The sequence below is a fragment of the Arthrobacter ruber genome, from assembly GCF_002954225.1.
Classification (GTDB): Bacteria; Actinomycetota; Actinomycetes; order Actinomycetales; family Micrococcaceae; genus Arthrobacter_D; species Arthrobacter_D ruber.
Map to the genome: position 1 here is coordinate 220,153 of NZ_PPTH01000016.1, position 56,799 is coordinate 276,951.

53 protein-coding genes and 1 riboswitch (1 of these 54 only partly in view) are annotated in these 56,799 nt (G+C 69.8%); of the genes, 25 read left to right on the top strand and 28 right to left on the bottom strand.

Annotated elements, in window-relative coordinates; genetic code table 11:
* Positions 1–613: the 3' portion of an SDR family oxidoreductase gene (locus CI785_RS09635; protein ID WP_240615119.1), read on the top strand. 536 nt of this gene lie to the left of the window's left edge; 613 of the gene's 1,149 nt are visible here — the last part of the coding sequence; its start codon lies off the left edge, out of view; the stop codon is at positions 611–613.
* Positions 614–729: 116 nt separating this feature from the next.
* Positions 730–2,076, top strand: coding sequence for an alpha/beta hydrolase (locus CI785_RS09640; RefSeq protein ID WP_205753594.1), 1,347 nt, complete (start codon positions 730–732; stop codon positions 2,074–2,076).
* Between the two features lie 19 nt (positions 2,077–2,095).
* On the opposite strand, the gene CI785_RS09645 is transcribed toward CI785_RS09640, so the two are convergent.
* On the bottom strand, positions 2,096–3,040 hold the full coding sequence (locus tag CI785_RS09645) for a helix-turn-helix transcriptional regulator (protein WP_240615120.1): 945 nt from the start codon (positions 3,038–3,040) through the stop codon (positions 2,096–2,098).
* A 105-nt stretch (positions 3,041–3,145) separates the two neighbouring features.
* Here CI785_RS09645 and CI785_RS09650 point away from each other — a divergent pair, with 105 nt between their 5' ends.
* A complete protein-coding gene (locus CI785_RS09650; RefSeq protein WP_105031865.1) occupies positions 3,146–3,610 on the top strand; it encodes a VOC family protein in 465 nt (154 codons plus the stop codon).
* Between the two features lie 82 nt (positions 3,611–3,692).
* On the opposite strand, the gene CI785_RS09655 is transcribed toward CI785_RS09650, so the two are convergent.
* The 5 genes from CI785_RS09655 to CI785_RS09675 all read right to left on the bottom strand — a co-directional run bounded on the left by CI785_RS09655 (position 3,693) and on the right by CI785_RS09675 (position 9,513).
* Entirely contained in the window at positions 3,693–4,538 is an 846-nt protein-coding gene (locus CI785_RS09655) for a class I SAM-dependent methyltransferase (RefSeq protein ID WP_105031866.1), read from the bottom strand.
* Positions 4,539–4,654: 116 nt separating this feature from the next.
* A complete protein-coding gene (locus tag CI785_RS09660) occupies positions 4,655–5,341 on the bottom strand; it encodes an LmeA family phospholipid-binding protein (RefSeq protein WP_105031867.1) in 687 nt (228 codons plus the stop codon).
* A gap of 147 nt (positions 5,342–5,488) precedes the next feature.
* The gene (gene paaK, locus CI785_RS09665) at positions 5,489–6,820 is read right to left on the bottom strand and encodes a phenylacetate--CoA ligase PaaK (protein ID WP_105031868.1); all 1,332 of its coding nucleotides are present in this window, start codon (positions 6,818–6,820) and stop codon (positions 5,489–5,491) included.
* Positions 6,821–6,869: 49 nt separating this feature from the next.
* On the bottom strand, positions 6,870–7,583 hold the full coding sequence (locus CI785_RS09670) for an IclR family transcriptional regulator (protein ID WP_105031869.1): 714 nt from the start codon (positions 7,581–7,583) through the stop codon (positions 6,870–6,872).
* A 1-nt stretch (position 7,584) separates the two neighbouring features.
* Positions 7,585–9,513: an FAD-binding monooxygenase gene (locus tag CI785_RS09675; protein WP_105031870.1), complete on the bottom strand. Its 1,929-nt coding sequence runs from the start codon at positions 9,511–9,513 to the stop codon at positions 7,585–7,587.
* Between the two features lie 237 nt (positions 9,514–9,750).
* Positions 9,751–9,825, top strand: a riboswitch (cyclic di-GMP riboswitch).
* A gap of 18 nt (positions 9,826–9,843) precedes the next feature.
* On the opposite strand from CI785_RS09675, the gene CI785_RS09680 reads away from it, so the two are divergent.
* A complete protein-coding gene (locus tag CI785_RS09680; RefSeq protein WP_105031871.1) occupies positions 9,844–11,127 on the top strand; it encodes a glycoside hydrolase family 26 protein in 1,284 nt (427 codons plus the stop codon).
* 204 nt (positions 11,128–11,331) lie between these two features.
* On the opposite strand, the gene CI785_RS09685 is transcribed toward CI785_RS09680, so the two are convergent.
* Positions 11,332–11,607 (bottom strand): hypothetical protein, encoded by a 276-nt coding sequence (locus CI785_RS09685; RefSeq protein WP_205753595.1) that lies wholly within the window; start codon positions 11,605–11,607, stop codon positions 11,332–11,334.
* Between the two features lie 350 nt (positions 11,608–11,957).
* On the opposite strand from CI785_RS09685, the gene CI785_RS09690 reads away from it, so the two are divergent.
* From CI785_RS09690 to CI785_RS09715, 6 genes are read left to right on the top strand one after another with little or no spacing between them, the layout of a single operon-like run.
* Positions 11,958–13,424, top strand: coding sequence for a fumarylacetoacetate hydrolase family protein (locus tag CI785_RS09690; RefSeq protein ID WP_105031872.1), 1,467 nt, complete (start codon positions 11,958–11,960; stop codon positions 13,422–13,424).
* Positions 13,417–14,103 (top strand): GntR family transcriptional regulator, encoded by a 687-nt coding sequence (locus tag CI785_RS09695; protein ID WP_105031873.1) that lies wholly within the window; start codon positions 13,417–13,419, stop codon positions 14,101–14,103. Before CI785_RS09690 ends, CI785_RS09695 begins: the two co-directional genes overlap by 8 nt.
* Positions 14,104–14,152: 49 nt before the next feature.
* Positions 14,153–15,691, top strand: a complete 1,539-nt coding sequence (hpaE, locus tag CI785_RS09700) for a 5-carboxymethyl-2-hydroxymuconate semialdehyde dehydrogenase (RefSeq protein WP_105031874.1) — start codon at positions 14,153–14,155, stop codon at positions 15,689–15,691.
* 33 nt (positions 15,692–15,724) lie between these two features.
* The gene (hpaD, locus tag CI785_RS09705) at positions 15,725–16,807 is read left to right on the top strand and encodes a 3,4-dihydroxyphenylacetate 2,3-dioxygenase (RefSeq protein WP_105031875.1); all 1,083 of its coding nucleotides are present in this window, start codon (positions 15,725–15,727) and stop codon (positions 16,805–16,807) included.
* A 29-nt stretch (positions 16,808–16,836) separates the two neighbouring features.
* Positions 16,837–17,622, top strand: a complete 786-nt coding sequence (hpaH, locus tag CI785_RS09710; RefSeq protein ID WP_105031876.1) for a 2-oxo-hept-4-ene-1,7-dioate hydratase — start codon at positions 16,837–16,839, stop codon at positions 17,620–17,622.
* Positions 17,607–18,410, top strand: coding sequence for an HpcH/HpaI aldolase family protein (locus tag CI785_RS09715; protein ID WP_170068230.1), 804 nt, complete (start codon positions 17,607–17,609; stop codon positions 18,408–18,410). The genes hpaH and CI785_RS09715 overlap by 16 nt, the downstream gene beginning before the upstream one ends.
* On the opposite strand, the gene CI785_RS09720 is transcribed toward CI785_RS09715, so the two are convergent.
* On the bottom strand, positions 18,404–19,882 hold the full coding sequence (locus tag CI785_RS09720; RefSeq protein WP_157940223.1) for an aromatic amino acid ammonia-lyase: 1,479 nt from the start codon (positions 19,880–19,882) through the stop codon (positions 18,404–18,406). The two genes, CI785_RS09715 and CI785_RS09720, sit on opposite strands and share 7 nt — an antisense overlap.
* Before the next feature lie 179 nt (positions 19,883–20,061).
* Between CI785_RS09720 and CI785_RS09725 the strand changes: the two genes are divergently transcribed.
* Both CI785_RS09725 and CI785_RS09730 read left to right on the top strand, forming a co-directional pair.
* Entirely contained in the window at positions 20,062–20,676 is a 615-nt protein-coding gene (locus tag CI785_RS09725; protein ID WP_105031878.1) for a ClpP family protease, read from the top strand.
* Positions 20,673–21,284, top strand: coding sequence for a ClpP family protease (locus tag CI785_RS09730; RefSeq protein ID WP_105031879.1), 612 nt, complete (start codon positions 20,673–20,675; stop codon positions 21,282–21,284). Before CI785_RS09725 ends, CI785_RS09730 begins: the two co-directional genes overlap by 4 nt.
* Before the next feature lie 33 nt (positions 21,285–21,317).
* Here the strand turns inward: CI785_RS09730 and CI785_RS09735 are convergent, their stop codons facing one another.
* The 12 genes from CI785_RS09735 to CI785_RS09795 all read right to left on the bottom strand — a co-directional run bounded on the left by CI785_RS09735 (position 21,318) and on the right by CI785_RS09795 (position 32,607).
* On the bottom strand, positions 21,318–21,692 hold the full coding sequence (locus CI785_RS09735) for a helix-turn-helix domain-containing protein (RefSeq protein ID WP_105031880.1): 375 nt from the start codon (positions 21,690–21,692) through the stop codon (positions 21,318–21,320).
* A gap of 118 nt (positions 21,693–21,810) precedes the next feature.
* Entirely contained in the window at positions 21,811–22,572 is a 762-nt protein-coding gene (locus tag CI785_RS09740) for an ABC transporter permease (RefSeq protein ID WP_105031881.1), read from the bottom strand.
* Positions 22,572–23,366: an ABC transporter ATP-binding protein gene (locus tag CI785_RS09745; RefSeq protein WP_105031882.1), complete on the bottom strand. Its 795-nt coding sequence runs from the start codon at positions 23,364–23,366 to the stop codon at positions 22,572–22,574. Before CI785_RS09745 ends, CI785_RS09740 begins: the two co-directional genes overlap by 1 nt.
* A complete protein-coding gene (locus CI785_RS09750) occupies positions 23,363–23,728 on the bottom strand; it encodes a DUF1048 domain-containing protein (protein ID WP_105031883.1) in 366 nt (121 codons plus the stop codon). Before CI785_RS09750 ends, CI785_RS09745 begins: the two co-directional genes overlap by 4 nt.
* Positions 23,725–24,054: a PadR family transcriptional regulator gene (locus CI785_RS09755; RefSeq protein ID WP_105031884.1), complete on the bottom strand. Its 330-nt coding sequence runs from the start codon at positions 24,052–24,054 to the stop codon at positions 23,725–23,727. Before CI785_RS09755 ends, CI785_RS09750 begins: the two co-directional genes overlap by 4 nt.
* 612 nt (positions 24,055–24,666) lie before the next feature.
* Entirely contained in the window at positions 24,667–24,993 is a 327-nt protein-coding gene (locus tag CI785_RS09765) for an L-rhamnose mutarotase (protein ID WP_105031886.1), read from the bottom strand.
* 30 nt (positions 24,994–25,023) lie between these two features.
* Positions 25,024–26,493 (bottom strand): L-fucose/L-arabinose isomerase family protein, encoded by a 1,470-nt coding sequence (locus CI785_RS09770; protein WP_105031887.1) that lies wholly within the window; start codon positions 26,491–26,493, stop codon positions 25,024–25,026.
* An 81-nt stretch (positions 26,494–26,574) separates the two neighbouring features.
* The gene (gene rhaS / locus CI785_RS09775) at positions 26,575–27,642 is read right to left on the bottom strand and encodes a rhamnose ABC transporter substrate-binding protein (RefSeq protein WP_105031888.1); all 1,068 of its coding nucleotides are present in this window, start codon (positions 27,640–27,642) and stop codon (positions 26,575–26,577) included.
* Between the two features lie 60 nt (positions 27,643–27,702).
* Entirely contained in the window at positions 27,703–28,791 is a 1,089-nt protein-coding gene (locus tag CI785_RS09780; protein WP_105031889.1) for an ABC transporter permease, read from the bottom strand.
* A gap of 70 nt (positions 28,792–28,861) precedes the next feature.
* Positions 28,862–29,911: an ABC transporter permease gene (locus tag CI785_RS09785; protein ID WP_105031890.1), complete on the bottom strand. Its 1,050-nt coding sequence runs from the start codon at positions 29,909–29,911 to the stop codon at positions 28,862–28,864.
* The gene (locus CI785_RS09790; protein ID WP_105031891.1) at positions 29,908–31,458 is read right to left on the bottom strand and encodes a sugar ABC transporter ATP-binding protein; all 1,551 of its coding nucleotides are present in this window, start codon (positions 31,456–31,458) and stop codon (positions 29,908–29,910) included. The genes CI785_RS09785 and CI785_RS09790 overlap by 4 nt, the downstream gene beginning before the upstream one ends.
* A gap of 117 nt (positions 31,459–31,575) precedes the next feature.
* A complete protein-coding gene (locus tag CI785_RS09795) occupies positions 31,576–32,607 on the bottom strand; it encodes a LacI family DNA-binding transcriptional regulator (RefSeq protein WP_105031892.1) in 1,032 nt (343 codons plus the stop codon).
* Positions 32,608–32,850: 243 nt separating this feature from the next.
* On the opposite strand from CI785_RS09795, the gene rhaI reads away from it, so the two are divergent.
* From rhaI to CI785_RS09815, 4 genes are read left to right on the top strand one after another with little or no spacing between them, the layout of a single operon-like run.
* Positions 32,851–34,017: an L-rhamnose isomerase gene (rhaI, locus tag CI785_RS09800; protein WP_205753596.1), complete on the top strand. Its 1,167-nt coding sequence runs from the start codon at positions 32,851–32,853 to the stop codon at positions 34,015–34,017.
* The gene (locus tag CI785_RS09805) at positions 34,014–36,086 is read left to right on the top strand and encodes a bifunctional aldolase/short-chain dehydrogenase (protein WP_420808226.1); all 2,073 of its coding nucleotides are present in this window, start codon (positions 34,014–34,016) and stop codon (positions 36,084–36,086) included. The genes rhaI and CI785_RS09805 overlap by 4 nt, the downstream gene beginning before the upstream one ends.
* Before the next feature lies 1 nt (position 36,087).
* Positions 36,088–37,578, top strand: coding sequence for a rhamnulokinase (locus CI785_RS09810; RefSeq protein WP_105031893.1), 1,491 nt, complete (start codon positions 36,088–36,090; stop codon positions 37,576–37,578).
* Positions 37,575–38,837 carry an alpha-hydroxy acid oxidase gene (locus CI785_RS09815; protein ID WP_105031894.1) on the top strand — a complete coding sequence of 421 codons (1,263 nt, stop codon included), beginning with the start codon at positions 37,575–37,577 and terminating at the stop codon, positions 38,835–38,837. The genes CI785_RS09810 and CI785_RS09815 overlap by 4 nt, the downstream gene beginning before the upstream one ends.
* Position 38,838: 1 nt before the next feature.
* On the opposite strand, the gene CI785_RS09820 is transcribed toward CI785_RS09815, so the two are convergent.
* Positions 38,839–39,336, bottom strand: a complete 498-nt coding sequence (locus CI785_RS09820) for a MarR family winged helix-turn-helix transcriptional regulator (RefSeq protein ID WP_105031895.1) — start codon at positions 39,334–39,336, stop codon at positions 38,839–38,841.
* Positions 39,337–39,455: 119 nt separating this feature from the next.
* On the opposite strand from CI785_RS09820, the gene CI785_RS09825 reads away from it, so the two are divergent.
* Both CI785_RS09825 and CI785_RS09830 read left to right on the top strand, forming a co-directional pair.
* Positions 39,456–39,860 carry a RidA family protein gene (locus CI785_RS09825; RefSeq protein WP_105031896.1) on the top strand — a complete coding sequence of 135 codons (405 nt, stop codon included), beginning with the start codon at positions 39,456–39,458 and terminating at the stop codon, positions 39,858–39,860.
* Between the two features lie 57 nt (positions 39,861–39,917).
* The gene (locus tag CI785_RS09830; protein WP_105031897.1) at positions 39,918–40,559 is read left to right on the top strand and encodes an NAD(P)H-dependent oxidoreductase; all 642 of its coding nucleotides are present in this window, start codon (positions 39,918–39,920) and stop codon (positions 40,557–40,559) included.
* 104 nt (positions 40,560–40,663) lie between these two features.
* Here the strand turns inward: CI785_RS09830 and CI785_RS09835 are convergent, their stop codons facing one another.
* Positions 40,664–41,437, bottom strand: coding sequence for an SDR family NAD(P)-dependent oxidoreductase (locus tag CI785_RS09835; protein ID WP_105031898.1), 774 nt, complete (start codon positions 41,435–41,437; stop codon positions 40,664–40,666).
* Positions 41,438–41,600: 163 nt separating this feature from the next.
* Between CI785_RS09835 and CI785_RS09840 the strand changes: the two genes are divergently transcribed.
* The 4 genes from CI785_RS09840 (at position 41,601) to CI785_RS09855 (ending at position 45,672) form a co-directional block, all read left to right on the top strand.
* Positions 41,601–42,938 (top strand): MFS transporter, encoded by a 1,338-nt coding sequence (locus CI785_RS09840; RefSeq protein WP_105031899.1) that lies wholly within the window; start codon positions 41,601–41,603, stop codon positions 42,936–42,938.
* A gap of 27 nt (positions 42,939–42,965) precedes the next feature.
* Positions 42,966–43,859 (top strand): transketolase, encoded by an 894-nt coding sequence (locus CI785_RS09845; protein WP_105031900.1) that lies wholly within the window; start codon positions 42,966–42,968, stop codon positions 43,857–43,859.
* Positions 43,856–44,890: a transketolase family protein gene (locus tag CI785_RS09850; RefSeq protein ID WP_105031901.1), complete on the top strand. Its 1,035-nt coding sequence runs from the start codon at positions 43,856–43,858 to the stop codon at positions 44,888–44,890. The genes CI785_RS09845 and CI785_RS09850 overlap by 4 nt, the downstream gene beginning before the upstream one ends.
* Positions 44,891–45,000: 110 nt before the next feature.
* A complete protein-coding gene (locus tag CI785_RS09855; RefSeq protein ID WP_105031902.1) occupies positions 45,001–45,672 on the top strand; it encodes a GntR family transcriptional regulator in 672 nt (223 codons plus the stop codon).
* A gap of 338 nt (positions 45,673–46,010) precedes the next feature.
* Here the strand turns inward: CI785_RS09855 and atzF are convergent, their stop codons facing one another.
* Genes atzF through CI785_RS09880 form a run of 5 tightly spaced genes read right to left on the bottom strand, consistent with a single transcriptional unit; the run spans position 46,011 to position 54,645 of the window.
* Positions 46,011–47,858 (bottom strand): allophanate hydrolase, encoded by a 1,848-nt coding sequence (gene atzF / locus CI785_RS09860; RefSeq protein ID WP_105031903.1) that lies wholly within the window; start codon positions 47,856–47,858, stop codon positions 46,011–46,013.
* Positions 47,855–51,559, bottom strand: a complete 3,705-nt coding sequence (gene uca, locus CI785_RS09865; RefSeq protein ID WP_105031904.1) for an urea carboxylase — start codon at positions 51,557–51,559, stop codon at positions 47,855–47,857. The genes atzF and uca overlap by 4 nt, the downstream gene beginning before the upstream one ends.
* On the bottom strand, positions 51,556–52,221 hold the full coding sequence (locus CI785_RS09870; RefSeq protein ID WP_105031905.1) for an urea amidolyase associated protein UAAP2: 666 nt from the start codon (positions 52,219–52,221) through the stop codon (positions 51,556–51,558). The genes uca and CI785_RS09870 overlap by 4 nt, the downstream gene beginning before the upstream one ends.
* Positions 52,218–53,093, bottom strand: coding sequence for an urea amidolyase associated protein UAAP1 (locus CI785_RS09875; protein ID WP_105031906.1), 876 nt, complete (start codon positions 53,091–53,093; stop codon positions 52,218–52,220). Before CI785_RS09875 ends, CI785_RS09870 begins: the two co-directional genes overlap by 4 nt.
* Positions 53,094–53,148: 55 nt before the next feature.
* Complete coding sequence (locus tag CI785_RS09880) at positions 53,149–54,645, bottom strand: amino acid permease (RefSeq protein ID WP_105031907.1); 1,497 nt, start codon at positions 54,643–54,645, stop codon at positions 53,149–53,151.
* 212 nt (positions 54,646–54,857) lie between these two features.
* Between CI785_RS09880 and CI785_RS09885 the strand changes: the two genes are divergently transcribed.
* The 3 genes from CI785_RS09885 to CI785_RS09895 are packed head-to-tail and all read left to right on the top strand — an operon-like array spanning position 54,858 to position 56,357.
* Positions 54,858–55,613, top strand: a complete 756-nt coding sequence (locus CI785_RS09885) for a TetR/AcrR family transcriptional regulator (protein ID WP_105031908.1) — start codon at positions 54,858–54,860, stop codon at positions 55,611–55,613.
* Between the two features lie 43 nt (positions 55,614–55,656).
* Positions 55,657–55,869 carry a hypothetical protein gene (locus tag CI785_RS09890; protein ID WP_105031909.1) on the top strand — a complete coding sequence of 71 codons (213 nt, stop codon included), beginning with the start codon at positions 55,657–55,659 and terminating at the stop codon, positions 55,867–55,869.
* A gap of 8 nt (positions 55,870–55,877) precedes the next feature.
* Positions 55,878–56,357, top strand: coding sequence for a MarR family winged helix-turn-helix transcriptional regulator (locus CI785_RS09895; protein ID WP_240615121.1), 480 nt, complete (start codon positions 55,878–55,880; stop codon positions 56,355–56,357).
* Between the two features lie 22 nt (positions 56,358–56,379).
* On the opposite strand, the gene CI785_RS09900 is transcribed toward CI785_RS09895, so the two are convergent.
* Positions 56,380–56,712 carry an ArsR/SmtB family transcription factor gene (locus tag CI785_RS09900; protein ID WP_105031910.1) on the bottom strand — a complete coding sequence of 111 codons (333 nt, stop codon included), beginning with the start codon at positions 56,710–56,712 and terminating at the stop codon, positions 56,380–56,382.
* Positions 56,713–56,799: the final 87 nt, after the last annotated feature.

Genomic DNA, 56,799 nt, shown 5'->3' on the forward strand with positions numbered 1-56,799 from the left:
CCGTGCCGTCGCCGCGGAACGCGGCTTCCGGGCCACCATGCTGCGTCCCGAGGGTGTCGTCGGCTACGCCGTCGGCAATCCCATGAACATCCTGATGGTCATCGCGGTCTATGCGAGCATCTGCCGGGAACTCGGTCAGCCGCTGCGCTTCCCGGGCACGCACGCCGCCTATGACGCCCTGTACCAGGTGACCGATGCGTCACTGCTGGCACGCGCCACCGTCTGGGCCGGCTCTGAGCCGCGGGCCGCCGGGGAGGTCTACAACATCACCAACGGGGACCAGATCCGCTGGCGTCACCTGTGGCCGGTCTTCGCCCGCCACTTCGGGATGGACTACGCCGAGCCGCAGCCGGTCCCGCTGGCCGAGGCGATGCCGCACCACGAGGATCTCTGGCAGGGCATGGTGACGAAGTACGATCTCGTGCCCACCCCCTTCGAGGACCTGGCCGGCTGGGCCTTCGGTGATTTCCTCTTCCGCTCGGGCTTCGACAACGTCACGTCCACCATCAAGGCCCGGCAGCACGGCTTCAGCGACTGCCTCGACACCGAGGACCGCTTCCTCGAGCTGTTCGACCAGCTCGCGGCCGGGAGGATCATCCCGCCGCTGGACTGAACGGCGACCGTCGGCGCCCCTGCGGGCGGCGGGGAGGCCGGGTCACTGGTCAACCACCTTCCGGGAATGGTTCACTGCAGGGACTGCCACCGTCTTCTCGAGGAAGCGAGCCCTGGGTGACCACCCTTCCCGTAAGCCCGGTTCCCGACGACCTGGACGCCGCACGCGGTTCCGGTCCCGCGCGCGGTCCCCTCGGCCGGCTCGTGGCCGGGTCGCTGGTCGCCGGTCTCCTGGCCGCGCTCCTGCTGGCGGCGGCCCCTTTCATCCCGGCGACGGAGAGTGGCGTGACCGGGGGGCTCCTGCTGGGCTTCGCGCTGGGCTGGGCCCTCCTGGCGGTGCTGTCGGCGAGGTTCACGAGCCGGCCGCAGGGGTGGGCCGTGGCACCCGCCCTGTTCCTGGGCCTGAGCGGCCTGCTCCTGGTGGTGTTCGGAGCCCCGATACGGGAGGCGCTCGCCTGGGTGGGGCCTCCGGCCCTGCTGGTGCTGGGTGTGTGGATGGTCGGCAGGATCCGTCGGCGGCTTCCCGGCCGGGGCGCCCGCGCGCTGCTCTACCCCGTGATCGCGCTGTTCGTCGTCGCGTCACTGGCGGGCGGGTACGAGACGGTTCGGGGAGCGGTGCGGGCGGGGAGTCCCCCTGACCACGGCCGGTTGATCGACGTCGGCGGTCACCGCCTCCACCTGGACTGCACCGGCGCGGGCAGCCCTACCGTAGTGCTCGAACCCGGCGCGGGCCTGACGTCGTCGGACCTCGTCCTGATCGCGCCGGAGGTCGCGCAGGACACCCGGGTCTGCGTCTACGACCGTGCGGGGCGCGGCTGGAGCGAAGCGGCGACCGCGCCGCAGGACGCCGCGCAGCTCACCACCGACCTCCACACGCTGCTGCAACGCGGCGGCGAGCCAGGGCCCTACGTGCTGGCCGGTCATTCCTTCGGCGGCCTCTACGCCCTCACCTTCGCCGCCCGGTACCCGGAGGAGGTGGCCGGGCTGGTGCTGGTGGACTCGACCGCACCCGATCCCGCTCCAGCACCGGAGCCGAGGCCCGGTTCCGGTGCTGGATCCGCGCGCCCCGATGACACCACGAACCGCATCTCCGCGCTGGTCGCCGCCGCAGGTCGGCTCGGCGTCGGGCCGCTCCTGGGTGTGGAATCGGGGGACCATCTGCGGAGCACGGTGGACGAATACCTCGTCGCCGGGTCCTCGATGGATCAGGCCGCCGCGCTGAGGACCTTTGCCGACAAGCCCCTGGTCGTCCTGACAGCCGGTAGCGGGACCAGGCCGGGATGGAGCGGGTCCCAGGACGCACTGGCCGCCCTGTCGACCAACACGCTGCACCGCGTCGTCGACGGGGCGACCCACGGATCGCTGCTCGGCGACGAACAGGATGCCGCCCGGACCGCCCGGGGGATCCTCGATGCCGTGGCCGCGGTACGATCCGGAACCCGGCTGACCCCCGACGGCCAGTGAATCCCTCCGCCCGTCGGCCCTAGCTCCGGCTCGCCGCCCCGAGGCGGGTGCCGAGGTCCCTGGCGGCAGCACAGAGGGGCTCCGGACCCATGATGGTGAAGGGGGCACCGAACCTGACGGCGGATGCGAGCACACCGTCCCAGGACCAGGAACCGAGGCCCACCCGGCAGGAACCCTCCGTGAGCTCCTCGACGGTCCCGTCCCCGACGAACGGTGCGACCTCGTGCAGCGGGAGGTCGATGACGATCTCCCCGGTGCACGGCCACCGGTCCACGGCATCCGAACCCTTCAGGCGGGCGGACAGGTAGGTGCGGGCATCGGGGGCCGGGAGCGCGCGGGGCGGGAACACCGCACCGGTCGGGGTCCGGGGAGACATCCGGTCGAGGCGGTAGATGCGCCAGTCGTCACGGTCCAGGTCCCAGCCGATCAGGTACCAGCGACCGTTCCGGGCCACGATCGCGTGCGGCTGGGTCCGCCGCGGCAGCTCGTCCTCGTGGTAGTCGAAGCGCAGCGTGGTGCGGTTCCGGACGGCGGCGCTGACCGTTTCGAGGACGGTGGGCGCGACGCGGGCCGTCGCGGTGTCCGCCCCGATGAACCGGATGCCGTCGATGCGGTGCCGGAGCCGGGACGGCATGACCTGCCGGATGGTGGCCAGCGCCCGCTGCGCCGCATCGTCCAGGTCGACGCCGGAGGACGGCGCGTTCTGCAGGGCGACGGCGACCGCCACGGCCTGGTCCTCGTCGAACAGCAGGGGCGGCAGATCCGAGCCTGCTGCCATCCGGTAGCCGCCGTCCGGGCCCTTGACCGCGCGGATGCGGTAGCCGAGCTCCCGGAGCCGATCGATGTCCCGGCGGACCGTCCGCGGTGTCACACCCAGTCGCTCGGCCAGCATCTCTCCGGGCCATACCCGCTGGGCCTGCAGGATCGAGAGCAGCGCCAGCATCCGTGCGGGACTTCCGGTCATGGTCATCAGTATGGCTGCAGTAGAGGACTCCTTCTGACCTCTACTGACGCCACAGTAGTCTCATACGGCGCTCCTGCCGATCAGTCACAGAGGAAAGAGCACACCATGAGCATCAGGACCACCACGCACCTGAACTTCCGCGGCACGGCACGGCAGGCCCTCGGCTTCTACCAGGGCGTGTTCGGCGGTCGGGTCACCCTGGCCACCTACGGGGACCTCGGGATGCCGCAGGATGCACCCGGAGCCGACGGGATCGTCTTCGGGCAGCTCGAGAACGAGGACGGGTTCCGCCTCATGGCGTACGACGTCCCGGAGCACGACACCATCCCGGCTCCGGTCCCCGGCACCACCCTTCGCGAGAACGGGACCACCATCACCGACGGCACCTTCTTCCAGTCCGTGCGGACCGAGAACCTCGAGGAGCTCACCGGCTACTGGGACGGCCTCGCGAAGGGCGCCACCGTCGTCGAGCCCCTCGCCGCCTCCGCCTGGACCTCCGGGTTCGGCATGCTGACCGACCGCTTCGGCGTCACGTGGGTCCTCGATGTCGAGCAGGCCTACACGGGGTGACCGCGGGGCTCCTGACGGGCAGGGCCCCCCGACTGGTCCTCCGGCGGGGTCCCTGCGGATGCCGATGCGTGATCCCGGGTGGTCACGGCTTCCGGGCGATGATCGTGTAGGTGCACGGGACGAGATCCCGCTCGACATCGGGCCACGCGAATCCGTCCGGCACCTCGACCATGCGGGGCGAGAACCGCCACGGCAGGGTAGCTCCCTCGTCGACGCGGAGGATGTGCAGACCTGCCCCGATGAGCGCATTGATGATGTCGGACAGGGGATGCGCCCATTGGTATGTGCGGGAGTGGTTCACCGTGCCGTCCCCTGCATACGTCGATTCCTCGTCCCAGACCTGCGGCTCGCCGTGGCCGAAATAGGGGTGCCGGAGCCGCAGCCCGTCCGCATGCTCATCGAGGGCGTAGAGGACCGGGTGCCCGTCGCGGATGTGGAAGGTGCCTCCTGCCCGGAGGAGGCCCGCGATCTGCCCGGCCCAGCGGCCCAGGTCCGGCAGCCAGTTGATGGTGCCGATGCTCGTGTAGACGAGATCGAAGTCGCCGCTGACGGCGGCGCGGGCATCGAGGACATCGGTCTCCACCCACGTCGCCTCCAGGCCCAGACGCTTCGCCAGTCCTGCAGCGGACGCCAGGGCCGCCGGGGAGAAGCCCACGCCTGTCACCCGGGCTCCTGCCCTGACCAGCGAGAGGGTGTCGGTGCCGATGTGACATTGAAGGTGGCATACGTCCAGACCCGCCACCGTGCCGTTCGGGAGGAAGGGTGCCAAGGCTGCCAGATCGGCGCGGACGACCGAGCTCAGGTGCTCGGGGGCGTAGAAGTCGTCGATCCCGTAGGCGGCTTCATGGAGGGGCACCCGGTCCTCCCAGTTCTCACGGTTACTCCTGCGTGCAGCAGCCCACCCGATCGCATCCCGGTCATTACCCATGGAACGAGCTTACGAGCCGGACACAGGGACCCGGACGGAACTCCCGCAGACTGCCGAGACCGAGGCCCTGACCAGCCAGGGCGCGAAGACCCGGCAGTCCGCCTCGAAGGGCGCCATCAGGAACCCAGCCGGACGTCCTCGCCCCGCAGGTTGGCGCGGAAGCCGTTCCCCTGCACGGTCACGTCCTGGAGCACGAGGCCCTCCGGCAGCCCCTCGATGTCGTGCTCGATGGTGACGAGCCCGCGGACGACGGCGGCGGTGGCACCGGAGAGGAGACCCGGTCCACCGAGATCGATGGAGGTCGGCTCCATCACGAGCCTGCCGTCCTCGACGTCGACCGTGCCCGTGGCGGTGACGCGCACACCCCGCCCCAGGACGTCGACGGTGCGCACCACGGTGGCCTGACCGTCGTCGCCGGGGCGCACCTCGCTCCCGCCACCGAGTTCCCGGGCGACGGCGTCGAACGGCACGGTGGCATCGACGGTGAGTCGGGCCGCGACCAGGCCGTCCGGCCCGCTCACGACGTCCTGGCCGACGGCCCGGACGTCGCGGAGCGTGGAACCCGCGGTCACCACCGTTCCTGCATCGAAGTCCAGGTCATCCAGCCACACCTCGTCCTCACGCAGGTCCGCCGGCGGTTCCGCAGCCGGTGCGCCGTCCGCCGTCCACGACGGCGCAGGCCCTGCCTCGACCTCACCCGCCGGCTCACTCACCACCCACCAGAGGATCACCACCGCGACCACCAGGAGGACGAGCATCGCAACAGCACCGATCAGCCAGTCCCTCGCACGCGTCCGCTCCATCAGGTCAGTCTGATGGCTCGCCGCCCCGGGGCGGTGCTGCGACACCGGTTCGACCGCCGGGCGCCGCCCGCCACGGACGGCTGACAGCACACCGCCGGCGGCCCGCGCGGCACGCCTGGCGTCGTCGGGGAGCGGGGTGAGTACCTGTCAGCCGCGGGGCCGCAGGTCGTAGATCCGCTTGAGCTTGCCGCTGGAGCGCACGAGTGAACCCTGCTCGACGAGCGTGACGGCGCATGTGGAGCCGATGTGCGTCTTGATCTGGTGGCGGAGCTCCTCGGCGGCCGCGAGGGCGTCGACCGCGCTGACGCCCTCGCGCGGTTCCACCCGGACGGTCAGCTGGTCCATCCGCTGCCCCTCGGGACGCGTGAGTTCGAGCTGGAAATGCGGGCTCAGGGCCGGGATGCGCAGCGCCAGCTCCTCCACCTGCGTGGGGAAGAGGTTCACGCCGCGCACGATCACCATGTCGTCGCTGCGGCCGGTGATGCGCTCCATCCGGCGCATGCCGGGACGGGCGGTGCCGGGCAGCAGGCGCGTGAGGTCGTGCGTGCGGTACCTGATGATGGGCAGCGCCTCCTTCGTCAGGGACGTGAAGACGAGCTCGCCCGCGGTACCGTCGCCCTGCACCTTCTCCGTGAACGGATCGATGATCTCGGGCCGGAAGTGGTCCTCCCAGACATGGGAGCCGTCCTTGGACTCCACACACTCCCCCGCGACACCCGGGCCCATGACCTCGGACAGTCCGTAGATGTCGCACGCGTCGAAGCCCATGCGCCCCTCGAGTTCCTGCCGCATGCCCTCGGTCCACGGCTCGGCGCCCAGCACCCCGGCCTTTAGCGTGGTCGACGACGGGTCGATCCCCGCCGCGGCCATGGCGTCGAGGATGGTCAGCAGGTACGTGGGGGTGGCGAGGATGGCGTCGGGCTCAAAGTCGCGGATCAGCTGGACCTGCCGCTCGGTCTGGCCGCCGGAGATCGGGATGACGGTACACCCGAGGCGCTCGGCGCCGGCATGCGCCCCCAGGCCGCCCGTGAACAGCCCGTACCCGTAGGCGTTGTGGACCTTCCAGCCGGCCTTCACGCCCGAGGCGCGCAGCGAGCGCGCCACGAGCGACGCCCACCGGTCGAGGTCGCCGGCGGTGTACCCGACGACGGTCGGCTGGCCCGTGGTGCCCGACGACGCATGGACGCGCGCTACCTGCGCCTGCGGCACCGCGAACATCCCGAACGGGTAGGTGCTGCGCAGGTCCTCCTTGGTGGTGAAGGGGAACTTCGCCAGGTCCGTCAGCTCCCGGAGATCGTCCGGGTGCACGCCGGCGTCGTCGAACTTCCGCCGGTAGAGGGGCACGTTCGCGTAGGCGTGCGTCAGCGTGGCCCGGAGGCGCTCCAGCTGCACCGCCTCGAGGTGGTCGCGCGACCAGGTCTCCTCCACGTCGAGCGTGGCGGGATCCGCGGCCGAAGCCCGGAGGGGAAGGGTGGTCATGGCTGCTCCTTCGCAGGGTGGGGCGGGGGTTCGTGTCGGTGTGCGGGCATCAGAGGACGGACCCGACGGCGCGGGCCGCCTCGGCCAGGCGGGCGCCGATCTCCTCGACCGGCCGGTCGCTGCGGAGATAGACGACGGCGAGCGCGGCGGGGAGCTGGCCGCGGACCAGGATGGGGGCGGCGACGGAGCTGACGCCGGGGATCACCTCGTCGCGGCTCACCGCGTATCCGGTGGCCGCGGCGATCCTCGACTCCTCCCGGTAGGGCTCCCCCGGCGCGAGGTGCTCCCATCGCGCCTCGGTCAACGCGGACTGGATGGCGATGCCGGGCGCACCGGCGTCGAACCTGTGGCGTGAGCCGGGCCGCTGCACCAGTGCCCCCTCGCCGTGGGGCGGCTCCACGGCCACGAGCGTGACGCAGTGACGCCTGTCCCGGACGGCGATGAAGGCCGTCATCTGCAGCTCGGCCGCCACCGCCGTGAGTTCCGGCAGGGCTGCGGTCTGCAGCCTGGGCGCCACTCCCCGGGCGAGGATCGCCAGGCCGGGTCCGGCCTGGAACCTCCCGCCCGCGTCCCGCACCACGAGGGAATGCTCCTCGAGGGTGCGCAGGATGCGATAGGCGATGGACCGGTGGACACCCAGCTCGTCGGCGATCTCCGCCGTCGTCCGCCCGTCCGGCTCCTCGGCGAGGATCTCCAGGGTACGGAGTCCGCGCGACAGGGTCTGGGAGGCCGGGGCCGCCGTCGGACTGTCCGCCGTGCGCATGTCAGGCGAACGCCCGGCCCGCGTGCCCGTCCGACGCCGCACCGGCCCGCACGTCGAGGAGCGGGGCGAAGAAGGCGGCGAGGCCCGCGGTGTCGTCGACGGGCAGCACGTGCGCCACGTACTGGTCGGGGCGGACGACGACGACGGCGCCGGCGCGGTCGATGCCGCGCAGGTCGAAGATGTCCGCGGAGGGGTCCGCGGCGTACACCTTCTCGTAATCGGTGAGTCCGAAAGGCCCGGTGGCCGGCTTGAACTCCGGAGGGACCCGCCCGATGTCCACCCGTGTGTGGTCCTGCTGGTAGACCACCTTGACGTCGAACCAGGCGTCGCGGTCCGCGCCCTCCGGTGTCGCGGCGAGCGGCGAGTCCGGGGAACTCCCCACCCATGCGGCGAGATCAGCCACCTTCGCCGCCGCACCCGGCTCGGCGGGGTCGGCGAAGACGTAGATGCGCCAGCGTCCGTCCGCCGTCGCGTGGTGCCCGAGGTGCATCGGGACGCCGTCGCACACCCGCACCACCGGCGCCGACTTGAAGCGTTTTCCGATCGGGAATCCCGTGGCGAGGTCCTGGTGCGCGGGCTCCGCGACGAGGAGGGAGGGCGCGTACTGGGTCCGGAAGCCCGCCGGGAACTCGGCGGTGCTGACGTAGAAGTCCTCGAGCTCGGACGGGTCGGCGAAGTCCTCGGGCTTGCGCGCCATGAGCGCGGACCACTCCTTGTCGAACTCGATGAGGTCCTTCGCGACCACCTGACGCTCGGCGGAGTACGTGGCGAGCAGGGCCTCGGGGCTGCGCCCCTCGAGCACGTGCCCGAGTTTCCAGCCGAGGTTGAAGCCGTCCTGCATGGAGACGTTCATGCCCTGGCCAGCCTTCGCGCTGTGCGTGTGGCAGGCGTCGCCGGTGATGAAGACCCGCGGCGTGCGGGTGCCCGCCTCCTCCGGCAGGACGTCGTCGAACCTGTCGGTCAGGCGGTGGCCCACCTCGTACACGCTGTGCCAGGCGACGTTGCGCACGTCGAGGGTGTAGGGGCTGAGGATGGTGTTGGCCTTCGCGATGATCTGCTCGATCGTGGTGCTGCGGATGGCACCCTTGGTCGCCGGGTCCACCTCGCCGAGGTCCACGTACATGCGGAACAAGTGCCCGCCCTCGCGCGGGATGAGGAGGATGCTGCCGCCGGAGCCCGACTGGATGGCACACTTGCGGCGGATGTCGGGGAAGTCGGTCACGGCGACGGCGTCCATGACGCCCCACGCGTGGTTGGCCTGGTCCCCGGCGAGGCTGCAGCCGATGGCCTGGCGGACCCTGCTGCGGGCGCCGTCGGCCCCCACCACGTACCTGGCCCGGACCGTGCGCTCCTCGCCCTCGCGTTCCCCCGCGGTGTGCACCAGGGTGACCGTGACCGGGTACTCCGGGGCGTCGTCGACCTCCAGCCCGGCGAACTCGAAGCCGTAGTCGGGCTCCATGCGCGTGGGCGCGTTCCGCATGAATTCGGCGAAGTAGTCGAGGACGCGCGCCTGGTTGACGATCAGGTGGGGGAACTCGCTGATGCCGGTCTCGTCGTCCTCCGGGCGGGCCGTGCGGATGATGCGGGAGGGGTCCGCCGGATCCGGCTTCCAGAAGGCCATCTCGACGATCCGGTAGGCCTCGTCGGTGATGCGCTGGGCGAAGCCGAACGCCTGGAAGGTCTCGACGCTGCGGGCCTGGATGCCGTCGGCCTGGCCGATGGCGAGCCTGCCCGGGCGCCGTTCCACGATCCGCGTGGTGATGCCGGGGAACTGCGAGAGCTGTGCGGCGGTGATCATGCCGGCGGGGCCGGTGCCGATGATCAGGACGTCGACCTCGTCGGGCAGCTCCTGGGGGCGGTCGAGACCGACCCCGGCTGCAGGCCGGACCCGGGGGTCACCCGAGACGTAACCGTGGTGGTGGAATTGCACGGGCTTCCTCACTTCGTCGTGGTCGTGCCGCTACCGCTGTGTTCGATAATCGAACACAGCGTTCTACTATCGTGACGCTGATGCTAGCCGGGGAGGACCCGGGACTCAAGGGTGCGGGTCCTGCACAGAACCTGCCGTTATCCTTCGCGCCACTGCCCGGCCCCGTCGACGGCCGTGGGGGATGATGGGAGGACCCCGACTCCACTCCTGATGATCGGGGCGTTCCGGGCGACCGCCCGGAAGCAAAGGCAAACCCGGTGCGAACCGGGGACGCAAAGCCACGGGACCCTCCGGGTCAGCCGGGCTACCGAATCCGTGAAGGCGTCAATCATGGTCTCCCCCCTGCCCGTGTCCCTGTCCCTGTCCCTGTCCCGACCATCGTCAGCAGTCCCAGCCACGGCGGACCGGCACTCCGTCCTGCGCGTCCTCCTGCTGATCTGCGGTGTCATCCTCTTCTCGGCAGGCGGTCCTCCCGCCGCGCAGGCTGCCGCGTCCATCAGCCTCAGCAGTACGACGGGACCGACGGGAACATCCGTGACCATCAACGGAGCGGGATTCCCGAAGAACACCAAGGGCTCGATCACGGACGGAGCAACAACCACCGCGATCAGCACCAACGGAAAGGGCTCCTTCCTGTCCTCGGTCGTCATCTCACCCGGGCCCTCCGTCGTCACGATCACCGCGACCGCAGGTTCTGCATCGGCGTCGTCCGTGTTCACGGTCACCGCCCCCGCACCGACGCAGGATCCGGAGATGCGGGCGAAGGACATCAGGTTCGGTATCGGCACCAACGGTGGACCGGCAGCGGGAGCGGAGATCGATGAGGTGACGGCCCTCGCCGGAGAGGCACCCTCCCTGGTGCTGTCGTACAAGGATTTCAACCAGGCCCCGCCCCTCGCCGAACTGGATGCCGCCCGGGCCCGGGGCGCACAGACCCTGCTGACCTGGGAGCCATGGTCCTGGGGAGGTGGCACCGACCAGCCTGCCTACTCCCTCGACCGCATCGCGGCCGGTGACTTCGACGCCTACCTCCGCCAGTGGGGGTCCGCCCTGGGGCAGTGGGGCCAGCCGGTGTACCTGCGCTTCGGACACGAGATGAACGGGGACTGGTACCCGTGGGCCGAAGGAGTCAACGGCAACGGTGCCGGCGACTACATCGCCGCGTACCGTCACGTCCACGACGTCGTCGCCTCGACCGGCGCTTCCAACATCCGCTGGGTGTGGAACCCGAACGTCCCCTACTGGGGTTCCACACCCCTTCCGGAGCTGTACCCGGGCGGCGACTACGTCGACGTCGCGGCACTCGACGGCTACAACTGGGGTACCTCGCAGACGTGGAGTGCCTGGCAGGAACCGCAGGCCCTGTTCGGGGAAGGATTGTCGCAGGTGAGGTTCCTCGCACCCGGCAAGCCGGTCATGATCGCCGAGACCGCGTCCTCGGAGGTCGGGGGGTCGAAGGCGGCATGGAATACCCGCCTCTTCGACTACCTCTCGGCGCAACCCGACGTCATGGCCGTGATCTGGTTCCACATCGACAAGGAAGCCGACTGGCGTATCAACAGCAGCGACGCCTCGGCCGACGCTTTCAGGACGGCTCTGGCCAACCGGCGCTAGTCCCTTCCGCACCGGCCCGCGCCCGCCTCCGTGTGCTGGAGGCGGGCGCTGGTCTACGCCAGAGCCCCCCACAGGTCGGAGGCTCCCCGGCGAAGCGATACCAGTCGGGGAGCGCCGGGGTGAATTCGGACCGTGTGGCCGCATCCTCCACCGCCGCCCAGTCCTCGGAGTGGAAGACCTGGTCCCACCAGGCGCGTTTGATGTTCAGGGGTTGGTGCTGCCCCAGTGGTAGAGGGACATGCCCATCCAGTCGACGGCGTCGTCCCGCGGGTAATAGGGCGCGTAGGGATCGTCATCGGACGTCAGGACTCCGTCACCGGTGACGTCCAGGTCGGAGAACCGTGCCGCGCCGGGCAGCGCTTCGTGCGCACCGCCGGCGAAGGGGAAGTCCGCGAAGGTGACGGCCACTGCAGGGTGCCGGCCCAGCTCCTCTGCATACTGGGCGAGAGTCTCCCGACCCCACTCCAGGTTCACACCCATCAGCGTCCCGTCAGCCGGGGCAGGCCTGCTCCCGTCGGGAAGCTCACAGGGAGACGCGGCGGCGTTCAGATTGCAGGCCGACAGGGAGAGGAGGAGCGCAGGAAGCATCCGCCTGACACGTGGGACCACCCCCTCGATCTACTGGCGGCTTCCTGGTGCCACCCGCCGCCGGGCGGGTGTCGCCCGATCCCGGCAGTGTCGGTGTGGCCTGCGACAGGTCGACCGCCTGTCCGGTACTGACCGGACCCGAGCAGGGAACGACGCCGTGCGAAAAGCATCCGCCCCTTGACGCGCCCTCGACCGCCTGCCTACCCTTCGTATACGATTTGGTACTCGATGAGGAGTCGCGGGTGGAACTGGTTGACGATCGGCTTCTGGCCGCTGCCCGCAAGGTCATCGCGGTCCACATCAACTACCCCAGCCGGGCCGCCCAGCGCGGCCGCACCCCCGAGCAACCGTCCTACTTCCTGAAGCCGTCGTCGTCGCTCGCCCTGTCCGGGTCCGCCGTCGAGCGACCGGCCGGCTGCGAGCTGCTTGGGTTCGAGGGCGAGATCGCGCTCGTCATCGGCACGTCCGCCCGCCGGGTATCCCCCGCCGATGCCTGGCGCCATGTCGGATGGGTCACCGCGAGCAACGATCTCGGCGTCTACGACCTGCGCTACGCCGACAAAGGCTCGAACCTGCGCTCGAAGGGCGGCGACGGCTTCACACCCGTCGGTCCCGGCCTCCTGCCCGCCGATGCCGTCGACCCCGGGGACCTCAGGATCCGCACCTGGCTCAACGGCACCCTCGTGCAGGACGACACGACGGCCGACCTCCTCTTCCCGTTCTCCCGGCTCGTCGCGGACCTGTCGCAGCTGCTGACCCTCGAACCCGGCGACATCATCCTCACCGGCACACCCGCCGGGGCCTCCGTCGCGGTCCCGGGTGACGTCCTCGAGGTCGAGGTCGGCGCGGGCGCTCTCTCCACCGGGCGGCTCAGTACCCGCGTGAGCGAGGGCGCGACGCCGCTGGCCGACTTCGGGGCCCGGCCCCGGGCCGACGACGTCCAGCGCGAGGAGGCCTACGGGTCGCGCGAGGCCGCAGGGCTGCCCGCGGCCGGGCCGCAGGTGGTGCTGACACCCGAGCTGAAGGCGACGCTCGAGAGCGTCTCCACCGCCACGCTCTCCTCCCAGCTGCGCAAGCGCGGCCTGAACAACGTCAGCATCGACGGCCTGGCCTCCACCCGGCCCGGGCAGCGCGTCGTCGGCCTCGCCCGCACCCTGCGCTACGTCCCCAACCGCGAGGACCTCTTCAAGCAGCACGGCGCAGGCTACAACGCCCAGAAGAGGGCGATCGACACGGTGAACGAGGGCGAGATCCTCGTGATGGAGGCCCGCGGAGAGAAGGGCACCGGCACCGTCGGGGACATCCTCGCGCTGCGCGCCCAGGTGCGCGGAGCCGCGGCGATCATCACCGACGGCGGCGTCCGGGACTTCGCGACGGTGGCCGCGATGGACATGCCCACCTTCTACGCCAACCCGCACCCTGCCGTGCTCGGCCGCCGCCACATCCCGTGGGACACCGACGTGACCATCGCCTGCGGCGGAACCACCGTCCAGCCCGGCGACATCATCGTGGCCGACGCCGACGGCATCCTCGTGATCCCGCCCGCCCTCGCCGTCGAGCTCGCGGAGGATTCGGTCGCGCAGGAACGCGAGGAGACGTTCATCGCCCTCATGGTCGCCAAGGGGCACGGCGTGGACGGCCTGTATCCGCTGAACGCCGCCTGGCGGGCACGGTACGAGACATGGCACGCGGGCCGGTCCGGTGACTGAGGTGGCCGGGACCCCGCAGGACACCGCGGAAGGCAGCAAGTCACAGCGGGCCTACACCGCCGTGACGGCGCGGATCGTGGACGGCACCTACCCGCCCGGGCACCGCCTCGTCCTCGCGGCGATCGCGCAGGACCTCGGCGTGAGCGTCGTGCCCGTCCGGGAGGCCATCCGCCGCCTCGAGGCGGAGGGCCTGGTGACCTTCCAGCGCAATGTGGGAGCCACCGTCGCGGGCATCGATCCCACCGAGTACCTCTACACGATGCAGACCCTGAGCCTCGTCGAAGGTGCCGCGACGGCCCTGTCCGCCCCGCTCATCGGGCCGGAGGACATCGTCCGTGCCCGCGCCGTCAACGAGGAGATGCGCACCTGCCTGGAGCACTTCGACCCGGTGCGGTTCACGCGGCTGAACCAGGACTTCCACGCCATCCTCTTCGAGCACTGCCCGAACCCGCACATCCTCGACCTCGTGCACCGCGGCTGGAACCGGCTGGCGTCCCTGCGGTCCTCGACCTTCCGCTTCGTCCCGGGCCGTGCCCGCGCATCGGTCGAGGAGCACGACGCCCTGCTCGTGCTCATCGAGGCGGGCGCCGACGCCGACGCCATCGAGCGCTCGGCCCGCGCCCATCGCAGCGCCACCCTCGACGCCTACCTGGCGCACGCCCAGGACACCCGCCCTTGACCGCACGCACGCCCAGACCACCGTCCAGAACCACCGTGAGGACCCACCGATGACCACCACCGGCACCGCGACCGAGCAGTACATCCCCGAGGGGCTGCCCTCCTCCATCCAGCACTACATCGGCGGCCGTTTCGTGGACTCCGTGAACGGGGCCACGTTCGACGTCCTCGACCCCGTGTCCAACACCCCCTACGCCACGGCGGCCGCCGGGCAGCAGGAGGACATCGACCTCGCCGTCGCCGCCGCCCGCGAGGCGTTCACGAACGGCCCGTGGCCGCGGATGAAGCCCCGGGAGCGTGCCCGGGTGCTGAACCGGATCGCCGATGCCGTGGAGGCCCAGGAGTCACGGCTCGCCGAGCTGGAGACGTTCGACACGGGCCTGCCCATCACCCAGGCGAAGGGCCAGGCGTTGCGGGCGGCCGAGAACTTCCGGTTCTTCGCGGACCTGATCGTGGCGCAGTTCGACGACGCGATGAAGGTCCCCGGTTCGCAGATCAACTACGTGAACCGCAAGCCCATCGGCGTCGCCGGGCTCATCACCCCGTGGAACACGCCCTTCATGCTGGAGTCCTGGAAACTTGCCCCCGCCCTGGCCACGGGTAACACGGTGGTCCTCAAGCCCGCCGAGTTCACCCCCCTCTCCGCGTCGCTCTGGGCGCAGATCTTCAAGGACGCCGGGCTGCCCGACGGCGTGTTCAACCTCGTCAACGGGCTCGGGGAGGAAGCCGGGGACGCTCTCGTGAAGCACCCCGACGTGCCCCTGATCTCCTTCACGGGCGAGACCACCACGGGTCAGACGATCTTCCGGAATGCGGCGGCCAACCTCAAGGGACTCTCGATGGAGCTCGGAGGGAAGTCGCCCTGCGTCGTGTTCGCGGACGCCGACATCGACGCCGCGATCGATTCCGCCCTGTTCGGGGTGTTCTCCCTCAATGGGGAGCGCTGCACCGCGGGATCCCGCATCCTCGTGGAGCGTCCCGTGTACGAGGAGTTCTGCCAGAAGTACGCCGCGCGGGCGAGGACCATCGTGGTCGGCGACCCGCACGACCCCAAGACAGAGGTCGGTGCTCTGGTGCACCCCGAGCACTTCGAGAAGGTCGCCTCCTACGTGGAGATCGGCAAGACCGAGGGCCGCCTGCTCGCCGGCGGCGGACGCCCGGAGCACCTCCCGCACGGCAACTACATCGCCCCCACGGTGTTCGCGGATGTCTCCCCCGATGCGCGGATCTTCCAGGAGGAGATCTTCGGCCCCGTCGTCGCCATCACCCCCTTCGACACCGACGAAGAGGCCCTGGAGCTGGCCAACAACACCCGCTACGGACTCGCGGCCTACGTGTGGACGAAGGACCTGACCCGCGCCCACACCTTCGCCCAGAGCGTCGAGGCCGGGATGGTGTGGCTGAACAGCCACAACGTCCGCGACCTCCGCACGCCCTTCGGCGGTGTCAAGGCCTCCGGGCTCGGCCACGAGGGCGGCTACCGTTCCATCGACTTCTACACCGACCAGCAGGCCGTGCACATCACCCTCGGCACCGTCCACACGCCGAAGTTCGGCAGCATCGACGACTCCGCAGCCAACGAAGGCTGACCCACCCTTCCGCTCGACGAAGAGAGATTCCCCATGGCCAACCCCATCCCCACGCCCTCGGTCCCCGCCCCGGACATCGTGCGCTGCGCGTACATGGAGATCGTGGTCACCGACCTCGCGACGTCCCGTGAGTTCTACGTCGACGTCCTCGGCCTGCACGTCACCGAGGAAGACGAGAACACCATCTACCTCCGCTCGCTCGAGGAGTTCATCCACCACAACCTCGTGCTGCGAAAAGGACCGGTCGCCGCCGTCGCCGCCTTCGCGTACCGCGTGAAGTCACCCGCCGAGGTCGACGCCGCCGAGGCGTACTACCGCGAGCTCGGCTGCCGCACGGAGCGGCGCCGGGACGGCTTCACCAGGGGCGTGGGCGACTCGGTCCGCGTCGAGGACCCGCTGGGCTTCCCGTACGAGTTCTTCTACGACGTCGAGCACGTGGAGCGCCTCACCCAGCGCTACGACCTCTACTCGGCCGGCGAGCTGGTACGCCTGGACCACTTCAACCAGGTCACCCCCGATGTGCCGCGGGGACGTGCCTACCTGGAGGACCTCGGTTTCCGCGTCTCCGAGGACATCCAGGACTCCGACGGCGTCACCTATGCCGTGTGGATGCACCGCAAGCAGACCGTGCACGACACCGCCCTGACCGGCGGCAACGGTCCCCGCATGCACCACGTCGCGTTCGCCACCCACGAGAAGCACAACATCATCCAGATCTGCGACAAGATGGGCGCCCTGCGGATCAGCGACCGCATCGAGCGCGGACCCGGCCGGCACGGCGTCTCCAACGCGTTCTACCTGTACATCCTGGACCCCGACGGTCACCGCATCGAGATCTACTGCCAGGACTACTACACGGGCGACCCGGACAACCCCACCATCACCTGGGACGTCCATGACAACCAGCGCCGCGACTGGTGGGGCAACGCCGTCGTCCCGTCCTGGTACTCGGAGGCGTCCCTCGTGCTCGATCTCGACGGCAATCCGCAGCCCGTCGTCGAACGCGAGGACAGGAGCGAGATGGCGGTCACGGTCGGCGCGGACGGTTTCTCCTACACGCGCAGGGATGACGGCGGCACCCCTGCCGAGGGCTTCAAGCTCGGCTCCCAACTCTGACCAGTCCCCCACCGACGGAAAGGACGCCGATGCTCGATCCCCAGGCCATCAGTGCCATCGCCGACGAACTGCTCGACGCCGCCCGTACACGCACGCCGGTGCCGCTGCTGACCGCCCGCTACCCCGACATGACGGTGGAGGACTCCTACGCCGTGCAGCGGCTTTGGCGGCAGCGCAACGAGGACGCCGGCCGCACGCTCGTGGGCCGGAAGATCGGGCTGACCAGCAGGGCGATGCAGGCGGCCACGGGCATCACCGAGCCGGACTACGGGGCGATCTTCGACGACATGGTCCTCGAGACCGGCTGCTCCGTGGCGTGGGAGCGCTACACGAAGCCGCGGGTCGAGGTGGAGCTCGCGTTCGTGCTGAAGAACGACCTCGCCGGGCCCGGCTGCACGATCTTCGACGTCCTCAACGCCACCGACTACGTGGTGCCGGCCCTGGAGATCCTCGACTCGCGCATCGAGATGGAGGGCCGCACCATCGTGGACACCATCTCCGACAACGCCGCCATGGGCGCCATGGTGGTCGGCGGCAGGCCCGTACGGCCCGACGCCGTCGACCTCCGCTGGGTCTCCGCGATCCTCTACAAGAACCAGGTGGTGGAGGAAACCGGGGTGGCCGCGGGGGTCCTGGATCACCCGGCCGCCGGTGTGCACTGGTTGGCCAACAAGATCGCCGCCCACGGTGACGGGCTGACGGCGGGCGAGATCATCCTCGCCGGGTCCTTCACGCGCCCGCTCTGGGTGGAGAAGGGCGATACCGTGCACGCCGACTACGGACCCCTGGGAGCTGTGACATGCCGCTTCGCCTAGGCCCCACCTTCGCCGGCGCACTGGCCGCCGCCGACCGGCCGCTCGCCGGCATGTGGGTCTGCTCGGGCAGCCCGCTCGTCGCCGAGATCTGCGCCGGCGCCGGACTGGACTGGTTGCTCGTCGACGCGGAGCACAGCCCCAACGGCCTCGAGTCGATCCTCGCCCAACTGCAGGCCGTCCACGGCTACCCGGTGCACACGCTCGTCCGGCCGCCCGTCAATGACACCGTGCTCATCAAGCAGTACCTGGACCTGGGCGTCCAGAACCTCCTGATTCCGATGGTCAACTCCGTCGCGGACGCCGAGGCCGCCGTCGCTGCCACCCGCTACCCGCCCGGAGGTGTCCGCGGCGTCGGTTCCGCCCTGGCGCGCGCCGCCCGCTGGAACCGTGTCCCCGAGTACCTGATGGGTGCGTCCGCGACGATCAGTGTCACCGTGCAGATCGAGTCGACGGCAGCCGTCGAGGCGGTGGAGGGCATCCTCGCGGTCGACGGTGTCGACGCGATCTTCGTCGGCCCCTCCGACCTCGCCGCGTCCATGGGACTGCTCGGCCAGCAGGAACACCCGCAGATCCGCGCCGCCGTCGAGCACTGCCTCGCTGCAGCCGCCCGGTCCGGAAAGCCGTCCGGCGTCAACGCCTTCAACCCCACGACGGCGCGCCACTACCTCGACGGCGGGGCGTCCTTCATCCTGGTCGGCGCCGACGTCGCCCTCCTCGCCCGCGGCTCCGAGGCCCTGGCCGCCGCGTTCATCCCGGCCTCCGACGACGGCGCACCGGGGAGTTACTGATGCGCCGGGATGCTCTCCCTCAGCCTGCGGTGGACCTCCGCCGCTGATGCAGCTCCCACGGCCGAGCCGTGGGCCAGTTCCGCCGCCCGGGTGGCCCCGACGCCGAGGCGGGTGGGAATCGACAGGTCGAGCAGGTCGACCGCCAGCAGCACCTCGACCGCGAGGAGGTCCGCGAGGAGTCCGACGGCTTCCTCGGTCCTCCTGACCGTCAGGACCGCGCCCGTGGCGTGATCCTCGATGCCCCGGTCCAGGACGGTCGAGTCCAGCGTCGCGGGAGCGGCCGACTGCCTGAGGGCCGTGAAGGAGGCCGACGCCGCGTACCGGAGCTGGATGCCCGGCAGGGACGCCGGGCCCATCGGCAGCGGTGGAGCGCCGTGGTCCAGGACGTCCATGACCGCGTCCCACAGGTGGCTCATGCGCCGTTCGCTGAGCTGCCCTACATGGACGAGGGCCACGCGCAGGGCGTCGAAGGACACCGCCATGACCATCGGGTGGAAATTGCCGTTGCTGATCACGGTACCGGTGTCGACGTCGGCCAGGGGGTTGTCGCTCGCGGAGTTCAGCTCCACGTCCACGGCCCGCTGGGTGGTGCCGAGGAATTCCCGCAGAGCGCCGTGGACCTGCGGGACCACCCGGAACGAGAGCGGGTCCTGGACGGACCGTGGTCCCGTGGCGTCCATCAGCGCGCCGCCCTGCAGGAGGTCCAGGATGTGCGCCGCAGCAGCGATCTGCCCGCGGTAGGGTTTGGCACGGCCGACGGCCGGCAGCACGATGGACGGATTGCCGCCCGTCGCCTCGAGGGACAGGGCTGCGGCCTCGTCGGCGGCATCGGCGATCCGCGCGACCTGGGCGGTCACGAGGGCACCATGCCCGATGGAGACCCCGTTGGAGGAGATCAGCGCGAGGCCGTCCTTCCCGTTGAGCCGGAGCGGGGGGATCCCCGCACGGTGGAGCGCCTCCCCGCCCGGGAGGGTCTCGCCGTCGTACTCCGCCGTGCCGGTCCCCACGGCCACCTGCGCGATGCCTGCCATATGGCCGACGTCCGCAGCCCCGACGGACCCCGTCGAGGGCAGGACCGGATGGACTCCTGCGTTGAGCATGGACACCAGGGTCTCGGCTGCCGCGAGACCGGCCCCGGAGCCGCCCCGCGCCATGCCGTTGACGCGCACGATCATCGCCGCGCGGACGATGTCCGGTGCGAGCGGCGGACCGAACGCGCCTCCATGCGTGGCCACCAGCATGTGCTGCTGCCGTTCGCGTTCCTCGTGGCGGATCTGCTGGTCCTTGCCATGACCGACGTTCGTGGTGAGGCCGTAGATGGACGTCCCCGATGCCAGCGCCTCGTCGATCAGTGCGCGGCCGGCGGCGATCCGCGCCCGTGCGGCGTCGCCGATCCTCACCTCCGCGCCGGCCACGACGGACAGGACCTCGTCGATGGACAGGGGATGAGCGTCGACGATGACGTAGTCCACATCGCCTCCCGGGCTCTGGTCCGCTGGTGATTCCTCTGAACGTGGTGGCGACACTGTACTCCTGCCCGACCGCCGAGCGGGAGGCCCCCGGTTTCCCTCGGGTCGTCAGCAGCCGGCAGCAGATCCGCCCTCGGCAGCGCGCCATTGTCCGGGCAGGACACCGGGACGAGGGTGGGGTCATGACTGAAGAACGCAGACCCACATCCCTCGACGACACCCTGACCCAGCAACTCATGGGCCACCGGATCCTGCTGCTCGGCACCGAGCTGGACCAGGAGGGTGGCAACCGGCTGTGCACGCAGCTGATGCTGCTCTCCGCCGAGGACCCGCAGCGCGACATCAGCCTGTGGATCAACTCCCCCGGCGGTTCGGTGCCCGCGATGCTCGCCATCCGCGACGTCATGCGCCTCATCCCGAACGACGTCTCCACCGTGGTGCTGGGCCTCGCGCTGAGCGCCGGGCAGTTCCTCCTGAGCGCCGGCACGCACGGCAAGCGGTTCGCCCTGCCGCACGCGCGTGTCCTGCTCCATCAGGGATCCGGAGGGATCGGCGGGACCGCGATGGACATCGCCATCCAGGCCGAGGACCTCCGCCACACGCGGGACACCGTGCTCGGGCTCATCGCCGCGGACACCGGACAGCCGGAGGCCCGGATCACCGCCGACTCGCAGCGCGACCGGTGGTTCACGGCGGCGCAGGCCCGCGACTACGGGTTCGTGGACCGGATCATCGACCATCTCGACGACATCCGGCCCGGCCGCCGCCCGGCCGTCAGTCTGGGGGCCGTGCGATGAGCGCCTACACCATCCCCTACGTCACGGTGCGGCACGGCAACGGGTCGCAGCAGACCCTCGACATCTACAGCACCCTGCTGTCCGAGCGGATCATCTACCTCGGTACGCCACTGGACGACGGCGTGGCCAACGCGCTCATCGCGCAGCTGCTCCACCTGGAGTCCGTGAGCGCGTCGCTGCCGATCGACCTGTACATCAACTCACCGGGCGGGTCCATCAGCGCGATGCTGGCCGTGTACGACGCGATGCAGTACGTCACTCCGCCGGTCCGCACCACGTGCATCGGGCAGGCGACCTTCACCGCGGCGGTGCTGCTCGCCGGTGGTGAGCACGGTGCCCGCTCGATCCTGCCGCGGGGGCGTGTGGTGCTGCACCAGCCGACCATCGAGACGGGACGGGGCACCATCCCGGACCTGATCCTCGAGGCCGACGAGGTGGAGCGGATCAAGGCCCTGCTCGACGAGCTCCTGGCCCGCCACACGGGCAGGACCGTGGAGGACATCAGGCAGGACACGGACCGGAACCTCGTCCTCGACGCCGGACAGGCGGTGCTCTACGGGGTGGTCGACCACGTGGTCGAGTACCGGAAGACGGAGCTGCTGGCGTAGGGGCGGCTCAGGCGGCTCGCGGTGCGGGCGGGGTCAGGCGGCGAGGTTCACCCGGGGCGAGCCGCCCTGCGCCATCCGCGTCGTGGCATGCGAGCTGAGCGTCCGTACTGTGACGCCGAGCGACCGGGCGACGGCCGCGAGGATCTCCGAGGAGGCGTCCTTGCGTCCGCGTTCGATCTCCGAGAGGTACTGCGGCGAGATGGCCGCGCGGGTTGCCACATCCGTCAGCCGCTCACCGCGGTTCTGGCGGAGCTCCCGCAGCACGTCGCCGTACGCCTCGCGCAGGAGCGGTTCGCGTCCCCGTCCGACGGCTTCCGGAGGCCCGGCCGGCCTGTGCTGCTCCCGCGGCGGGGTGTCCCGCCGTCGTGCGGTCGTTGCAGGTGTCGGGAAGTACAGGATCTCGCCCATGCAGTCGAACTGTAGTCCCGTCGACGCCGGATGGGGGACCGCTCTGCTCAGAGCAGAGCAGTCCCCGAGGCTCGACCCCGGTTCCGGGGCCGATGAGCGCCCCGACGACAGCCCGGGTTCAGGCGGTCCTGCGCCGGTAGGTGATGGTCGCCGCGGCGTAGGCCAGGACCAGGAGGCCGAGGGTCCATGCCAGGGCGGTCCAGATGTCGCTGCTCACCGGCTGCTGTGCGAGCAGGTTCCGGATGGTGTCGACGATCGAGGTGACCGGCTGGTTCTCCGCGAACCAGCGCACCGGTCCGGGCATGGAGTCCGTGGGGGCGAAGGCCGAACTGACGAACGGGAGGAAGATCAGTGGGTAGGAGAACGCGCTCGCGCCGTCGACGGTCTTGGCGGACAGGCCCGCTATCACCGCCATCCAGGTCAGGGCCAGGGTGAAGAGCACCAGCATGCCCGCGACCCCGAGCCAGGCGCCGAGACCGGCCGACGAGCGGAAGCCCAGGAGGAGCGCGACGCCGATGACGATCGCCAGCGACACGAGATTCGCGGCGAGCGAGGTGAGGACGTGCGCCCACAGCATGCTGGAGCGGGCGATGGGCATGGACTGAAAGCGCTCGAAGATCCCGCTCTGCAGGTCGAGGAACAGCCGGTAGGCGGTGTACGCGACGCCGGAGGCGATCGTGATGAGCAGGACACCGGGCAGCAGGTAGTTCACGTAGGAGGTGGACCCGGTGTCGATCGCCCCTCCCAGCACGTAGACGAACAGGAGCATGATCGCCACGGGCATGATCGCCGTCGTCACGATCGTGTCCATGCTGCGGGTGATGTGGCGCAGGGACCTGCCGGTCAGGGCTGCGGTGTCACCGACGAAGTGCGTGCTCATCAGGAGTCCTTCCGGGTCCGCTGGTCCGCCGCGGTGCCTGCGGTGCCGGTGATCGCGAGGAACACGTCCTCGAGGGTGGGCTGCTTCTCGACGTACTCGATGCGGGCGGGTGGAAGGAGCTGCCTGAGGTCGGCGAGTGTGCCATCGGCGATGATCCGGCCCTCGTGCAGGACCGCGATGCGGTCGGCGAGGTGCTCGGCCTCGTCGAGGTACTGGGTGGTCAGCAGCACCGTGGTGCCCTGCCCGGCCAGCTCACGGACCGCCCGCCACACCTCGAGCCTCGCCTCGGGGTCGAGGCCCGTGGTCGGCTCGTCGAGGAAGATGACCGGCGGGCGGCCGATCAGGCTCATGGCGATGTCCAGGCGGCGGCGCATGCCGCCCGAGTAGGTCGCCGCCTTGCGGCTACCCGCCTCGGTCAGCGCGAAGCGCTGCAGCAGGTCGTCGGCGATCGTGCCCGGGTCCTTCAGGTGCCGCAGCTTCGCGACGAGCACGAGGTTCTCGCGTCCGCTGAGCACTTCGTCGACGGCCGCGAACTGTCCGGTGAGGCTGATCGACTCCCGGACCTCGGCCGCCTGCGCGGCGACGTCGAAGCCGTTGACGCCGGCGCTCCCGGCGTCCGCAGAGAGCAGCGTGGACAGGATCTTCACCACGGTGGTCTTGCCGGCGCCGTTGGAGCCGAGCAGCGCGAAGATACTGCCGCGTGCGACGGCGAAATCGACCCCGCGCAACACGTGGACCTCCCTGTACGACTTCTCGAGGCCCCGCACCTCGATGGCCGTGGCCGGCGTGCTCATCGCGCGCCTCCCCGCTCCGCCTCGTCGATGGCCCTGGCGAGGCGGTTCCGTTCCTTGCGGATCCAGCTCCCGCCGTCGTAGTTCTCCATGAACGAATCGGCGAACTCCGCCGGGTCCGCGCCGACGACGTCCCGGATCGGTGTTCCCGCCGCGACGCTCTGCTCGAGCAGGTCCGCGAGATCGGTGAGCATCGCGATGAGGCTCTCCCCGTTGCCGCTCGGGCCGAGGTTCAGGAGATAGCGCTCGAGTGCGAGTGCGACCTCACGGTAGCCCTCGGGCAGCTGCCGGACGCGTTCCCTGTACTCCCTGTAGCGCTTCTTGTCGCCGAGGTCCCCTACGATCTTCTCTAGCCACATGGTCATGCCCCTTCGTCGCGGAGCTGTTCGAGCCGGTCCGAGAGGAAGCTCCAGGTCCTCCAGAACTCATTGAGGTATTCCTGCCCCTGTGCGTTGAGCGAGTACACCTTCCGCGGCGGGCCCTTCTCGGACGGGACCTTCTCCACGTCCACGAGTCCCCGCTGTTCGATGCGGATGAGGAGCGCGTAGATGGTCCCCTCCGCGATGTCCGTGAACCCCTGATCCCGGAGCCACGTGGTGATCTCGTACCCGTAGGCCGACCGGCCGGCCAGGATGGCCAGGACGATCCCTTCGAGGGTGCCCTTGAGCATCTCCGTCGCCTGCTTGCTCATGGTGCCCCTCCAGCTACTCAGTGTCGCTTGGTACCGCTACAACGTAACACTAGGTACCGGTACATAGCAATAGGAGGTACTGTCGACGTCACCGCGCCGCGGGATGCCGGACGCCGCTGCAACGGCATGAGTCCGCTGCACGCATGCGGAGACAGAAGGCAGGGTGGGTCGGGCGGCGGACAGTGGCGGCTTCCCAGGATGACTCGTGCCGCGGTGATGTCGTGAGCGCCGCTATGTGCCGTGCAATCCAGGCGACTGCCTCGTCCTCGGAGGTGAAGCAGCCGGTCGGGTGCACCGCCGTCCGGGCCCCTCCGGAGAGGACCTCGTCGTGAGGCCATGGGCCGCGTCGTGGCCGGAGACCACGGATCCCTCCACCCACTGCAGGTGCTGGATGCCATCCGGACGCAGGCTCACCCACGCCTTGCCGCCGGCAGCCCGCACGCATCGAAGCTCACGGCCTCGCCCCATCACTGCGAAGACTACGTGTCGGGATCGGCAGGGACCGGTGACGACGCCCGTTTCCCCGCCGCCCCTGCGCTGGACCCCTGAAGCGGCCGCACCGCCGCGGTGGATGGCCCCGGGGGCGCGACGCCGATCAGGTGAAGGGGAGCCCTACAGCTGGTCCTCGAGGTGGAAGACCTCCTCGAGCCGCATGAAGCCCTCGTCCGGCCGGCCCTCCAGCGCCACGAAGAACGGGGACATCTCCGCCTGCCACCGCGCGTTGACCTCGGTACCCGCCATGGCGGCCTGGGAGGCGGCGAAGTCCTCGCACTCCACGTACCCGATCAGCAGCCCGTCCGGGCGCAGGAACAGCGAGTAGTTGTTCCACCCGGTGTCCTTCAGGGCCCGTGCCATGTCCGGCCAGATGGCCGCGTGGCGTTCGCGGTACTCGGGGATCCGCTCGGGGCGGACCTGCAGCTGGAAGCACACGCGTTCCATGGATCTCCGTTCTACGTCGGTCGAGAAAAGTCAGAGGGTCACGTGGCGGTGCTCGACGCCGAGGAGGGACGCCGCAGCCCGGACGTCGCCTGCGCGGTGGCCCACGCACAGCGCCCAGTGGTGGCCGATGCCCGTCCGGCTCCACTCGTCCACCCACAGTCCGGGGTCCCCGCCGAAGTCCACGCGGGAGGTCGTGTTGCCGATCGCGAGCAGCGGGCCGGGCACCACGGTGCCCTCGGAGGTCACGAAGACGTAGGAGCCGTCCGGGTCCTGGCCGATTCCGAACGTGGTGACGGGCCCGTGGCGCACGTCGAACTCCACCGAGACGCCCCAGCCGCGCTTGCCGTGGTAGACCCCGAGCCCGCGCAGCAGGGGGTCGGCGGCGCTGACCGCGAGATGGGCCGGTCCGTCGTGGCCCATCTCCACCACGTTGTCGAAGAAGTTGAGCGCCTGGATCTCCGTGAAGGAGCCGCCGGCACCCATGGCCTGCGCCGCCAGCATGGCGATGGAGGTCCGCAGTTCGTACTCGCCCGCCATGGGGACGCCACGCGCGGTGAGGATCGAGGCACCGAGGATCATTCCCGCCCCGAGGCGTTCGTGCTGCTCCCCCGCGAGGCCGCGGTGGTAGTAGGCGAGGGAGTCGAGGTCGAACTCCGTGACGAGCCGGTCGAGCCCCACCGAGACCTTCGCGCCCCACGCGAAGTCGTCGTCGTCCACCGACACGTCCACGGTGAAGAGGCTGCGGGCCAACGCCATGCGCTCGCGGACCTGCCCGTCCGTCACCTCACCGACGAACTCGCGCAGGTCGTCGAACTCGACCACCTCCACGTGCGAGCCGAACGTCGTCGAGACGGTGGTGGAGTCGGTGGAGACGTCGAGCATGCCCGGGTACACGTGCCCCATGAGCCCGTGGCGGGCGTGCCGCAGCCTGCCGCGCACCGCTGCCGCGTGGACCCACTGGTCGATGCGCTCCCACGCGGACTCCTGCGTGAGGTACCCGGACACCGACCGGAACGGGATGCCGGCGCGCCTGAAGACGTTCGCGACCTCGGGCACCGGGCACTGGCCGCAGTACGCGAGCCACTTGCCGGTGTCGAAATTGGCGTGGTCCATGGCCTCGGTGGGCTGCAGGTCGATCACGAGGACCGGGGTCTGCGAGCGCTGCGCGATCGGCAGCACCATCGACGACGTCAGGTAGGTGGTGAGGAAGATGACGATCAGGTCGCAGTCCGCGCGCCTCAGCTGCTCGGCGGCCACCGCCGCCTCGCGGGCGTCGGAGACGAAGCCGACGTCGGTCACTTCGGCGTCGAGCGCGGTGAACCGATCGGTGACGTAGCGGGCCGATTCCTGCAGCTGCGGCAGGAGATCAGGGAACTGCGGCCAGTACGCGCCGAGCCCGCCCGAGACGAGCCCGAGCCGGGTAGGACGGCGGCGGATCGGCTCGAGCAGTCCGGACAGCGCGAGCGGGGCGGAGGACGAGACCGGGAAGTCGCTGGTCATGGGTGCTCCTGGGACGGGCGGGACGGGGGCAGGGGGACGGACGAGGGCGGGGCGCCCGGAAGGAGCGCCCCGCCCGTGCGACTAGAAGTCGTAGTCGTCGATGTTCTCCGCGTTGAACACGGTCGGCGGGCCCACCAGCACGATCCCGCCCTCGCCGACCTCGCGCTCGCCGAGCTCACCGGCCTCGAAGGAGTCGCCGACCTCGCCGGTGATCGAGCCGTCGGCCAGCGCCTTGCCCGCGAAGGCCGCCACGTAGCCGAGCTGTGCCGGGTCCCAGAGGGCGAACTCGGAGACCGTGCCGTCCTTGACGAACGGCCGCATCTCGTTCGGCAGTCCGAGCCCGGTCAGCGCCACCTTGCCCTTGTACTCCGACGTGGAGAGGTACCGCGCCGTCGCGGCGATGCCCACCGTCGTCGGCGAGATGATGCCCTTGAGGTCCGGGTAGGCCTGCAGCAGGCCCTGGGCCTCCTGAAAGGACTTGGTGTCGTCGTCGTCGCCGTACACCTTCGCCACGAGCTCGATGTTCGCGTAGTCGGGGTTGGCGGCGAGCTCCTCCTCCATGAACTTGATCCATTCGTTCTGGTTGGTGGCGTTGGCGGTGGCCGAGAGGATCGCGATCTCGCCCTCGCCGCCGATCTGCTCCGAGATGAGCTCGAGCTGGATCAGGGCCACGTCCTTGGCGTTGACCTGGCTGACGAAGAGGTCGCGGTAATCGGGGTTGGTGTCGGAGTCGAACGCGACGATCTTGGCACCCGCGGTGCGGGCCTCCTCGAGGGCGGGCCCGACGGCGTCGGGATCGTTGGCGGCGATCACGATCACGTTGGTGCCGCGCTGCGTCTCGGCGTTGATGAAGGACACCTGGCTGGAGGCGCTGGCATCCAGCGGGCCGACCACCTCCGAGGAGACGAACCCGGCCTCCGTCGCGCCGTCCTCACCGCCGCCCAGCACCACGTCGGTGTAGGGGTTGTTGAGCTGCTTGGGGATGAACGTGATCGTCTGCTCGCCGTCCGACCCGCTGCCGCCTTCCGTGCCGCCGCCACCCTCGGTGGCCGCACCGCCACCGCAGGCACTGAGGACCAGCGCGGCGCTCGTCGCGAGAGCCGCGAACGCCGCCCGGCGCCGGGTGGATCCGGAATGAATAGACCTCATCGTTTTTCCTTTCGAAGGGCGCTGGGAACCAGACGCCGGGTGCAACCCCAGGGGGACGGCCTAGGGAAGTGGTGCTGCGCGGACCTGCCTGGCATGGCGTGCCCGCTGGACGGCGGCGGCGATGTTCGGCGCCACCACGGAGAGGATGAGAAGGGACCCCGTCACGATGATGAGGACCACCTCGGAGACGCGGTCCAGTTTGAGCGCGTAGTTGATGGTGCCGATCAGCAGCACACCGGCGAGCACGCCCGGGATGGACCCCTTGCCGCCGAAGATCGAGACGCCGCCCAGCAGCACGGCGGCGATGACCGCCAGCTCGAGTCCGCTCGCGTTGTCGCTGCGGGCGCTCGAGTAGCGGAGCGTCCAGTAGATGCCGGCGAGCGCCGAGACGGTCCCGGTGGCCAGGTAGAGCACGAACTTGGAGCGGGCCACGTCGATGCCCACGAAGGTCGCGGCCTCCCTGCTGTATCCGAGGGCGAAGAGCCCTCGGCCGAACGGCGTGAAGTGCAGGACGACGGCGAACGCGATGATCAGCACCACCACGCCGATCATCACCGTGGGGATCCCCGTGCCGCCGATCTTCGAGGTGAAGAACGACGTGAGCCCGGGCGGGAAGTTCGCCACCGCGTTGTCGCCGATCACCACGAGGGCGAGGCCGCGGAACAGGGCGAGCGTGCCGATCGTGACGGCGAGGGACGGCAGACCGAGATAGGCGATGAGCACCCCGTTGAACGCGCCGGCCACGAGGCCCGCGAGGACGCAGATCACCAGGACGAGCGCGATCGGCATGCCGCCCTGCCAGAGGACGCCCATGAGGGCGCTGGTGAGCCCGGCGATGCTCGCCACCGAGAGGTCGATCTCGCCGGAGATGATCACGAGCGTCATCGGCAGGGCGATGAGCAGCGTGGGGATCACGTCCAGGAGCAGGAAGCCGACGGTGACGGGCGAGGCGAAGCGCGGGATGGCGATGCTCGCGTAGAGCACGACGACGACGAGCACGTAGATCATGATCGCGTCGCGTCCGAGCAGGACCCGCGCGGCGCCCGTCCGGCCCTTGGGGACGGCGAGCACCTTGGTGGTGTCCGCCTTCCCCGCGGCGGGCCGGCGCGTGCTCTTCTCCTCGGAGGTCCTCGTACCTGGGGCGGCCATGCGCTTGCCTCTCACTGGTTTCTCCGTCGGGCCCTGCTCGGGATCGACGGCGGTCCGGGAACGCGACGGATCAGACATTGCGGGCCTCCGCTATGCGCAGCTTGCGGGCCGACCGCACGCTGGCGATGCGGTCGATGACCACGGCCGCGAGGATGAGGATGCCCACGATGGCCTGCTGCCAGAACTTGTCCACCCGCAGGGCCGTCAGGGCGCTGGTGATGGTGGTCAGCAGGAGGGCGCCGATCGTGGCGCCCACCACGGTGCCGCTGCCGCCGAAGATCGCGACCCCGCCCACCACGGCCGCGGCGACGACGTCGAGCTCCAGTCCGGAGCCCGTCGTCGCGCCCACCGAGTTGAAGCGGCTGGCGTACAGCACGCCCGCCAGGCCGGCCAGCAGGCCGTTCACCACGAAGGCGAGGAGGACCCGGCGGGTGACGGGGATGCCGAAGAGCCGGGCGGCGTCGGGGTCGGAGCCGATGGCGTAGAGGTCGCGGCCGGGTCTGGTCCCGAGCATGTACACCGCGACGATCGCGACGACGACGACGGCGATCAGGGTGATCACGGGGAACCCGAGGATCGTGTCCACGGACAGGTTGCCGAACGCCTCGGGGCGGTCGCCGGCGAAGTACTGGGTCCCGCCCGCCCAGGCGTTGTTGATGCCGCGGAAGATGTACAGGGTGCCGAGCGTGATGACGAGGGCCGGGACCTTCGCGATGGTGATCAGCAGGCCGTTCAGGGCTCCGAGCACCGCGCCGAACAGCATGCCGAGCACGAACACCGCGATGATCGGCAGGTTCGGGGCGGCCACGAAGATGCTGCCGGTGCCGAAGGCCACGAGTCCGAGGATGGAACCCACCGACAGGTCGATGTTCCGGGTGATGATCACGAGGGTCTGGCCGACGGCGAGGATCATCAGGATGGTCGCGTTGAGCAGGAGGTCCTTGATGCCCTGCTCGCTGAGGAACAGCGGGTTGAGGGCCGCGGTCACCGCCACGAGGATCACGAGGGCGAGGATCACCGGGAGTTCGCGGAGCCTGAGGAAGGAGGCGAGCGCCGAAGGACGGGAGTGCCCGGGGGTGGGGTGCGCGGGAGCCGCGCCTACCGTGCGGTCGAGGCTCATCGCGAGGACTCCAGGGATGCGGTGGCTGCGTGCATGACGGTCTCGGCGGTGGCCTCGGACCGGTCGAGGTGGCCGGTGATCCGGCCCTCGCGCATGACCAGCACGCGGTCGGCCATGCCCAGCACCTCGGGGAGCTCGGAGGAGATCATGAGGATCGCGATCCCCCGCCCGGCGAGCTCGGACAGGAGCCGGTGCACCTCCGCCTTCGTGCCGACGTCGATCCCGCGGGTGGGTTCGTCGACGATGAGCAGCTTCGGATCCGTCGCGAGCCATTTCGCGAGGACCACCTTCTGCTGGTTGCCACCGGACAGGGTGGAGACGGCGTGCTCGGGCGAACCGGCCTTCACCTGCAGGCGCCTGCCCCACGTCTCGGCGGCCGCACGCTCGGCGCGGGCGCTGATCACGCCGAAGCGTGCGAGCGAGTGCCGGAGCGTCAGGGCGGTGTTGCGCTCGACGGACAGGTCCATGACGAGTCCTTGCTTGCGCCGGTCCTCCGGGACGAAGCCGATCCCGGCGTCGATCGCGGCGCGGGGGTCCCTGTGCCGCAGCGGCCGCCCGGACATCTCGACGGTGCCCGACTCGTAGCGGTCGATGCCGAAGACCGCCCGGGCCACCTCGGTGCGCCCGGCCCCCACGAGGCCCGAGAGTGCCACGATCTCGCCTGCGCGCACCTCGAAGTCGATGTCGTGGAAGACACCGGGCCGGGTCAGTCCGCGGACACGCAGGACGACCTCACCCGCCTGCGTCTCGGTCTTGGGGAACAGGGCGTCGATGTCGCGGCCCACCATCTCGCGGACGATCGCCTCGACCGACGTCGCATCCGTCTCGTGCGTGGCGATGTAGGTGCCGTCGCGCATGACGGTGATGCGGTCGCACAGTCCGAAGACCTCGTCGAAGCGGTGGGAGATGAAGAGGATGCCGCTGCCGGCGTCGCGCAGGCGGCGGGCGACGGCGAACAGGCGCTCCACCTCGACGCCGCTGAGCGCCGCCGTGGGCTCGTCCATGACCAGCACGCGGGCGTCCAGGGAGATGGCCTTGGCGATCTCGATGATCTGCTGGTCGGCGATGGACAGGCCTTCCGCCACGCGGTCCGGGTCGATCGGGACGCCGAGCTGGTCGAACAGCTCCTTGGCGCGCCGGCGCATCTCGAGGCGGCTGATGAGGCCGAAGCGGCCCTTCGGCTGGCGCCCGATGAAGATGTTCTCGGCCACCGTGAGATCGGGGAAGAGGGTGGGTTCCTGGTAGATGACCGAGATGCCGGCGGCCTTGCTGTCGGCGACGTTGCGGAAGCTGACGGCCCGCCCCGCCACGAGGAACTCACCGGCGTCGGGCTGGTGCACCCCGGCGAGGATCTTCACGAGCGTGGACTTGCCCGCCCCGTTCTCACCGACCAGCGCGTGGATCTCACCGGCGGCGAGGTCGATGGTGCCGTCAGCGAGGGCCACCACAGGCCCGAAGGTCTTCAGCGCTCCCCTGAGGCTCAGGACCGAGGCCCGCTCCGGAGCGGTCGGATCGGTGGCTTCGCTGCCACCGTCGAAGTGCGTCACTGCGACTCCTCAGGAAAAATGAATCGTTTCAGAGCATCGGTTCACCTCGAATAGTAGGCGTGACCCACATCACCGTCAACAGCCCGAGACCGACCTGTGACCTCGGGTGCCGCGGAGTCAGCCGACGGCGCCGACCACCGCCCGGGTGCTGCCGCGCTCCACGAGCTCCGGGTCGAAGATGACCTGGCGGCGCCGCGATGCTGGGCCCTCGATCTCCTCGAGGAGGAGCTCCACGGCGGTTCTCCCCATGAGCGTGGTCGGCTTGCGGACGCTCGACAGCGGGACCACCGCGGAGGCCGAGAAGTCGATGTCGTCATACCCGATGAGGGCGATGTCCTCGGGGATCCGCAGGCCGTGGATCATCAGCACGGCCTGCATGACGCCGATCGCGAGGAGGTCGTTGGCGCAGAAGACGCCGTCGGGCAGTTCCCCCCTGGGTCGCTGGGCGATCCCGTCGCCGACGTCGCGGCCGGCGAGGACCGTCATGGCCTCGGCCTCGACGACCTCGAGGACCGCGCCGTCGTGCTCCTCGACCGCCTGGCGCGCGCCGGCGAGCCGATCGGCCACCTGGCGGTAGTCGGCCCGGGTCCCCACGAACACGATGCGCCGCCGCCCCGCGTCCAGGAGGTGGCGTACCGCCATGTAGCCTCCGGCGACGTCATCCACGGACACCGAGCTGCAGCGCCGCTGCGCATCGGTGCGGTCCACCAGCACCACCGGCATCCCGCGCGTGCGCAGGGCCTCGACGCGGGGCCCTACATCGCCGACCGGGGAGATGAGCATGCCCTGGACGCGCTGTTGCTCGAAGACGTCGATGTAGCGGGCCTCGCGATCGGCGTCCTGGCCGCTGTCGCCGAGCACCACGGTGCTGCCGTTCTCGGCCGCGCAGTCCTCCGCGGCGCGGGCGAGGGAGGAGAAGAACGGGTTGCCGACGTCGAGCACGACGAGCCCGATGGTGCGGCTCTGGCCCGCCCGGAGCTGCCGGGCGGCGTCGTTCCGCACGAAGCCGAGCGCGTCGATCGCGCCCTGGACACGCTCACGGGTGACGGACGAGACGCGTGCGGGATGGTTCAGCACGTTGGACACCGTGCCCACCGCCACCCCTGCCCGGTCGGCGACGTCCTTGATGCTGACGGGTCGGCTCTCCATGGTTCCCTCGACTACCTCGACGCTCGGGTCCGGCCGTGGTTCGGCCGGACCCGCAGGACTGTTGACACTCGGTCTGGAGCAAGGATAACTTTGAAACGTGCTAATGAAACGATTCAAAAGCACGACGATCCTTTCGTCCCCTCCCGGCCCGTTCCGGGCAGGTGACGACACCCGAATATTCGCCGCCCGCGGTGCCACGGAGCATGCAGCGGCCGCTCACCCTTCCGACGCTGGAGAGAGTACATGACTGTCATCGACGACATCGCTGCGGAGCTGGATCAGCTCGCCATCGAGGTTCCCTCCTGGGCCTACGGCAATTCCGGAACACGCTTCAAGGTGTTCGCTACCCCCGGCACTCCCCGCACCGTCGAGGAGAAGATCGCCGACGCGGGCATGGTCAACAAGCTGACCGGTCTCGCCCCGAGCGTCGCACTGCACATCCCCTGGGACAAGGTGGACGACTACGGGATCCTGGCCTCCCACGCGGCTGACCACGGCGTGCGGCTGGGCACCATCAACAGCAACACCTTCCAGGACGACGACTACAAGTTCGGCAGCCTGACCCACAGCGACGCCGCCGTGCGGAACAAGGCGATCGACCACATGTACGAGTGCATCGAGGTCATGAACGTCACCGGTTCCCGGGACCTGAAGATCTGGCTCGCCGACGGCTCGAACTACCCCGGCCAGGCGGACATGCGCTCCCGTCAGGACTGGCTCCAGGACTCGCTGCGGAAGGTCTACGACCGCCTCGGCGAGGACCAGCGGCTCGTGCTCGAGTACAAGTTCTTCGAGCCGGCGTTCTACCACACGGACGTCCCCGACTGGGGCACCTCCTACGCGCACTGCCTGCAGCTCGGCGAGAAGGCGCTCGTCTGCCTCGACACCGGCCACCACGCCCCGGGGACCAACATCGAGTTCATCGTGGCGCAGCTCATCCGCCTCGGGAAGCTCGGCTCCTTCGACTTCAACTCGCGCTTCTACGCCGACGACGACCTCATCGTGGGGGCCGCCGACCCGTTCCAGCTCTTCCGCATCATGGCCGAGGTGGTCCGCGGCGGAGGCCTCGACCCGTCGAGCGGGATCGCGCTGATGCTGGACCAGTGCCACAACCTCGAGGAGAAGATCCCCGGCCAGATCCGCTCGGTGCTGAACGTGCAGGAGATGACGGCGCGCGCGCTGCTCGTCGACCGCCCCGCGCTCACCGCGGCGCAGCAGTCCGGCGACGTCCTGGGCGCCAACGCCATCCTGATGGACGCCTTCTACACGGATGTGCGGCCCGCCCTGGCGCAGTGGCGCGAGTCGAAGGGCCTGCCCGCCGACCCGATGGCGGCCTACCGGGAGACCGGCTACCAGGACAGGATCAACACCGAACGACAGGGCGGCCAGCAGGCCGGATGGGGAGCATGACAGTGACGACGACGACGGGACCCATGACCACCTCGACCAACCCCACGGTCGGTGAGCTCATCGAGCGCTCCAACCGGCTGGGCGCCGACAAGCGGAACACGAACTACGCCGGCGGCAACACCTCGGCAAAGGGCAGGGGGGTCGACCCGGTGACCGGCGAGGACGTCGAGCTGCTCTGGGTCAAGGGCTCCGGCGGTGACCTCGGGACGCTAAAGGAGTCAGGACTCGCGGTCCTCCGCCTCGACCGCATGCGCGCCCTCCAGAGCGTCTACCCGGGCGTGGAGCGCGAGGACGAGATGGTCGCCGCGTTCGACTACACCCTGCACGGCAAGGGCGGGGCGGCACCCTCCATCGACACGGCCATGCACGGCCTCGTCGACGCAGCCCATGTGGACCACCTCCACCCCGACTCGGGCATCGCTGTCGCGACGGCCGCGGACGGTGAGGCGCTCACCTCCACCATCTTCGGGTCGAAGGTCGTCTGGGTGCCCTGGCGTCGTCCCGGTTTCCAGCTCGGGCTCGACATCGCCGCGATCAAGGCCGCGAACCCCGAGGCCATCGGCACGATCCTCGGCGGCCACGGCATCACCGCGTGGGGTGAGACCTCCGCGGAGGCCGAGGCGAACTCCCTGGAGATCATCGAGACGGCCGAGCGGTACATCGCCGAGCACGGCCGGCCGGAGCCCTTCGGACCGGCCCTCGAGGGCTACGCCGCGCTGCCCGAGGCAGATCGCCGCGCGAAGGCCGCCGCCCTCGCCCCGACCATCCGAGGGCTCGTCTCCACGGACAGGGCGCAGGTGGGCCACTTCACCGACGACCCCCGCGTCCTGGACTTCCTCGCGTCGGCGAACCACCCCCGGCTGGGGGCGCTCGGCACGAGCTGCCCCGACCACTTCCTCCGCACCAAGGTCAAGCCGCTGATCCTCGACCTCCCGGCCGGCGCCGACGTCGAGAGCTGCCTGCTGCGCCTGCGCGAACTGCACACCGAGTACCGCGCGGACTACGCCGCCTACTACGACCGGCATGCCACGCCGGACTCCCCCGCCATGCGCGGCGCGGATCCCGCGATCGTGCTGGTGCCCGGCGTCGGCATGTTCTCCTTCGGCGCCAACAAGCAGACAGCCCGGGTCGCCGGTGAGTTCTACCTCAACGCGATCAACGTGATGCGCGGTGCCGAGGCCATCTCCACCTACTCCCCCATCGACGAGGCGGAGAAGTTCCGCATCGAGTACTGGGCCCTCGAGGAGGCCAAGCTCGCCCGCATGCCGAAGCCGAAGTCCCATGCCGGGCGCATCGCCCTGGTGACCGGGGCGGCGTCGGGCATCGGCAAGGCCATCGCCACGCGGCTCGCCGCGGAAGGCGCCTGCGTGGTCATCGCCGACCTCAACATCGACAGCGCCACCACGGTCGCCGAGGAACTCGGTGGTCCGGACGTCGCGATCGGCGTCCAGGCGGACGTGACGGACCCGGCGCAGGTGCTGGAGGCCGTGAAGGCCGCCGTCCTCGCCTTCGGCGGCCTGGACCTCGTGGTCAACAACGCCGGGCTGTCCATCTCGAAGCCGCTCCTGGAGACCACCGAGAAGGACTGGGACCTGCAGCACAACGTCATGGCGAAGGGCTCCTTCCTCATGTCGCAGGCCGCCGCGAAGGTGCTGATCGAGCAGGACATGGGCGGGGACATCATCTACATCTCCTCGAAGAACTCCGTGTTCGCCGGCCCGAACAACATCGCCTACAGCGCCACGAAGGCGGACCAGGCGCACCAGGTCCGCCTCCTCGCCGCCGAACTCGGTGGCTACGGCGTCCGCGTCAACGGCATCAACCCCGACGGCGTGGTCCGCGGTTCCGGCATCTTCGCCGGCGGCTGGGGCGCCAAGCGGGCAGCGGTCTACGGCGTGGAGGAGGACAAGCTGGGCGAGTACTACGCGCAGCGGACCCTGCTCAAGCGCGAGGTGCTGCCGGAGAACGTCGCCAACGCGGTGGCGGTCCTGACCTCCGCCGAGCTCTCGCACACCACCGGCCTGCACATCCCCGTGGACGCGGGCGTCGCTGCCGCGTTCCTGCGCTGACATGGCCGGTGGCTCGACCGCGGGTGGTCCGGCGGTGTTCGCGGCCGTCGACATCGGGGCGTCCTCCGGGCGCGTGATCCTCGGGAGGCTCACCGACGCCGGCCCGGAGCTGACGACCGTGCACCGCTTCCCCAACGGGGTGCAGTTCCTCGGCGGCGCCCTGCGCTGGGACGTCGAGGCCCTGTTCGCCGGGGTGCTGGCCGGTCTCCGCCTGGCAGGCGAGGCCGCGGCCCGAACGGGTGAGACGATCGCGAGCATCGGGATCGACACCTGGGCGGTGGACTACGGGCTGGTCGATGACGCCGGCACGCTCCGCCACCTGCCGTTCAGCTACCGGGACGGGCGCACCGAGGCGGTGATCGACGACGTGCATCGGGCCGTACCCCGGGAGCGGCTCTACGCGCGGACGGGGCTGCAGTTCCTGCCCTTCAACACCGTCTACCAGCTGGCTGCGGAGCGCTCGCTGGACGGCGTGCAGGCGCTGCTCATCCCCGACCTGCTCGCCTACCGGCTCACCGGCGAGCGCCGCACGGAGGCCACGAACGCCTCCACCACGGGACTGCTCGACGCCGCCACCGGCACCTGGGCGGTCGATCTCTTCGGTCCGCTCGGCCTGTCCCCCGAGCTGTTCCCGCCGCTCGTCGAGCCGGGCGCCGTCGTCGGGCGGCTGCTGCCCGGGATCGCGCGGGCCACGGGCCTGGCGGAGGCGACGGCGGTCGTGGCCGTGGGCTCGCACGACACCGCGTCGGCCGTCGCGGCGGTCCCCGCGACGTCGGCCTCCTTCGCCTACATCTCCTCGGGGACGTGGTCGCTCGTCGGCGTCGAGCTCGACGCGCCCATCCTCACCGAGGAGAGCCGCGCCGCGAACTTCACCAACGAGCGCGGCGTGGACGGGACCATCAGGTACCTCCGCAACACCGGCGGCCTCTGGCTGCTGCAGGAATGCCTGCGGCAGTGGAGCATCGAGGGGCCGGAGCCGGACCTCGCCGCCCTGCTGGCGGCCGCCGCGGCCCTGCCGGCGGGCGGACCCACCATCAACCCGGACGACCCCTCGTTCATCCCCCCGGACAGCATGCCCGCGCGCATCGTGTCCGCCGTCGCCCGCACGGGGCTCGCCCTGTCCACCGAGCGGGCCGCGATCGTCCGCTGTATCCTCGACAGTCTCGCCCACGGGTACGCACGGACCATCGCCGACGCCGAGAGGCTCACGGGGACGACCGCCGAGGTCATCCACATCGTCGGGGGCGGTTCGCAGAACGCACTGCTCTGCCAGCTGACGGCTGACGCCGCCGGCCGGCGGGTCCTGGCGGGTCCGGTCGAAGCCACGGCACTCGGCAACATCCTCATCCAGGCGAGGTGGGGCGGCCGGCTCGACGGCGGCCTCCGGGAGCTCCGGCAGCTCGTCGTCGCGGGCGTCACGCCCGTGCCCTACGAACCGAGCCGTCCCTCCAGCCTCAGCACAGTTCCAGCAGTCGAAAGGATCATCCAGTGACCAAGCGCCAACTCCCCGTGCCCGCGGAGATGCTCGAGCTGATGCAGTTCAAGAAGATCGAACTCAACGGGAAGAAGCGGCGCCTCGACTCGGCGCTCACGATCGCGGACCTGCGCACGATCGCCAAGCGCCGCACCCCCAAGGCCGCCTTCGACTACACCGACGGCGCCGCCGAGGGCGAGCTGTCGCTGAGCCGTGCGCGGCAGGCGTTCGAGGACATCGAGTTCCACCCGTCGATCCTCCGTCCCGCCGAGCACGTCGACACCTCGGTCGAGATCCTCGGCGGACCGAGTGCCCTGCCCTTCGGCATCGCCCCCACAGGCTTCACCCGGCTCATGCAGACCGAGGGCGAGACCGCCGGTGCAGGGGCTGCTGCCGCCGCCGGGATCCCCTTCACCCTCTCGACCCTCGGCACGACCTCGATCGAGGGCGTGAAGACGGCCAACCCCCACGGGCGCAACTGGTTCCAGCTGTACGTCATGCGGCAGCGCGAGATCTCCTACGAGCTCGTCCGCCGGGCGGGCGAGGCCGGCTTCGACACGCTCATGTTCACGGTCGACACGCCCGTGGCCGGCGCCCGCCTGAGGGACAAGCGCAACGGATTCTCCATCCCGCCGCAGCTGTCCATCGGCACCGTCCTCAACGCGGTGCCGCGGCCCTGGTGGTGGATCGACTTCCTGACCACCCCGAAGCTGGAGTTCGCGTCCCTGACCGACACCGGCGGGACGGTGGGAGACCTGCTGAACGCCGCGATGGATCCCACGATCAGCTACGACGACCTCGCCATCATCCGCGATCTGTGGCCCGGGAAAATCGTCATCAAGGGCGTGCAGAACGTCGAGGACTCCGTCCGCCTCGTCGGGATGGGCGTGGACGGGATCATCCTGTCCAACCACGGCGGCCGCCAGCTCGACCGTGCCCCCATCCCGTTCCACCTGCTCCCGCAGGTGGTCCGTGAGGTCGGCAGCGACGCCACGATCATGGTCGATACCGGCATCATGAACGGAGCCGACATCGTCGCCTCCATGGCGCTCGGCGCGAAGTTCACCCTCATCGGCCGCGCCTACCTGTACGGGCTGATGGCCGGCGGCCGCGAGGGTGTGGACCGGGCCATCGCCATCCTGCGGGACGAGATCGAGCGCACCATGCGCCTGCTCGGCGTCTCCTCCATCGGCGAACTCGAACCCCGGCACGTCACCCAGCTCACGCGTCTGGCACCCGTGGCCACCACGCAGAGCGAGCTCCCTCGACTCGTCTGAACTACGCCAGGTCCTCAGGTCGCGTGCGCAGCTTCCTCGCGATCACTGCGAGGGCCCGTTGATCGTCCTCGTCCAGGGGATCCAGCACATACTGGCGTACGGAGCGCACATGCGCCGGCGCGGCGGCGACGACGACGTCGAACCCGGCGGTGGTGAGCGCCACGAGGGTGTACCGCCCGTCCGACGGGTCGGGGGAACGCTTCACCCAGCCTCGTTGTTCGAAGCGCTTGACCACGTTGGACAGGCGGGAGAGCGATCCATTGGCGAGATAGGCGAGCTCGCTCATCCTGATCTCGTGATCCGGCGTCTCGGAGATATGGCTGAGGGTCAGGTAGTCGAAAAGGCTCAGACCCGCCTCCTGCTGCAGCGGTGACTCCAAGCGCCCCGGCATCAGGAGCATCAGGGAGGCCAGGCCGGTCCAGGCTTCCTTCTCGTCGGGTGACAGCCAGGCAACAGGGCCCGGCGCAGCCTCAGGAGGCGGTCCGGTAGGAGAGGGCATCAGGCCATCCTAGCCGGGCACTGATGACTTCAACGCTGAAGTAAGTCTGCTAGGCTGACTTCACGCTTGAACCACGAGCCTCCCCGAGGCCGTGAGCCATCGCCCGAGGAGGACGCGCCGTGCCCGTTTCGCTGATCGATCCCGACAACCACCACTCCGTTCCGCTGTATCACCACGTCGCCGTCGCGACGGGCAGCAGGCAGGTCCATATCGCAGGGCAGGTGGCCTGGGACCACGAGGGGCGCCTCGTCGCGCCCGGAGACCTCACCGGGCAGGTGGTGCAGGTCTACCGCAATGTGGCGAAAGCCCTCGCCGCCGCGGGGGCGACGTTCGACGACGTCGTCCGCTTCACCTGGTACGCCGCCGGCTGGAAGAGGGAGATGTACGACGCCTTCAACGCCGGGGTCGAACTCGCCCGGCAGGAGTTCGACATCCCCACGGCACCGGCAGCGCTGATCGGCGTGGAGATCCTCTTCGAGCCCGGCATCCTGGTCGAGGCCGAAGTCACTGCCGTCGTCGCGTGAAGCGCGGCGGGACGGCATGGCCGTAACCGACATGAACCCAGCGATGGAAAGGCCTTCATGACGACCCTCATCGTCACAGCGCACCCCGACCCGGACTCCCTCACGCATCACGTCGCCCGCCACCTCCATGAATCACTCGGGGAGGAGGAGTCAGCGGTCGCGCACCTCGCCCAGGAGGGATTCGACCCCCGCTTCACCCTCGAGGACCGGCAGCTGTATCGCGGCACGGGGCACCCCGACTCCTCCATCACGCTCGAGCAGCAGCGGATCGATGCGGTGACCGACCTCGTCCTGGTCTTCCCGGTGTACTGGTGGTCCATGCCGGCCCTGCTGAAGGGATGGATCGACCGGGTCTTCATCGCGGGATGGGCCTTCGACGACATGGACGGTCGCATCCGCCCCAGGCTCCAGCACCTCACCACGCACCTGCTCCCCATCTCGGGGACGAGCGAGGAATCCTTCGCCAGGCATGGCTACAGGACCTCGTTCACCACACAGATCGAACACGGCATCATCGGGTTCTGCGGGATGCGGCAGGGCGTCACCGCCTTTCTCCACGACTCGGAGACGACGGACGCGGAAGCGACGCAACAGGCCGTCCTCGCTGCGACCCGTCGGATAACTGATGCCATCTCGGACAGCCCGCAGGAACAGGTGGGCCGGCTCGCACAGCACGGTGCAGGCTCGCACCGAGGCTGAGCCGAGCGCCGGGGGTGGCGGACGTGGACATCCCGTCGAACAGGGCGCTCAGCCCTGAGGATACGACCGATCCCGCTGCGAGCGCCGGCCATGCAGTCCCGGCGTCAGTGCAGGTGGCTCCCCCCGTTGATGTCGACGGTCGATCCGGTGAGGTACGCGGCGTCGTCGGATGAGAGGAAGGTGATCACCGCGGCTACTTCCTCCGTTGTCGCGGTGCGTCCGAGGGGGATGTCCCGGGCCAGTGCGGCCTCCTGCTCGTCCGTGCTGCCCACCCGGATGTTCGTGTCCACGGCTCCCGGCGTGACCGCATTGACGGTTACTCCGCTGTCGCCGAGTTCGCGCGCGAGGGCTTTCGTGAAGCCCAGGATGGCGGCCTTCGCGGCCGAGTAGGGAACCTTCCCGAAGACGCCGCCTCCTCGCTGCGCGGAGACGGACGACATGTTGACGATCCGCCCCCACCTGTTCTCCAGCATCGCCGGCAGGAAGGCCTTGGTGACGAGGTAGGTGCCGGTCGCATTGACGGCCATGACCTTGTTCCACAGATCCAGCGTCGTCTCGAGGAACGGGACGGGCGAGGTGATTCCGGCGATGTTGGCGAGGGCACCCACAGGAGGCAGGCCCCCTGCGGACACCTGCTCGGCCACCGCCCGCTCGGCACGGACCACGGATTCCTCGTCGGCGACATCGACCACGTGCCCGAAGGCAGGCACGCCGTACTCGCTGCCGATCACCGCTGCCGTCGCGGCGGACTTCTCCTGATCGAGGTCGAGGATGACGACCGCCCAGCCCTGGGCGGCATAGCGGCGGGCCGTCGTGACACCGATGCCCTTCTCGGACGTGGCTCCCGTGATGACGGCGGTGCGCTGTGTACCAGTCATGATGCTCCTTCGAATCTGTGAGAGTGCGAAACCGACCCGGGGCCGATGACTTCCATCAACATATTGTTGACTGTTGACAGTGCGATGTGCACTAGATCACACTAGCTGCATCACCTTGTTGACTGTCAACAGTGAATCCCATCCAGAGCGAACGAGGAGTCCCATGAGCAATGAAGCTCTCCAGATGCGAGGCCACGTCCATGGGACGAAGGACGCCCGCAAGGTAGCTGTCGGGTCGGGCGTCGGTGCGGTGATCGAGACCTACGACTTCATCGGTTTCGGTACTGCTGCCGCCCTGTACTTCGGACCGGCGTTCTTCCCGGGTGCCGACCCGGTCACTGCGACCCTGGCGTCGTTCGCGACCCTGGGTGTCGGCTTCGCGGCTCGCCCATTGGGCGGCATCATCGGCGGTCACCTCGGGGACAAGGTGGGTCGGAAGCCCGTGCTCGTCGCCTCGCTGATCATCATGGGGCTGGCGACCTTCGCCATCGGGCTCCTGCCCACCTACGCGACCGTGGGCATCCTCGCCCCCATCCTCCTGGTGATCGTCCGCATCATCCAGGGGCTGGCGTTCGGTGCCGAGTGGGGAGGCGCGATCCTGATGAGCTACGAGCACGCGCCGTGGAAGTCGAAGGGGAAGTACACGGGGATCGTGCAGGCCGGCTTCCCCGTGGGGCTCCTGCTCGCGAACCTGGTCTTCCTGGCCAGCGCCAACCTGATCGGCGACTGGGCCTGGCGTATACCTTTCCTGGCGAGCATCGTACTCGTCGCCGTCGGCCTCATCATCCGCTCCAAGGTCCCCGAGTCCCCGGTCTTCGAGGACGTGAAGGACCACGGCGAGATCGTCAAGAACCCGATCGTGCAGGTCATCCGCCAGGACTGGCGCAGCATCGTCCGCGGCATCTGCCTCCGCGTCGCCGAAACAGCCGGCTACGCCGTCGCCGTGACGTACATGATCTCCTACCTCAACACCACCGAGCTGGCGACCCGGACCGAGACCCTGACCTCCCTCTGTGTCGCGTCGTTCATCGGCATCTTCGCCACGATGGCGTGGGCACGACTCACCGACCGTGTCGGCCGACGCCCCGTCTACATCTGGTCCTGCGCCTTCGGGGTCCTGTTCGGCATCCCCATGTTCCTGCTCGCCAACACAGGCCTGTTCATCTGCGTGATGATCACCATCGTCATCTCCTACGCCGTCTGCCAGAACTCGCTCGCCGGAGCGCAGGGCGCCTGGTTCCCCGAGCTCTTCCAGGCCAAGACCCGGGCATCGGGCGCCTCCCTGTCCTACCAGATCTCGGCCATGGTCTCGGGATTCACCCCCTTCATCACCACCCTGCTGTACATCCAGCTCGGCTGGCTCGGCCCGGCCCTGCTGTTCTCCACCTACGCGCTCATCGGTCTCATAGCGGCACTCATGACCCGTGAGACCTGGGGCCCGAAGGAACGTCGCCTGGCCGCCGAGGCCGCCCAGGCCGCTCCCCTGCCGCAGCACGCCTGAACCGACCCTCTCGAGAAGGAGTCAGCCATGACCCTTGCACCAGTAACAGCAACACCGCCGTCTGCCGAGTTCGCCGCCCGCGTGGCGGAGGTCGAGGAATCCGCCTACCGCGCCCGCCACTATGCCCTGAACATGGGCGAGGTACAGGGCCAGGGATACGTGGGGCAGGCTCTCGGATCCGCGGACATGTTCGCGGCGGTCTACCGCGACCAGCTGCGCTACCGCCCGGAGGACCCCCACTGGGCCGAACGGGACCGCTTCCTGCTCTCCACCGGCCACTACGCCATCGGCCACTACGCCGCGCTGGCCGAAGCCGGGATCGTGCCTGTCGACGAACTCGACTCCTACGGCTCGGACGACTCCCGACTCCCGATGTCGGGGATGGCGTCCTACACGCCGGGCATGGAGATCTCCGGCGGCTCCCTCGGACACGGACTGACGGTCGCCGTCGGGATGGCCCTGGGGTTGCGGCTGCAGCACTCACCGGCCCGCATCTTCAACTTCCTGTCCGACGGCGAACTCGACGAGGGATCCACCTGGGAAGCAGCGATGGGAGCGCATCACCACCGACTGGGCAATCTCACCGCGCTGGTGGACATGAACGCCCTCCAGGCCGATGGCGCCACCAGGACGGTTCTCGGCATCGAACCGGCCGAAGAGAAGTGGGCGTCCTTCGGCTGGTACACACAGCGGGTGGACGGCAACAGCGCGCAGGCCCTCCTGACCGCACTGGACACCATCGCCGACCGCGCAGGCGCCACGGCTCAACCATCGGTCATCCTGTGCGACACGAAGGTCGGCAAGGGCGTACCCCTGCTCGAGCAGAGGGAGAAAGCGCACTTCATGCGCATCGAGGAACACGAATGGCAGATCTGCCGCGAGCAGCTGACCGCAGGACACGAAGGAAAGGCTTCAGCATGAGTACCACCAGCGAGGCTCCCGACACCACTACAGCCACGAAACCGAAGCTGAAGACCTCCGCGATGATCGCGTCCTTCGCCGATCCCGGGCAGAGGACCGCGCCGGCCCCCTTCGGCCATGCCCTGGTGGCAGCAGCCGAGGCCGACCCGCGCATCGTCGGCCTGACGGCGGACCTCGGCAAGTACACCGACATGCACGTCTTCGCGAAGGCGTTTCCTGACCGGTTCTTCCAGATGGGCATGGCCGAGCAACTGCTCATCGGAGCGGCCGCCGGGATGGCCGAGACAGGGATGATCCCGTTCGCCTCGACCTACGCGGTCTTCGCCGCCCGCCGCGCCTACGACTTCCTGTGCCTGGACATCGCGGAGCCGAACCTGAATGTGAACGTCGTCGGAGGGCTGCCCGGCCTGACCACCGGGTACGGGCCGAGCCACCAGGCCACCGAGGACATGGCGATCTTCCGCGGCATGCCCAACCTCACCATCATCGACCCGTGCGACTCGGTGGACATCGAGCAGGCCGTACCCCAGCTCGCGGCATCACCCGGACCCAGCTACCTGCGGCTGCTGAGGGGCAACGTGCCGACAGTCCTGGATGAGTACGACTACACGTTCGAACTCGGCAAGGCCAAGCAGCTGCGTCCGGGCACGGACGTCCTGTTCATCTCGAGCGGACTGATGACCATGAGAGCCCTGCAGGCAGCGGAGCAGCTGGCCGCCCATCACGTCGACGTCGCCGTCGTCCACTCGCCCACGATCAAGCCCTTCGACACGACGACGATCCTCGATGAACTCCAGCAGGACCGGCTGGTTGTCACCCTCGAGAACCATACGGAGGTCGGGGGATTGTTCGAAGCCGTGGCCGGAGTCGCAGTCCGGGCCGGCAGCGGGCGGCGCATCGTTCCTGTCGCACTCCCCGACCGCTTCCTCGACGCAGGCGCGCTGCCGACCCTGCACGAGAGGTACGGGCTGTCCACGAACCGGATCGTGCAGAGGGTCCTGGCCGAGCTGTCCCGAGACGGCGCCCCCTGATCATGGAGCGGTTCTGGGAACAGAACCGGACAACCTTCCGTAAGATCGATTCTGTCGACAATCTACTGTCGACAGAGGCGGTGGAAGGCATGACTCACAAGGGAGCACCGATGTCACTTCTCGGGGGGCTGGAGAAGACCAACCTGCGCCAGCAGGCGCTGGCGGCGCTCCGGCGTGCCATCACGACTGGAGAACTCGCTCCCGGGACGCACCTCGTGGAGACCGATCTGTCGGAGCGCCTGCAGATCAGCCGTGGCACCCTCCGTGAAGCGATGCGGCAGCTACAGCAGGAGGGTCTGATCTCCTCGGGAGCCAGGGGTCGGCTCGCGGTGCGCCACCTCGACACCGCTGACGTCCGGGACATCTTCGAAGTGCGGTCCGCCCTCGAGTCACTCGCCGCCCGCACACTGGCCGACCGGGCCGACCGGGAGGAAGCTGTGAGGGAACTCGAGCGACACATCCGGCAGATGGAAGAGGCGAGCGACGGTTCGCTCGAGGAGCGCATCCAGGCGGACCTGGACTTCCATCACGCCCTGTGCACACTGACGGGGAACAGGACGCTGGTCCACTCATGGAAGTCGCTCGAGGGGTCCATCCGGATGAGCATCATGTATGCAGGCGTCGATCAGGCGATCAGCAACATGAGCGCGCACCGGCACGCGGGCATCGTGCAAGCCATCACGACCGGTGACCCCCTGACCGCCGTACACGCGGTCGAGGAACACATGACCGACACCATCCGCACACTCGTCGGAAGCGATCTCGAGCAGCACCCGGCGTGATGTCGTCCGTGTGAGTCGGCATCACGACAGCCGGCGGCGTCCTCGCGAACCGACCTTCCAGGGGCTGCCTGTCCGACGCGAGCTACTTCAGCTCGGGGCCCACAGCGGGCGGTGCGGCGAGTGCCGCGTCCCCGGGCAGTAGCCACGAGTATCGCCACTCCGCGCTCGCACCCGCCTGCCCCGACGCGGTCGTCCCCGTCGTCCGTCCAGCATGGAAGATCCTGTGCCACCATCCGGGTGCCGTCCCGCGCTGGTCCACGTCCCTCCCGGATGCGGTGCTGCCCGGACGGGGTGCGTCACCCCTCGTCCGTCCGGGGAACGGTGAAGAGGCAGGGTGGCTATCCACGGCCCGCCCCTGTGGAGTGACCGCGGGAGAGCGCCGTCAGCAGGAACGTGCGGAGGGCGCCGTACTGCTGCTGATCCTCGCCCGCGTGCCCTGCGGTCCCTCCGGCCGGGGCCGCCAGGGCGGCGAGCCAGTCCCCGTGCTGCGTGATGTCCTGGCCAGTGGCCGCGGCCACCGCGTCGCAGGCGAAGCCGACGGCGGTGGTCCCGTCGGTGAGGCGTACGGACCCCAGCAGCATGGGTTCGGGCAGCATCGCCAGGAACCGCCCGAGTGCTGCTTCGGAGAGGATCCACCGTTCGCCGACGAGCTCCGCACCGTCGTCGGAGCGGTAGACACCGGGCTTCGGTGGATGCGTGTCCAGAGCCACCATGCGGTACCGGGCGGCCGTGCGGACGGGGCCGTCCCAGAAAGCGCCCAGGTCCTCGAGTTGCGGGGCGAGTACCTGGCCCCGACGATGCGCTCCGACCACGACGAGCGGGACGCCGGCTGCTCCCGCTGCCAACGGCCACGGCCCGGCGGTATCCATCGGGCCGACGGCCCCGTCCGAGAACAGGGCAGGAGGAGCAGGAATGCGCTCGATGCGGCGGGCGATGTCGGCGACGACGGCGTCGTCGAACGTGCGCCCGACCAGCGTCACGCCGAACTGGGCCCGGTCCACCTCCCCTGCCGGCACCGCGACCGCGCACATGTCGAAGAGGTTGCAGAAGTTCGTGTACGTCCCCATCCGCGAGTTCACGCCCACCGGGTCCGCCGCGACCTCGGAGAGGAGGGGATGTACCGGTGCGGTGGGCACCAGGAGGGCGTCGAAGCCCTCCAGCTGCACGAGTGCCGCCCGTTTGAGCTCGGCCAGGCGCGCAGTGTCGGTGACGTACCGATGCGCGGGCAGCGTGCCTGCACGGCCGATGATGCCGGCGACGGTGGGATCGAGTCCGGCGGGGCCGTCCCCGACGGCGTTCTCCACGAACTCCCCCACGGCGGCATGGCGCTCCGCCACGAGCGCTCCGTCGTAGAGGAGCCGGGCCGCCTCGAGGAAGACATCGATCGGCACCGGTTCCACATCGACGCCGGATGCCGCGAGCCGGGCGACCTGCCGGCCGAACTCGGCAGCCCAGCCGGGCGACAGCTCCGGCAGGTCGGCCGGATAGGCGACGCGCGGTCGGGACGGTGCTGCGAGGCGTACATCGGCCGGCCACGCTCGTGCTCCCCCGGCCATGACACCCATCGCCCGCTCCGCCGTCGACAGGTCGCGTGCCAGGATGGTGACGGCGTCCCAGGAACGGCAGGCCGGCACGACGCCGTCCGTCGGGACCACGTGCAGCGTCGGCTTGATGCCCACGATGCCCTGCAGGCCGGCGGGGATGCGCCCCGATCCGGCGGTGTCGGTGCCGATCGCGATGTCGGCCAGACCCAGGGCGACGGCGACGGCCGATCCGGAGCTCGACCCGCCCGAGATGTACTCGGGACGGCGTGAGTCCCGGACCGCGCCGTAGGGGCTGCGCGTACCTACCAGGCCGGTGGCGAACTGGTCGAGATTGGTGGAGCCCAGCACCACGGCTCCTGCTGCCCGCAGGCGGCGCACCGCCTCCGCGTCCCTGCCGGGGAGGAAGGAGAAGCCCGGGCAAGCCGCCGTGGTAGAGGTTCCTGCCACGTCCACGTTGTTCTTCACGGCGAGCAGCAGGCCCGCCAGGGGGAGCTCCTCGCCGTCCCCGACCCGGGCATCGACGTCCGCCGCATCGGCGAGGAGGTCATCCGCCGCCCGCAGGGTCACCCAGATCTCGGGACGGTCCACTGCTGCGATGGCCGCGAGGGCGGTTCGCACGCGACCGGTTGCCGGGGCGCTCATGCTGCGACCTCTTCCGTCTGTCGCGATCCGGAATCCTGCCCCGGTTCGGGCGATGCGCCCAACACCACGAGCGCCTCGCCGGCGACGACCTGCGACCCGGCGAGGGGAAGGACCTGCAGCACGGTGCCGTCGCAGGGAGCGGTGAGGACGGTCTCCATCTTCATGGCTTCGAGCGAGATGAGGGCCTGGCCCTTCAGCACGGTGTCCCCCACTGCCACGTCCACCTTCCAGACGCTGGCGGCGAAGGGCGCCGGAACCAGGGAGGCACCGTCCGGCACCACCAGGTCCTCCGACGCGGGGACGACGGCAGCAGCCGCATCCGCGCGGTCGAACTCACCGGCGTCGGCCCACGCCTGCCGCTCGATGGAGAAGGCCGCGGACTGCCTGACGCGGAACTCCGCGATGGACGCGCTGTTGTCGGCGAGGAAGCGCTCGTGCTCGGCGAGCGAGAACGTCCCCTCCTCGATCTCCACGCCGCGTCCCCGGCCTGCCGCGATGTCGGCCCGCAGGTCCATCAGCTCCTCCGGGCCGACCGGGTACCAGGAGATGCGGTCGAAGAACCGCAGCAGCCACGGTGACCCCGCCTGGAACGGCGCGGAATCGGCGTAGCGCGACCAGACCTGGGTGGTGCGGCCCACGAACTGGTATCCGCCCGGTCCCTCCATCCCGTAGATGCACATGTAGGCACCGCCGATGCCGACGGCGTTCTCCGGCGTCCAGGTGCGCGCGGGGTTGTACTTGGTGGTGACGAGGCGGTGCCGGGGATCGAGCGGCGTCGCGACGGGCGCTCCGAGATATACGTCGCCGAGACCGAGGACCAGGTACTCGGCGTCGAACACGGTGTCGAACACCTCGTCGACCGAGTCCAACCCGTTGATGCGCCGGATGAACTCGATGTTCCACGGGCACCATGGGGCATCGTCCCGCACACCCGCCATGTACCGTTCGATGGCCTCGCGGGTCGCCGGGTCGTCCCAGGACAGGGGCAGGCGCACCGACCGGCTGGGCACCACGAGCTCCGAGCTGGCCGGGAGGGCACCCTCGACGTCCTGCACCACCTGCAGCAGACGGCGGGTGGACAGGACGGAGGGGTCCACCTTGACCTGCAGGCTGCGGATCCCGGGAGTCAGGTCGACGACGCCGGGCAGCCGCATCTGCTCCACGGCCTGGTGCAGGGCGTGCACGCGGGCCCGGAGACCGAGGTCGAGCACCATGTCGCCGTACTCGACGAGGAGGTTGTCGTCGCCGGAGCGGCGGTAGGTCACGGCGGGCCTGCCCGGTTCCTCCCCCATGCGCGCCAGCACGCCGTCATCGCCGTCCCCCCGCCCGAGGAGCAGGCCGGCCGCAGATCCCTTACCTGTCGGGTCGGGGGCGTCCTGGATCAGCTGCCGACCGGGACCGAGATCACGGATGGACGGGGCCTGGACGGCCCGGATCGGGACGAAGCGCACGGTGTCGCCCGGGCGGAGCTGCCCGAGTTTCCAGCGGTCCGCCGTCACGACGGTCACCGGGCACACGAACCCGCCGAGGCTGGGACCGTCCGGTCCGAGGAGGATCGGGGTGTCCCCGGTGAAGTCCAGAGCGCCCACGGAGTAGGCGGTGTCGTGGATGTTGGACGGGTGCAGGCCTGCCTCGCCGCCGTCGTTCCGCGCCCAGCGGGGCTTGGGTCCGATGAGCCGCACGCCGGTCCGTGCGGAGTTGAAGTGCACCTCGTAGTCGGTGGCGAAGAGCTCGTCGATGTCCTCCCGCTGGAAGAACTCCGGCGCGCCGTGCGGGCCTTCGACCACCGTGAGCTCCCATCGCGTGGTCAGCGCGGGCCGGGCGTCGAGTGGCACCGGAGCAGCGGCTCCCGCGGGTGGAGCGGTCGGCACGGCCCTCAGGACGTCACCGGTCCGGAGGACGCGGCCGGCGTGCCCACCGAACTGTCCCAGCGTGAAGGTGGACGCGCTGCCGAGGTACAGCGGGATGTCGAGGCCGCCCTCGAACAGGATGTAGCCGCGCAGGCCGGGCCCTTCCGCGGTCCCGACGTCGAGCGTTCCTCCGGCGGGGACCGTGATCGGCTCCCACGCGGCGGCGTCCACCCCGTCCACCGTGAGGCGGACCTCCGCGCCGGTCACGCACAGGGTGGTCTCGTGCGAGAAGGTCAGGCTGGGCCCGGTCATCGTGAATTCGAGACCGGGGGCTCCTTCCTCGTTGCCGAGGGCTCGGTTGCCGAGCCGGAAGGAGAGGTCGTCCATCGGACCGCTCGGCGGGACCCCCACCTGCCACAGGCTGGTGCGGCCCGGCCAGTCCTGCACGCTGGTCTGGAGTCCGGGCCGCTCCACGGTGATGCGTGGCTCGGGATCTCCCACCGTGTCCAGCGTGCTGGTCGAGTGCCCTGCCGCGCGGACGACGTCGAGTGTGCTGACGGCGCGCAGCATGCCGAGGTTCGTCTCGATACCGTCGATCCGTGTGCCGGCGAGCGCGCCGGCCAGGCGGTCGAAGGCCTCGTCGCGGCTGCTGCCGGAGGTGATGATCTTGGCCAGGAGGGGATCGTAGTTGGTGGAGACCTCGCTGCCGGTCTCGGCCCAGGTGTCCACGCGGACGTGGTCCGCCTCGGGGTAGGCGGCGTTCGTGATCGTGCCGGCGCTCGGCTGGAAGCCGCGTGCCGGGTCCTCCGCGTAGACCCGCGCCTCCACGGCGTAGCCGGAGACGGGGACGCTGTCGGGGACGCCGGCGAGGACCGCTGCGGCATCGGGCCCGCCCTGGGCGAGGCGGAGCATCCACTCGACCAGGTCGACGCCGGTGATCGACTCGGTGACGGGGTGCTCGACCTGCAGGCGCGCGTTCACCTCCAGGAACGAGGCCTCCTGGCGCGCGGAGTCGTAGACGAATTCCACGGTCCCGGCCGAGCGGTAGCCCAGCGACGCGCACAGTGCCCGCGAACTCCGGTGCAGTTCCTCGCGGAGGGCGTCCGGCAGATCCGGTGCGGGCGCTTCCTCGAGCACCTTCTGGTGGCGGCGCTGCAGGGAGCAGTCGCGATCGCCGAGGCTGACCACGCGGCCCTCGCCGTCGCCGAACACCTGGACCTCGACGTGGCGGGCATTCTCCACGTAGCGCTCGGCGAAGACGCCGGCGGTGCCGAAGCTGGCTCCGGCGAGCCGGGCGACGCGCGGGAAGCTCTCGGCGAGCTCCTCCTCGGTGCGGCAGACGGTCATGCCGATGCCGCCTCCGCCGCCGGTCGCCTTGAGCATGAGCGGGTAGCCGATGGCCTGTCCGGCTGCGAGCGCATCGTCGACCCCGTCGAGCAGGCCCGAGCCCGCGATCATGGGGACGCCGGCGGCGGATGCGGCGTCACGGGCGGTGTGCTTGGTGCCGAAGGTGCGGAGCTGCCCGGGCGTGGGTCCCACGAACACGAGTCCGGCGGCTTCCACGGCCTCCGCGAAGTCCGCGTCCTCGGACAGGAAGCCGTAGCCGGGGTGGATGGCGCCGGCGCCGGTGGAGGCCGCGGCGGCCAGTAGCGCATCGACGCGGAGGTAGGACTCCTTGGCCGGTGCCGGGCCGAGGAGCACGGCCTCGTCGGCGAGCCGGACGTGCCGGGCGCCGCGGTCCGCCTCGGAGAACACGGCAACGGTGCGCAGGCCGAGCTTGCGGGCCGATTCGATGATGCGGCAGGCGATCTCGCCGCGGTTGGCCACCAGCAGGGTGTCGAAGCGGTTCATGCGGCAGTCTCCGGGCGTGTGACGATCATGCGGACGGGCGTGGGGTTGAAGCCGTTGCAGGGGTTGTTGACCTGCGGGCAGTTCGAGACGAGCACGAGGGTGTCCACCTCGGCCCGGAGGGCGACGCGCTTGCCGGGAGCGGAGAGGCCGTCGACGATCCCGAGGGCGCCGTCGGGATCGACGGGCACGTTCATGAACCAGTTGATGTTGGAGACGAGGTCCCGCTTGCCGAGTCCCCAGCGGGAGCCCTCGATGAGGAAGTTCTCCACGCAGGCGTGCTGTTCGCGCGTGTGCTGGCCGTACCGGAGGGTGTTGGACTCCTGCGAGCAGGCGCCGCCGATGGTGTCGTGCACGCCCACCTCGTCCGCGACCACCGTCATGAGGGCGAGGCCCGTGTCCGCGCGGAGCGCGGAGCCGGTGGTGAGGACGATGGAGCGCTGCTGGGCGATGGTGACCGGTGCGGAGTACCGGACGGTGGTGTCCGCGGCGGCGTAGAGGAGGCAGTCGACCGCCTGGTTGCCGTCGAGGTCCACCATGGTGAGGACGTCGCCCGCGGCGACGACGGCGGACCACGGCCCGCGTGCCTCGACGTACTCGTCGAGGACGACGGCACCGGGTACGAGGGCGATGCTGTCCGCCGGCTGCGAGAGGGTGGTGGTCATCGGGTGCTCCTTGCGGCGAGATCGTGCTCGGTGTTGTTCAGGGCCTGGAGGTGTTCGGGCGCCAGCGGCCCGATCAGGCGTCCCTCGGCCAGTGCGGCGAGGTCCCCGGGCGCCCGCCAGGCGGCGATGTCGACGGCGGTGCCCGTGAACTCGGTGCGCGGGTCGAGCGGGTGTGCCGTGTTGGCCAGCACGACGACGGTGTCCACCTGCAGCAGCAGATCGACGTGTGCTCCCGGGCCCGCGCTGCCGGTGAAGCGGATACCGCCGTCGGGGTCCACGTGGATGCCCTTGAAGAAGGTCAGCGACGGGGCGACGTCCCTCGGCCCGAGGCCGTTCTTCAGTGCCCCGAGGGTCAACAGTTCCCGTGCGGAAGGGGAGGCGCTGTGCGCAGTCCCGGCTCCGTACCGTGCCGTGTTCCCGGCCAGCGTGGTGGCGCCGGTCAGGGCGTCGTGGCTGCCCGAGGTGTCCGCGACGATCGTGGCGAGGACCCGCCCGGCGTCGGACAGGAGGGGGTGCCCGGTGCCGGGGTAGGCCTGCCACGGCACCTTGACGGTGTCGGCGGCGTTGAAGCGCTCGTGCGGCGCCCCGGCACGATAGAGGAGGGTGTGCACGCAGGCATCGCCGGTGTCCGTGAGGCGGAGGCGCGTGCCACGGGCCAGCTGCAGGGTCGTGTAGCGGCCGAAGGCCAGCGTCTCCGACCAGACCAGGCGGTCGGCGGCGCCGTCGGGCAGGGTGCCCGTGAGCGAGGAGGGTGCGGAGGACACCGGGATGTGGCGCATGGTGTCCGCCGTCCGGGTGTGCTGGGCCCGCGCGTGGGTGCGGGCTCCGGCCGTGGTGGCCGTACCCGTCGGGGCCTGGGTGGTCTGTGTCATGGCGATCCTGTCGGTTCTGTCGGTTCTGTCGGCGGCAACGGGTGCTGCAGGGCTGCTAGGAGGCCCTGGCCGCGATGCTCCGGCGGACCCAGAGACCCAGGAGCAGCACGATGGCGACCATGAGCGGGGCGGAGTAGAGGAGGATCCCGTTCTCGCCGGCGGGGTCGTACACCTCCGGGCGGGGCCATGCCAGGTTGACCACCATGACGGCGCCGTAGAGGACGGCGAGCACGTTCACCGGCAGGCCCCAGCGGCCCAGGGAGAAGAGGCCGGACGGCATGGTCTGCCCCACGCGGTCCCAGTCCCCGCGGAGCCGGTTGAGCAGCTGCGGGACGGTGACGAGCAGGTAGGCGATGTACACCATGACGATGCAGACGCTGGTCAGCGTGGTGAAGAGGGCGGCATTCCCCACGTTGATGGCCAGGACGCCGACGGCGAGGGCACCGATGGCGACGGACGGCCACATCGGGGTCCCGCGGCGGGGGTGGACGGTGGAGAGCAGCCGGGAGGCAGGGAGCTTGCCGTCACGCGCCATCGAGAAGACCAGGCGCGACCCGGCGGTCTGGATGGCCAGGGTGCAGACGAAGATCGCGACGGCGACGTCGACCAGGAGCACCTTGCCCCAGAAGGTCCCGAGCACCGCGGTCAGGACGTAGGGCAGGCCCTCGGTGGCGAGGCGGCCGTCGTCGAGGCTGGGTGCGGCCATCAGGGCGGTGACGATCATGAGCGCTCCGCCGATGCCGGAGATCGCGAGCGCGGAGATGATGGTCCGCGGGGCGGTGCGGCGAGGATCCCGGGTCTCCTCGGACAGTTCGCCTGCCGAGTTGAAACCCACCATGACGTAGGCGGCCATGAGGCCGGAGACCAGGAACGCGCCCACGGCGCCGAGCTCCGAGGTCTGCAGCACGGTGGTGTCCAGGACGACGTCGGGCCCGCGTTGTGCCGCGGTGATCAGGGCGAGGACGACGGCGACGACCCCGATGATCTCGCAGGTCACGCCGATCGAATTCACGTGCGCCATGAGCCGGACACCCACGACGTTGATGACGGTGGTCGCCACCAGGAGGATGGCGCCGAGGACGACGGCATTGGCGGCGCCCGTGACGGTGTTGAGGGCAGGATCACCGCCGACGAGTTGGAACCCGCTCCACAACTGGGGCAGCACGACCTGGAGGGCGATGGCTGCAGCGGCGGCGGTGACCACCTGGGCGATCGCCATGAACCAGCCGGCGAACCACCCCACGGTCTCTCCTCCCACACGTCGCGCCCACTGATAGACCGCACCGGACAGCGGATACCGTGCGGCCAGTTCGGCGAAGTTGAGGGCCACGAGCAGCTGGCCGACGAGGACGATGGGCCAGGTCCAGAAGAACGCCGGTCCGGCGAAGGAGTAGCCGAAGGCGAAGAGCTGGAAGATCGTGGTGAGGATGGAGACGAAGGAGAAGCCTGCCGCGAAGGAGGCGTATCGCCCCAGCTTGCGGTGCAGGGATGGTTCGTACCCGAGGGAGGTGAGGTCGGCGTCGTCCGCGTGGGTCGAGAGTGGAATCGTCATCTGTGTCTCCGGGCTCGGAACGGGTGGGTGCCGGCGGAGAGGTGTCGATACCCCCGGTAATACCGGTCACTTGATAGTTTTCCGCCCCTAGGTCCCGCACGGGTTTCACTCGCGTGAAGAACTCATGAGGAGGACGTTTCGGTGATGTTTCGCGCCTCCCGGGAGGGAGCGCTGTCGACAGGGACCTTCGTTGCGTGGTGTAAGAATGAGGCGTGACATTGGCCGGACCGGGACGACCCCGCGCGCAACAGTCGATCCGCCCCGGAGCGACGGCCCGCGAGGAGATCCTCGACGCGGCGGCGGAGCTCTTCACCACGCAGGGCTACGCCGCAACCTCCACCCGTGCCATCGCGGACGCCGTCGGTATCCGCCAGTCCTCCCTGTACCACCACTTCGCCACCAAGGACGACATCCTCGAGGCACTCCTGACCGGGACGGTGGCGGAGGGATTGTCCTTCGCCAGGGCGGTATGCGCTACCACGGGAACCGCCGCGGACGATCCGTCCCCAGCGGTTCGACTCCACGCCGTGGCACTGTTCGACGGGACCCAGTTGTGCAGCGGCCCGTGGAACGTGGGCATCCTCTACCACCTGCCCGAGGCCAAGAATCCGCGGTTCAACGATTTCCTCGCGGCCCGGGCGGAGTTGCGGGGCCTCTACCGTCGGCTCGGCTCAGCCGTGGTACCTCACCCGTTGTGGCCCGAAGACCCTCAGCACCACGGCGAGATAGCCTTCCGCCTGGTCGAATCCCTCATCAGCCTCCGGGCCGACGGCCTGGTGACACCGGGTTCGCCGGTCCAGGTGGCCGACGCAGCACTGGCGCTCTGCGGCGCCGCGGAATATCTGGCAGCTGTCCGTAGCGGAAGCTTCGCCCTCATCAGCAGGCTGGAGCGGGACCTGCCTTCACGCTCGTTCGGCGAACGGGCCTCGGACGTGCACCGCTCATTTGATCAGCGCACGAACCGTTAGTACCCTAATCATAGGTACTCCGCTCGCGTCCGAAGGAACAATCATGGCCAAGAAGCCGCCATTCGCACACCGTTTCATGAGAGCGACCAACAAGCTGCAGATGTTCTTCGGTCCGGCAGCTCGTGGCACGACCACCGGCGAGGTGGTGTACCGCAACGATGCCGCCCAGCAGGGGCGTCAGGACGAGTTGCAGCAGTGGCAGGTCGTCCGCAACGCCGACGGCTCGACCTACCTCACCACCCGCACTCCTGAGTGAGCCCCGCATTGGCCACGGTCACTCGCCCTGTCCTCCCTGCAGACATCTCTGATGAGCCGACGGGCAACGAACTGCTCCTGGAACAGCAGCTCTGCTTCGCCCTGTCAGTCGCATCGCGCAACGTCGTGAACTCCTACCGGCCGGTGCTCCAGGAACTGAATCTGACCCACCCGCAGTACCTGGTCATGCTCGCGCTCTGGGAACGCCACCCGCGGACCGTGAAGTCGCTCAGTGAGGATCTCCTCATGGAATCGGCGACCCTCTCCCCCATGCTCAAGCGCCTCGAGGCGCTGGGATTCGTCACGCGGCAACGCGCTGAGGGCGATGAGCGTGCGCTGGCCGTCAGCCTGACCGAGGCCGGTACCGCCCTGCGCGAACGTGCCCTGTCCGTGCCCGGCACGATGATGAGGCGCCTGAATCTCTCCCGGGAGGACGTGCAGGAGCTCAACCGGACCATGCGGGCTCTGATCGCTGCTACAGCGTCGTAGCAGGACTGCGGCTGGCGAGTGTTCAGTCGCGGTTGATGCCGGCCGAGCCGGCGATCACGGAGGGCAGGAAGCCGGGGTAGGCCTTTTCCAGGTCCTCGGTCCGGAGCACGTTCATCCTCGAGGTGCCGATGTAGTACTGGTGCAGGACGCCGGCCTGGCGGAGAGCGGTGAAGTGGTGGGTGGCCGTTGACGCCTTGACGGGCAGGTCGATGGCTCCGCAGCTGATTGCTTCCAAGGCTTCGGCCAGTTGTCTCAGGATGCTGAGCCGTACGGGATCAGCGACGGCGGAGAGCACCTTGACGAAGTCGAAGTCCTCGACGTCGGGTTCGTCCGTCACCTCGGTCACTCGTGCCATGTCCGTTCCTCCGTTCAGCCATCGATCGTACAGCGCCGTTCCCCGAACTTGCCGGGAGCCGGCAATCCGACGACGGCGACCATTCCG

Coding starts and splice junctions, on each gene's coding strand:
- CI785_RS09645 (WP_240615120.1), bottom strand. CDS start 3,040: ATGACCGGAAGTCCCGCACGGATGCTGGCGCTGCTCTCGATCCTGCAG.
- CI785_RS09650 (WP_105031865.1), top strand. CDS start 3,146: ATGAGCATCAGGACCACCACGCACCTGAACTTCCGCGGCACGGCACGG.
- CI785_RS09655 (WP_105031866.1), bottom strand. CDS start 4,538: ATGGGTAATGACCGGGATGCGATCGGGTGGGCTGCTGCACGCAGGAGT.
- CI785_RS09660 (WP_105031867.1), bottom strand. CDS start 5,341: ATGGAGCGGACGCGTGCGAGGGACTGGCTGATCGGTGCTGTTGCGATG.
- paaK (WP_105031868.1), bottom strand. CDS start 6,820: ATGACCACCCTTCCCCTCCGGGCTTCGGCCGCGGATCCCGCCACGCTC.
- CI785_RS09670 (WP_105031869.1), bottom strand. CDS start 7,583: ATGCGCACGGCGGACAGTCCGACGGCGGCCCCGGCCTCCCAGACCCTG.
- CI785_RS09680 (WP_105031871.1), top strand. CDS start 9,844: ATGGTCTCCCCCCTGCCCGTGTCCCTGTCCCTGTCCCTGTCCCGACCA.
- CI785_RS09685 (WP_205753595.1), bottom strand. CDS start 11,607: ATGGGTGTGAACCTGGAGTGGGGTCGGGAGACTCTCGCCCAGTATGCA.
- hpaE (WP_105031874.1), top strand. CDS start 14,153: ATGACCACCACCGGCACCGCGACCGAGCAGTACATCCCCGAGGGGCTG.
- hpaD (WP_105031875.1), top strand. CDS start 15,725: ATGGCCAACCCCATCCCCACGCCCTCGGTCCCCGCCCCGGACATCGTG.
- hpaH (WP_105031876.1), top strand. CDS start 16,837: ATGCTCGATCCCCAGGCCATCAGTGCCATCGCCGACGAACTGCTCGAC.
- CI785_RS09715 (WP_170068230.1), top strand. CDS start 17,607: ATGCCGCTTCGCCTAGGCCCCACCTTCGCCGGCGCACTGGCCGCCGCC.
- CI785_RS09725 (WP_105031878.1), top strand. CDS start 20,062: ATGACTGAAGAACGCAGACCCACATCCCTCGACGACACCCTGACCCAG.
- CI785_RS09730 (WP_105031879.1), top strand. CDS start 20,673: ATGAGCGCCTACACCATCCCCTACGTCACGGTGCGGCACGGCAACGGG.
- CI785_RS09735 (WP_105031880.1), bottom strand. CDS start 21,692: ATGGGCGAGATCCTGTACTTCCCGACACCTGCAACGACCGCACGACGG.
- CI785_RS09740 (WP_105031881.1), bottom strand. CDS start 22,572: ATGAGCACGCACTTCGTCGGTGACACCGCAGCCCTGACCGGCAGGTCC.
- CI785_RS09745 (WP_105031882.1), bottom strand. CDS start 23,366: ATGAGCACGCCGGCCACGGCCATCGAGGTGCGGGGCCTCGAGAAGTCG.
- CI785_RS09750 (WP_105031883.1), bottom strand. CDS start 23,728: ATGACCATGTGGCTAGAGAAGATCGTAGGGGACCTCGGCGACAAGAAG.
- CI785_RS09755 (WP_105031884.1), bottom strand. CDS start 24,054: ATGAGCAAGCAGGCGACGGAGATGCTCAAGGGCACCCTCGAAGGGATC.
- CI785_RS09765 (WP_105031886.1), bottom strand. CDS start 24,993: ATGGAACGCGTGTGCTTCCAGCTGCAGGTCCGCCCCGAGCGGATCCCC.
- CI785_RS09770 (WP_105031887.1), bottom strand. CDS start 26,493: ATGACCAGCGACTTCCCGGTCTCGTCCTCCGCCCCGCTCGCGCTGTCC.
- rhaS (WP_105031888.1), bottom strand. CDS start 27,642: ATGAGGTCTATTCATTCCGGATCCACCCGGCGCCGGGCGGCGTTCGCG.
- CI785_RS09780 (WP_105031889.1), bottom strand. CDS start 28,791: ATGGCCGCCCCAGGTACGAGGACCTCCGAGGAGAAGAGCACGCGCCGG.
- CI785_RS09785 (WP_105031890.1), bottom strand. CDS start 29,911: ATGAGCCTCGACCGCACGGTAGGCGCGGCTCCCGCGCACCCCACCCCC.
- CI785_RS09795 (WP_105031892.1), bottom strand. CDS start 32,607: ATGGAGAGCCGACCCGTCAGCATCAAGGACGTCGCCGACCGGGCAGGG.
- rhaI (WP_205753596.1), top strand. CDS start 32,851: ATGACTGTCATCGACGACATCGCTGCGGAGCTGGATCAGCTCGCCATC.
- CI785_RS09805 (WP_420808226.1), top strand. CDS start 34,014: ATGACAGTGACGACGACGACGGGACCCATGACCACCTCGACCAACCCC.
- CI785_RS09810 (WP_105031893.1), top strand. CDS start 36,088: ATGGCCGGTGGCTCGACCGCGGGTGGTCCGGCGGTGTTCGCGGCCGTC.
- CI785_RS09820 (WP_105031895.1), bottom strand. CDS start 39,336: ATGCCCTCTCCTACCGGACCGCCTCCTGAGGCTGCGCCGGGCCCTGTT.
- CI785_RS09830 (WP_105031897.1), top strand. CDS start 39,918: ATGACGACCCTCATCGTCACAGCGCACCCCGACCCGGACTCCCTCACG.
- CI785_RS09835 (WP_105031898.1), bottom strand. CDS start 41,437: ATGACTGGTACACAGCGCACCGCCGTCATCACGGGAGCCACGTCCGAG.
- CI785_RS09840 (WP_105031899.1), top strand. CDS start 41,601: ATGAGCAATGAAGCTCTCCAGATGCGAGGCCACGTCCATGGGACGAAG.
- CI785_RS09845 (WP_105031900.1), top strand. CDS start 42,966: ATGACCCTTGCACCAGTAACAGCAACACCGCCGTCTGCCGAGTTCGCC.
- CI785_RS09850 (WP_105031901.1), top strand. CDS start 43,856: ATGAGTACCACCAGCGAGGCTCCCGACACCACTACAGCCACGAAACCG.
- CI785_RS09855 (WP_105031902.1), top strand. CDS start 45,001: ATGTCACTTCTCGGGGGGCTGGAGAAGACCAACCTGCGCCAGCAGGCG.
- atzF (WP_105031903.1), bottom strand. CDS start 47,858: ATGAGCGCCCCGGCAACCGGTCGCGTGCGAACCGCCCTCGCGGCCATC.
- uca (WP_105031904.1), bottom strand. CDS start 51,559: ATGAACCGCTTCGACACCCTGCTGGTGGCCAACCGCGGCGAGATCGCC.
- CI785_RS09870 (WP_105031905.1), bottom strand. CDS start 52,221: ATGACCACCACCCTCTCGCAGCCGGCGGACAGCATCGCCCTCGTACCC.
- CI785_RS09875 (WP_105031906.1), bottom strand. CDS start 53,093: ATGACACAGACCACCCAGGCCCCGACGGGTACGGCCACCACGGCCGGA.
- CI785_RS09880 (WP_105031907.1), bottom strand. CDS start 54,645: ATGACGATTCCACTCTCGACCCACGCGGACGACGCCGACCTCACCTCC.
- CI785_RS09890 (WP_105031909.1), top strand. CDS start 55,657: ATGGCCAAGAAGCCGCCATTCGCACACCGTTTCATGAGAGCGACCAAC.
- CI785_RS09900 (WP_105031910.1), bottom strand. CDS start 56,712: ATGGCACGAGTGACCGAGGTGACGGACGAACCCGACGTCGAGGACTTC.